Annotated in this window: 53 protein-coding genes, 7 tRNA genes, 1 rRNA gene and 1 pseudogene (2 of these 62 cut by a window edge); 38 read left to right on the plus strand and 24 right to left on the minus strand. The window is 53.3% G+C overall.

Going from position 1 to position 56,972, the window contains the following annotated elements:
* The 6 genes from NST23_RS10200 to NST23_RS10225 all read left to right on the plus strand — a co-directional run.
* A 23S ribosomal RNA gene (locus tag NST23_RS10200) occupies positions 1–1,608 on the plus strand; it begins 1,320 nt to the left of the window's first position.
* A 49-nt stretch (positions 1,609–1,657) separates the two neighbouring features.
* A tRNA-Ser gene (locus NST23_RS10205) sits at positions 1,658–1,748 on the plus strand.
* 10 nt (positions 1,749–1,758) lie between these two features.
* Positions 1,759–1,835: transfer RNA gene (locus NST23_RS10210), tRNA-Met, on the plus strand.
* 26 nt (positions 1,836–1,861) lie between these two features.
* Positions 1,862–1,937 (plus strand) — tRNA-His (locus NST23_RS10215).
* Between the two features lie 5 nt (positions 1,938–1,942).
* Positions 1,943–2,016 (plus strand) — tRNA-Cys (locus NST23_RS10220).
* A 92-nt stretch (positions 2,017–2,108) separates the two neighbouring features.
* Positions 2,109–2,182 (plus strand) — tRNA-Arg (locus tag NST23_RS10225).
* Positions 2,183–2,575: 393 nt separating this feature from the next.
* Here the strand turns inward: NST23_RS10225 and NST23_RS10230 are convergent.
* Entirely contained in the window at positions 2,576–2,944 is a 369-nt protein-coding gene (locus NST23_RS10230; RefSeq protein WP_287102540.1) for a methyltransferase type 12, read from the minus strand.
* Positions 2,941–3,198: a methyltransferase domain-containing protein gene (locus NST23_RS10235; protein ID WP_287102539.1), complete on the minus strand. Its 258-nt coding sequence runs from the start codon at positions 3,196–3,198 to the stop codon at positions 2,941–2,943. The genes NST23_RS10230 and NST23_RS10235 overlap by 4 nt, the downstream gene beginning before the upstream one ends.
* Positions 3,199–3,993: 795 nt before the next feature.
* On the opposite strand from NST23_RS10235, the gene NST23_RS10240 reads away from it, so the two are divergent.
* Complete coding sequence (locus NST23_RS10240; RefSeq protein ID WP_340963624.1) at positions 3,994–4,686, plus strand: hypothetical protein; 693 nt, start codon at positions 3,994–3,996, stop codon at positions 4,684–4,686.
* On the opposite strand, the gene NST23_RS10245 is transcribed toward NST23_RS10240, so the two are convergent.
* Positions 4,668–4,925 carry a hypothetical protein gene (locus tag NST23_RS10245; protein ID WP_122965629.1) on the minus strand — a complete coding sequence of 86 codons (258 nt, stop codon included), beginning with the start codon at positions 4,923–4,925 and terminating at the stop codon, positions 4,668–4,670. The two genes, NST23_RS10240 and NST23_RS10245, sit on opposite strands and share 19 nt — an antisense overlap.
* A gap of 380 nt (positions 4,926–5,305) precedes the next feature.
* Between NST23_RS10245 and NST23_RS10250 the strand changes: the two genes are divergently transcribed.
* The 3 genes from NST23_RS10250 (at position 5,306) to NST23_RS10260 (ending at position 8,070) form a co-directional block, all read left to right on the plus strand.
* Positions 5,306–5,390: transfer RNA gene (locus NST23_RS10250), tRNA-Leu, on the plus strand.
* A 301-nt stretch (positions 5,391–5,691) separates the two neighbouring features.
* On the plus strand, positions 5,692–6,930 hold the full coding sequence (locus tag NST23_RS10255) for a glycosyltransferase family 2 protein (protein ID WP_122965630.1): 1,239 nt from the start codon (positions 5,692–5,694) through the stop codon (positions 6,928–6,930).
* Between the two features lie 165 nt (positions 6,931–7,095).
* Positions 7,096–8,070: a TIGR01212 family radical SAM protein gene (locus NST23_RS10260; RefSeq protein WP_122965631.1), complete on the plus strand. Its 975-nt coding sequence runs from the start codon at positions 7,096–7,098 to the stop codon at positions 8,068–8,070.
* Positions 8,071–8,138: 68 nt separating this feature from the next.
* Here the strand turns inward: NST23_RS10260 and NST23_RS10265 are convergent, their stop codons facing one another.
* Positions 8,139–8,870 carry a glycerophosphodiester phosphodiesterase gene (locus NST23_RS10265; protein WP_122965632.1) on the minus strand — a complete coding sequence of 244 codons (732 nt, stop codon included), beginning with the start codon at positions 8,868–8,870 and terminating at the stop codon, positions 8,139–8,141.
* Positions 8,871–8,966: 96 nt separating this feature from the next.
* Complete coding sequence (locus tag NST23_RS28420; protein ID WP_122965633.1) at positions 8,967–9,053, minus strand: YjcZ family sporulation protein; 87 nt, start codon at positions 9,051–9,053, stop codon at positions 8,967–8,969.
* 190 nt (positions 9,054–9,243) lie between these two features.
* Between NST23_RS28420 and ablB the strand changes: the two genes are divergently transcribed.
* Positions 9,244–10,092 (plus strand): putative beta-lysine N-acetyltransferase, encoded by an 849-nt coding sequence (gene ablB / locus NST23_RS10270; protein WP_173595579.1) that lies wholly within the window; start codon positions 9,244–9,246, stop codon positions 10,090–10,092.
* 2 nt (positions 10,093–10,094) lie between these two features.
* Here the strand turns inward: ablB and NST23_RS10275 are convergent, their stop codons facing one another.
* Complete coding sequence (locus NST23_RS10275; RefSeq protein ID WP_173595580.1) at positions 10,095–11,639, minus strand: PucR family transcriptional regulator; 1,545 nt, start codon at positions 11,637–11,639, stop codon at positions 10,095–10,097.
* A 149-nt stretch (positions 11,640–11,788) separates the two neighbouring features.
* Here NST23_RS10275 and NST23_RS10280 point away from each other — a divergent pair, with 149 nt between their 5' ends.
* The 7 genes from NST23_RS10280 to NST23_RS10310 all read left to right on the plus strand — a co-directional run bounded on the left by NST23_RS10280 (position 11,789) and on the right by NST23_RS10310 (position 19,494).
* The gene (locus tag NST23_RS10280) at positions 11,789–13,141 is read left to right on the plus strand and encodes an aspartate aminotransferase family protein (RefSeq protein WP_173595581.1); all 1,353 of its coding nucleotides are present in this window, start codon (positions 11,789–11,791) and stop codon (positions 13,139–13,141) included.
* Positions 13,142–13,157: 16 nt separating this feature from the next.
* Entirely contained in the window at positions 13,158–13,850 is a 693-nt protein-coding gene (locus tag NST23_RS10285; RefSeq protein WP_063227722.1) for a 3-oxoacid CoA-transferase subunit A, read from the plus strand.
* Positions 13,832–14,509, plus strand: a complete 678-nt coding sequence (locus NST23_RS10290; protein WP_122965636.1) for a 3-oxoacid CoA-transferase subunit B — start codon at positions 13,832–13,834, stop codon at positions 14,507–14,509. Before NST23_RS10285 ends, NST23_RS10290 begins: the two co-directional genes overlap by 19 nt.
* Before the next feature lie 54 nt (positions 14,510–14,563).
* Positions 14,564–15,844, plus strand: a complete 1,281-nt coding sequence (locus tag NST23_RS10295; protein ID WP_122965637.1) for a peptidase — start codon at positions 14,564–14,566, stop codon at positions 15,842–15,844.
* 166 nt (positions 15,845–16,010) lie between these two features.
* A complete protein-coding gene (locus tag NST23_RS10300; protein ID WP_173595582.1) occupies positions 16,011–17,429 on the plus strand; it encodes an aldehyde dehydrogenase family protein in 1,419 nt (472 codons plus the stop codon).
* Between the two features lie 74 nt (positions 17,430–17,503).
* Positions 17,504–17,592: transfer RNA gene (locus NST23_RS10305), tRNA-Ser, on the plus strand.
* A 333-nt stretch (positions 17,593–17,925) separates the two neighbouring features.
* Positions 17,926–19,494, plus strand: a complete 1,569-nt coding sequence (locus NST23_RS10310) for an acyl-CoA synthetase (protein WP_173595583.1) — start codon at positions 17,926–17,928, stop codon at positions 19,492–19,494.
* A gap of 271 nt (positions 19,495–19,765) precedes the next feature.
* On the opposite strand, the gene NST23_RS10315 is transcribed toward NST23_RS10310, so the two are convergent.
* Complete coding sequence (locus NST23_RS10315) at positions 19,766–21,856, minus strand: exo-beta-N-acetylmuramidase NamZ domain-containing protein (RefSeq protein WP_280648242.1); 2,091 nt, start codon at positions 21,854–21,856, stop codon at positions 19,766–19,768.
* Between the two features lie 256 nt (positions 21,857–22,112).
* Between NST23_RS10315 and NST23_RS10320 the strand changes: the two genes are divergently transcribed.
* The 7 genes from NST23_RS10320 to NST23_RS10350 all read left to right on the plus strand — a co-directional run bounded on the left by NST23_RS10320 (position 22,113) and on the right by NST23_RS10350 (position 30,716).
* Entirely contained in the window at positions 22,113–22,919 is an 807-nt protein-coding gene (locus NST23_RS10320) for a copper amine oxidase N-terminal domain-containing protein (protein WP_173595585.1), read from the plus strand.
* Between the two features lie 65 nt (positions 22,920–22,984).
* Positions 22,985–23,608 carry a sporulation protein gene (locus NST23_RS10325; protein ID WP_122965886.1) on the plus strand — a complete coding sequence of 208 codons (624 nt, stop codon included), beginning with the start codon at positions 22,985–22,987 and terminating at the stop codon, positions 23,606–23,608.
* A gap of 118 nt (positions 23,609–23,726) precedes the next feature.
* The gene (locus NST23_RS10330; RefSeq protein WP_340963627.1) at positions 23,727–26,954 is read left to right on the plus strand and encodes a BTAD domain-containing putative transcriptional regulator; all 3,228 of its coding nucleotides are present in this window, start codon (positions 23,727–23,729) and stop codon (positions 26,952–26,954) included.
* A gap of 175 nt (positions 26,955–27,129) precedes the next feature.
* On the plus strand, positions 27,130–27,711 hold the full coding sequence (locus tag NST23_RS10335; RefSeq protein WP_122965644.1) for a TetR/AcrR family transcriptional regulator: 582 nt from the start codon (positions 27,130–27,132) through the stop codon (positions 27,709–27,711).
* A 40-nt stretch (positions 27,712–27,751) separates the two neighbouring features.
* A complete protein-coding gene (locus NST23_RS10340; RefSeq protein WP_173595587.1) occupies positions 27,752–28,942 on the plus strand; it encodes an HlyD family secretion protein in 1,191 nt (396 codons plus the stop codon).
* Positions 28,932–30,110 (plus strand): ABC transporter permease, encoded by a 1,179-nt coding sequence (locus NST23_RS10345; RefSeq protein ID WP_173595976.1) that lies wholly within the window; start codon positions 28,932–28,934, stop codon positions 30,108–30,110. The genes NST23_RS10340 and NST23_RS10345 overlap by 11 nt, the downstream gene beginning before the upstream one ends.
* A 93-nt stretch (positions 30,111–30,203) precedes the next feature.
* On the plus strand, positions 30,204–30,716 hold the full coding sequence (locus tag NST23_RS10350; protein ID WP_063227734.1) for a DUF3907 family protein: 513 nt from the start codon (positions 30,204–30,206) through the stop codon (positions 30,714–30,716).
* Between the two features lie 29 nt (positions 30,717–30,745).
* Here the strand turns inward: NST23_RS10350 and NST23_RS10355 are convergent, their stop codons facing one another.
* From NST23_RS10355 to NST23_RS10385, 7 genes are all read right to left on the minus strand, one after another.
* The gene (locus tag NST23_RS10355) at positions 30,746–31,339 is read right to left on the minus strand and encodes an NAD(P)H-dependent oxidoreductase (protein WP_122965647.1); all 594 of its coding nucleotides are present in this window, start codon (positions 31,337–31,339) and stop codon (positions 30,746–30,748) included.
* 33 nt (positions 31,340–31,372) lie between these two features.
* Complete coding sequence (locus tag NST23_RS10360; protein WP_280648243.1) at positions 31,373–32,776, minus strand: S8 family peptidase; 1,404 nt, start codon at positions 32,774–32,776, stop codon at positions 31,373–31,375.
* 70 nt (positions 32,777–32,846) lie between these two features.
* Positions 32,847–33,479 carry a trimeric intracellular cation channel family protein gene (locus tag NST23_RS10365; RefSeq protein WP_122965649.1) on the minus strand — a complete coding sequence of 211 codons (633 nt, stop codon included), beginning with the start codon at positions 33,477–33,479 and terminating at the stop codon, positions 32,847–32,849.
* Positions 33,480–33,498: 19 nt separating this feature from the next.
* Positions 33,499–34,275, minus strand: coding sequence for a Cof-type HAD-IIB family hydrolase (locus NST23_RS10370; protein WP_122965650.1), 777 nt, complete (start codon positions 34,273–34,275; stop codon positions 33,499–33,501).
* A 156-nt stretch (positions 34,276–34,431) separates the two neighbouring features.
* The gene (locus NST23_RS10375; protein WP_217021641.1) at positions 34,432–35,547 is read right to left on the minus strand and encodes an ABC transporter ATP-binding protein; all 1,116 of its coding nucleotides are present in this window, start codon (positions 35,545–35,547) and stop codon (positions 34,432–34,434) included.
* Between the two features lie 110 nt (positions 35,548–35,657).
* Positions 35,658–36,692 carry a PucR family transcriptional regulator gene (locus NST23_RS10380; protein WP_280648244.1) on the minus strand — a complete coding sequence of 345 codons (1,035 nt, stop codon included), beginning with the start codon at positions 36,690–36,692 and terminating at the stop codon, positions 35,658–35,660.
* Positions 36,693–36,741: 49 nt separating this feature from the next.
* Positions 36,742–37,641, minus strand: a complete 900-nt coding sequence (locus NST23_RS10385; protein ID WP_173595590.1) for a metallophosphoesterase — start codon at positions 37,639–37,641, stop codon at positions 36,742–36,744.
* 163 nt (positions 37,642–37,804) lie between these two features.
* On the opposite strand from NST23_RS10385, the gene acsA reads away from it, so the two are divergent.
* Positions 37,805–39,520 carry an acetate--CoA ligase gene (gene acsA / locus NST23_RS10390; RefSeq protein ID WP_173595591.1) on the plus strand — a complete coding sequence of 572 codons (1,716 nt, stop codon included), beginning with the start codon at positions 37,805–37,807 and terminating at the stop codon, positions 39,518–39,520.
* A gap of 363 nt (positions 39,521–39,883) precedes the next feature.
* Here acsA and NST23_RS10395 read toward each other — a convergent pair.
* From NST23_RS10395 to NST23_RS10405, 3 genes and pseudogenes are all read right to left on the minus strand, one after another.
* Positions 39,884–40,864: pseudogene (locus NST23_RS10395) on the minus strand (cation diffusion facilitator family transporter); the annotation flags it as partial.
* Positions 40,865–40,889: 25 nt separating this feature from the next.
* The gene (locus NST23_RS10400) at positions 40,890–41,936 is read right to left on the minus strand and encodes a flavin-containing monooxygenase (RefSeq protein ID WP_287103164.1); all 1,047 of its coding nucleotides are present in this window, start codon (positions 41,934–41,936) and stop codon (positions 40,890–40,892) included.
* Between the two features lie 139 nt (positions 41,937–42,075).
* Positions 42,076–42,477, minus strand: a complete 402-nt coding sequence (locus NST23_RS10405) for an ArsR/SmtB family transcription factor (protein ID WP_063227745.1) — start codon at positions 42,475–42,477, stop codon at positions 42,076–42,078.
* A 139-nt stretch (positions 42,478–42,616) separates the two neighbouring features.
* Here NST23_RS10405 and NST23_RS10410 point away from each other — a divergent pair, with 139 nt between their 5' ends.
* Complete coding sequence (locus NST23_RS10410) at positions 42,617–43,621, plus strand: permease (protein WP_242771927.1); 1,005 nt, start codon at positions 42,617–42,619, stop codon at positions 43,619–43,621.
* Positions 43,622–43,634: 13 nt separating this feature from the next.
* Positions 43,635–44,843 carry a TIGR03943 family putative permease subunit gene (locus tag NST23_RS10415; RefSeq protein WP_340963629.1) on the plus strand — a complete coding sequence of 403 codons (1,209 nt, stop codon included), beginning with the start codon at positions 43,635–43,637 and terminating at the stop codon, positions 44,841–44,843.
* 212 nt (positions 44,844–45,055) lie between these two features.
* Here the strand turns inward: NST23_RS10415 and NST23_RS10420 are convergent, their stop codons facing one another.
* The 3 genes from NST23_RS10420 to NST23_RS10430 all read right to left on the minus strand — a co-directional run bounded on the left by NST23_RS10420 (position 45,056) and on the right by NST23_RS10430 (position 47,008).
* The gene (locus NST23_RS10420) at positions 45,056–45,457 is read right to left on the minus strand and encodes an SET domain-containing protein (protein ID WP_122965658.1); all 402 of its coding nucleotides are present in this window, start codon (positions 45,455–45,457) and stop codon (positions 45,056–45,058) included.
* 97 nt (positions 45,458–45,554) lie between these two features.
* Complete coding sequence (locus tag NST23_RS10425) at positions 45,555–46,205, minus strand: response regulator (protein WP_063227749.1); 651 nt, start codon at positions 46,203–46,205, stop codon at positions 45,555–45,557.
* The gene (locus NST23_RS10430; RefSeq protein ID WP_122965659.1) at positions 46,202–47,008 is read right to left on the minus strand and encodes a sensor histidine kinase; all 807 of its coding nucleotides are present in this window, start codon (positions 47,006–47,008) and stop codon (positions 46,202–46,204) included. The genes NST23_RS10425 and NST23_RS10430 overlap by 4 nt, the downstream gene beginning before the upstream one ends.
* Before the next feature lie 106 nt (positions 47,009–47,114).
* Between NST23_RS10430 and thiD the strand changes: the two genes are divergently transcribed.
* Positions 47,115–47,909, plus strand: coding sequence for a bifunctional hydroxymethylpyrimidine kinase/phosphomethylpyrimidine kinase (gene thiD / locus NST23_RS10435; RefSeq protein WP_122965660.1), 795 nt, complete (start codon positions 47,115–47,117; stop codon positions 47,907–47,909).
* A 60-nt stretch (positions 47,910–47,969) separates the two neighbouring features.
* Here thiD and NST23_RS10440 read toward each other — a convergent pair whose 3' ends face one another.
* Together NST23_RS10440 and NST23_RS10445 are read right to left on the minus strand one after the other, a co-directional pair.
* The gene (locus tag NST23_RS10440; protein ID WP_122965661.1) at positions 47,970–49,313 is read right to left on the minus strand and encodes a DUF4179 domain-containing protein; all 1,344 of its coding nucleotides are present in this window, start codon (positions 49,311–49,313) and stop codon (positions 47,970–47,972) included.
* Between the two features lie 10 nt (positions 49,314–49,323).
* The gene (locus NST23_RS10445) at positions 49,324–49,848 is read right to left on the minus strand and encodes a sigma-70 family RNA polymerase sigma factor (RefSeq protein WP_309539046.1); all 525 of its coding nucleotides are present in this window, start codon (positions 49,846–49,848) and stop codon (positions 49,324–49,326) included.
* Positions 49,849–49,989: 141 nt separating this feature from the next.
* Between NST23_RS10445 and NST23_RS10450 the strand changes: the two genes are divergently transcribed.
* From NST23_RS10450 to NST23_RS10465, 4 genes are all read left to right on the plus strand, one after another.
* On the plus strand, positions 49,990–50,199 hold the full coding sequence (locus NST23_RS10450) for a hypothetical protein (protein WP_122965663.1): 210 nt from the start codon (positions 49,990–49,992) through the stop codon (positions 50,197–50,199).
* 84 nt (positions 50,200–50,283) lie between these two features.
* Positions 50,284–51,357 carry a spore photoproduct lyase gene (gene splB / locus NST23_RS10455; protein WP_173595596.1) on the plus strand — a complete coding sequence of 358 codons (1,074 nt, stop codon included), beginning with the start codon at positions 50,284–50,286 and terminating at the stop codon, positions 51,355–51,357.
* 145 nt (positions 51,358–51,502) lie between these two features.
* A complete protein-coding gene (locus NST23_RS10460; protein ID WP_122965665.1) occupies positions 51,503–52,138 on the plus strand; it encodes a deoxynucleoside kinase in 636 nt (211 codons plus the stop codon).
* Between the two features lie 51 nt (positions 52,139–52,189).
* A complete protein-coding gene (locus NST23_RS10465) occupies positions 52,190–52,879 on the plus strand; it encodes a deoxynucleoside kinase (RefSeq protein ID WP_122965666.1) in 690 nt (229 codons plus the stop codon).
* A gap of 98 nt (positions 52,880–52,977) precedes the next feature.
* Here the strand turns inward: NST23_RS10465 and NST23_RS10470 are convergent, their stop codons facing one another.
* The gene (locus tag NST23_RS10470) at positions 52,978–53,568 is read right to left on the minus strand and encodes a TetR/AcrR family transcriptional regulator (protein ID WP_173595597.1); all 591 of its coding nucleotides are present in this window, start codon (positions 53,566–53,568) and stop codon (positions 52,978–52,980) included.
* 48 nt (positions 53,569–53,616) lie between these two features.
* Positions 53,617–54,039: a VOC family protein gene (locus NST23_RS10475; RefSeq protein ID WP_122965668.1), complete on the minus strand. Its 423-nt coding sequence runs from the start codon at positions 54,037–54,039 to the stop codon at positions 53,617–53,619.
* A 162-nt stretch (positions 54,040–54,201) separates the two neighbouring features.
* Here NST23_RS10475 and NST23_RS10480 point away from each other — a divergent pair, with 162 nt between their 5' ends.
* The 5 genes from NST23_RS10480 to NST23_RS10500 all read left to right on the plus strand — a co-directional run.
* Positions 54,202–54,939 carry a class I SAM-dependent methyltransferase gene (locus tag NST23_RS10480; protein ID WP_173595598.1) on the plus strand — a complete coding sequence of 246 codons (738 nt, stop codon included), beginning with the start codon at positions 54,202–54,204 and terminating at the stop codon, positions 54,937–54,939.
* An 87-nt stretch (positions 54,940–55,026) separates the two neighbouring features.
* A complete protein-coding gene (locus tag NST23_RS10485; protein ID WP_122965670.1) occupies positions 55,027–55,311 on the plus strand; it encodes a 4a-hydroxytetrahydrobiopterin dehydratase in 285 nt (94 codons plus the stop codon).
* A gap of 106 nt (positions 55,312–55,417) precedes the next feature.
* Positions 55,418–55,741: a hypothetical protein gene (locus NST23_RS10490; RefSeq protein WP_122965671.1), complete on the plus strand. Its 324-nt coding sequence runs from the start codon at positions 55,418–55,420 to the stop codon at positions 55,739–55,741.
* Complete coding sequence (locus tag NST23_RS10495) at positions 55,738–56,511, plus strand: DUF3109 family protein (protein ID WP_122965672.1); 774 nt, start codon at positions 55,738–55,740, stop codon at positions 56,509–56,511. The genes NST23_RS10490 and NST23_RS10495 overlap by 4 nt, the downstream gene beginning before the upstream one ends.
* 68 nt (positions 56,512–56,579) lie before the next feature.
* On the plus strand, positions 56,580–56,972 hold the 5' portion of the coding sequence (locus NST23_RS10500) for an acyl-CoA thioesterase (protein ID WP_173595978.1). It continues 117 nt past the right edge of the window; only the first 393 of its 510 coding nucleotides appear in the window; it begins with the start codon at positions 56,580–56,582; its stop codon lies beyond the right edge, outside the window.

The following is a 56,972-nucleotide window of genomic DNA, read 5'->3' on the forward strand; positions in this document are numbered from 1 at the left end:
GAGAATCTTGTCCACCGAAAGCCTAAGGTTTCCTGGGGAAGGCTCGTCCTCCCAGGGTTAGTCGGGACCTAAGCTGAGGCCGAAAGGCGTAGGCGATGGACAACAGGTTGATATTCCTGTACCACCTCTGTTCCGCTTGAGCAATGGCGTGACGCAGGAGGATAGGGTGAGCGGCCTACTGGATGGCCGTCCAAGCAGTAAGTGTGGTGTGTAGGCAAATCCGCACACCGTCAAGCACAAGCTGTGATGGCGAGGGAAATTTTAGTACCGAAGTCCCTGATTTCACACTGCCAAGAAAAGCGTCTAGCGAGGAACAAGGTGCCCGTACCGCAAACCGACACAGGTAGGCGAGGAGAGAATCCTAAGGTGCGCGGGATAACTCTTGCTAAGGAACTCGGCAAAATGGCCCCGTAACTTCGGGAGAAGGGGCGCCTCGGTAGGGTTCATAGCCCGAGGGGGCCGCAGTGAAAAGGCCCAAGCGACTGTTTAGCAAAAACACAGGTCTCTGCGAAGCCGCAAGGCGAAGTATAGGGGCTGACGCCTGCCCGGTGCTGGAAGGTTAAGGGGATGAGTTAGCGCAAGCGAAGCTTTGAACCGAAGCCCCAGTAAACGGCGGCCGTAACTATAACGGTCCTAAGGTAGCGAAATTCCTTGTCGGGTAAGTTCCGACCCGCACGAAAGGCGTAACGACTTGGGCGCTGTCTCGGCAAGAGACCCGGTGAAATCATAATACCTGTGAAGATGCAGGTTACCCGCGACAAGACGGAAAGACCCCATGGAGCTTTACTGTAGCCTGGTATTGGAACTTTGTGCATCATGTACAGGATAGGTGGGAAGCTGAGAAGCAGGGGCGCCAGCCTCTGTGGAGCTGTCGGTGGGATACCACCCTTGATGTACGGAGTTTCTAACTCGTCGCCCTCATCGGGCGAGAGGACCATGCCAGGTGGGCAGTTTGACTGGGGCGGTCGCCTCCTAAAAGGTAACGGAGGCGCCCAAAGGTTCCCTCAGAATGGTCGGAAATCATTCGTAGAGTGTAAAGGCAGAAGGGAGCTTGACTGCGAGACCTACAAGTCGAGCAGGGACGAAAGTCGGGCTTAGTGATCCGGTGGTTCCGCATGGAAGGGCCATCGCTCAACGGATAAAAGCTACCCTGGGGATAACAGGCTTATCTCCCCCAAGAGTCCACATCGACGGGGAGGTTTGGCACCTCGATGTCGGCTCATCGCATCCTGGGGCTGAAGTAGGTCCCAAGGGTTGGGCTGTTCGCCCATTAAAGCGGTACGCGAGCTGGGTTCAGAACGTCGTGAGACAGTTCGGTCCCTATCTGTCGCGGGCGTAGGAAGTTTGAGGAGAGCTGTCCTTAGTACGAGAGGACCGGGATGGACGCACCGCTGGTGCACCAGTTGTCACGCCAGTGGCACAGCTGGGTAGCTATGTGCGGACGGGATAAGCGCTGAAAGCATCTAAGCGTGAAGCCCCCTCCAAGATGAGACTTCCCACAGCGCAAGCTGGTAAGACCCCTCATAGACGATGAGGTTGATAGGTTCGGTGTGGAAGCGCGGTAACGCGTGGAGCTGACGAATACTAATCGGTCGAGGACTTATCCACACATGCTTAGCAATCATGCATATCCGGTTTTGAAGGAACATATAATTACGGAGAGTTACCCAAGAGGCCGAAGGGGACGGTTTGCTAAACCGTTAGTATGCGCAAGCGTAGCGAGGGTTCGAATCCCTCACTCTCCGCCATTTTTATTTTGGCGGCGTAGCTCAGCTGGTTAGAGCGTTCGGTTCATACCCGAAAGGTCGGGGGTTCGATTCCCTCCACCGCTACCAAAAACATAAGACAAGCAAAAGTTATGGCGGTCGTGGCGAAGGGGTTAACGCACCGGATTGTGGCTCCGGCACTCGTGGGTTCAAGTCCCATCGATCGCCCCATGCATGGGAGTATAGCCAAGTGGTAAGGCACGGGTCTGCAAAACCCTCACCCCCGGTTCAAATCCGGGTACTCCCTCCATAGTTGTCCCAGTAGCTCAGCAGGATAGAGCAACGTCTTCTAAGTGTAGGTACTCGTATGGAAACCACCTGCTGGAACATTCTTTTTAATGTGTCCTGATAGCTCAGCAGGATAGAGCATGCGCCTTCTAAGCGCACGGTCGGGGGTTCGAATCCCTCTCAGGACGTTAGTTTTAAAGTATTTGAAGTCGCTATAGCTGGCGGCTTTTTTGTTGTATGGAGGTACATAGCTTGGCATGGAGCAAGGCGCTGGCTACAGATCAAGCTTTCATTTCACCGGTAAAAGCAGGAAAATACCACTGGCACATAGCTAGTGGTGTTTTCGAATAAAAAGCAAGTAGGTGGGGGCGTACGATGTGCTGCGAGCATTGCCTTGATGGATACATATCTGCTATTTAGCGCGTGAGTACAACGCTATAGACAGGCGTTATAGCAAGCTTGGCTGCACGCATGAAAAGGAGAAGCTGCGTATTTCAGTCCAATTGCAGTATGACTCAGCATGGAGGGCGTTGAGCGACTATCCCTTACACTCATACTAGGTTTGGTTTGCGCCGATACGGTCATGGCTGTTTTCTTGCAACGAATATAATCAGTTCATCCTTGCCAGTAAACGGTGATCGATTCCAGTTGCTATATTCACTTTGAATATCAAATCCATGCTCGTTTAACAATTTGCGAATCGATTCAGGCTCAGTAAACAAACATAAAATCTCTGATTCCCGCTCATAGCCTTGGAATTTACGAATCGTCGTCCATTTCATTATATTCGTATCAGGGTTATATTTCTGTTTCCCACCCACTTCTACAGGATTCCCCTCATAATCCTGAAATGTATGCCAATATTCATAATCACAGTCTGTAAGATCATGGCCACTTGGGTTGCGCGTCTCAAAAATAAATTTCCCGCCTGCCTTGAGTAGCTTGTTCACATTTTCCAGCAGCGAATTTTGAGCGTCACGAGTTTGGCATACTGTATCATATTCGGTAAAATGTCTACCCCGTCAATATGTACACCTCGTTCAGCGAGGTACAACGTCGTTAATCCCGTTCCACAGGCAAGCTCAAGCACATGTTGACACGGCTTCGCTTCCTGCAGAAACAACTCGTATTTCTTCCACTCTCTACCAAATTCAGCGTCGTAGTTTTTCGGATCAACATACTCTTCAGCGTTATGAAATGTCATCAAATTCTCCTCTCATGACGTTCAAAGTTATGCCGCTATATGTATGAAATATCATAATTCCATTAATATATAATAGCTGAATTATACTTACAATCATTATGTAAAATGGGAGCCTGTACATGTTGGCGGATGCAAGATAATGCTTGTCTGATTTGTTCTGAAGGAATAATAAAAATGCATAAGCTGGCGGTCGAGAGTACAATTTCTCCCGAGACGTCACTTATTGAAAATACCTGCTACAGACTCAAACTGATTAGTTAAGTTTGTATGAGGTACTTGTTTGTTCAGCAGATATTTTTGAGCTTCTAAAACTCACGACTGCAAAAACAGGATAGAACAGAACAGCATTCACAGATGCGAAAACGGCTCTAGGTTAGGGAGTAAAAGGCTGTGAAGGGATCGACACCGGCCTGGCAGTGTGTCTTGTGCACCGCATGGATGCGAGAACCGAGGGAGGGCGTTCCTGTTGGCCATGCAGCGTTTGTGGCTTTGAAAAGGCTAAGAATGATTGCTTGCAAGTCAAATAAAGTCCTGCTTTTTTACAGCAGAGATCACAGGAGCAGGAAGAGCAACAAAAACAAGAGCCATTTTATCGACAAAAAATGACTAAAATTGACGTACATATAATAAGGAAGCTTTTCGATAATGAGCATATTCTTTGCAAGGAGTTCCCTGTTAGTTTCACTCTCTACTCTATGTAACGTTTAGGGGAGAAAAAAGATACTCATTTTTACAAAAATGTTTTCACGGGATGTTCTTTTCTTGAGGGGCAATTCGAAGACAGGGCAGTTAGCAATGGTTCGTTTGCAAAAAGACGGGTGCAATACGTGGCTGACCAAAAGGGGCACAGCAGCATGTGGTCAAATAAGATACCTTGCTGCAACGCCGATACGTGATCTATCGGAAGAGGACGCCGGACAGAGCACAGAAGAGAGCAGGCAGAGAACGCCGGACGAGTACAGAAGAGAGCAGGCAGAGAACGCCGGACAGAGGACAGAAAAGAGAGCAGGCAGAGAATGCAGGACAGAGGACAGAAAAGAGAGCAGGCAGAGAATGCAGGACAGAGGACAGAAAAGAGAGCAGGCAGAGAATGCAGGACAGAGCAAAGAAGAGAGAGCAGGCAGAGAACGCCGGACAGAGTACAGAAGAGAGAGCAGGAAGAGAATGCCGGACAGAGCACAAAAGAGAGCAGGAAGAGGAAAGCAGGACAGAGCACAGAAGAGAGAGCAGGAAGAGAACGCCGGACAGAGCACAGAAGAGAGAGCAGGAAGAGAACGCCGGACAGAGTACAGAAAAGAGAGCAGGACGGAGCACAAAAGAGACAGCAGGCAGAGAACGGCTAGAACAGAGAGCAGAAGAAGCAGCGAAAAGGGCGCAGAACTGATCAGAGCGCGATACGGAAGACAAAGACGAGCGCAAGCAGAGCACAAGCAAAGCACGAAGAAAGGAAGACCACGAACAGCTCGTGGTCAAATAAAAGGATTGTAGTAGTAGAGACCGTGGAAGTAGCGCCGCTCAGCTTTTTCTAATGCAATCGCTTTCTCGTTCTCCAGTGAGGCATGAAGCTTTTCCCAATAGTCTGGGGTGGCATCGCTCAAATCAACTTCCAGCTGCTCGCCAACCAGATTGCGGATCAGCTGCCAATCATCGGGATGCTCATACTGCTTCATACCGCCACCAATTAGCCGAATATCGTGGAGCAACTGTTTGATATTTTCGGGAATCATCGGTTTCCCCCAATAACGAAAAATTTTTTTGAGAACGATGGGTTTCTACTACTGGTAATAATTTGTCTGATTCGCCATGAAATATGTAAGAAAACCAAAAAATATGGAGTCGCAGTTGGTCCGTTATGGTGACGAAACCTTGAAATTTTCCATCAACACGATCGCCGCATTTTCTAGAAGAAGAGACAAAACACGCTTTCAACCGACAATGGCTTAAAGCAGAAACATGCCACAAAAATATTCCAATGATTAGCAACGAAAATAGGCGCTCTGGATGGAGAAAAACGCTATTGACTTCTAAATTTCGATTGTGTATACTCAAAAACATGATTTCGCGGCAGGAATTTTGGCAAGGAAGTCCGCGATTATCAAGGAAACAGGCGGTCGTGGTGGAATTGGCAGACACACCATCTTGAGGGGGTGGCGGGGCGACCCGTGCGAGTTCGAGTCTCGCCGACCGCACCATCGTGATACCAGACTGAGGCTATTTTCGAGCTGAAATGAGCCGTTGCGTTTTCGAAATATATCAAGCCTTTTCGACAAGGGCTTTTTTTTCTGCTCATGTCCAAGGCTTGTCGAATAGAAAGAGAAAAAGGTGGGAAAGGTGATAGCAGTGCCTTCGTTTTTCCCACTTTTGGGTCATTGATCTTGAAACGCTTTTGATGTACACTCCCAATTGGGAGAATTACAATAGAGAAATGTTGGAAAAACAACACTACCTAAATCGGATCAGACCCAATTTGATTTAGGTCGAGGAGAAGAACCCATGAGTGTAATTAGAGAGATCATTGAGGGATTATTCATCGGATTCACTTCAACGGTAGGTGTGATCAGCACGTACCAAACACTGGTTTCTTGCGCAGGTCTGTTCCGCAAAAAGGAGCAGGTGACAAGCGAGCCACAAAAGACTTTTGCTGTACTGGTTGCGGCGCATAACGAAAGTGCCGTAATCGCGCCACTGATTGAAAACCTGAAAAAGCTCGACTACCCGCGTGAAATGTACGACATCTTCGTCATTTGCGACAACTGTTCGGACAACACAGCTGAGATCAGTCGGGCACACGGAGCCATCGCGTGCGAGCGTTTTGATACGTCCAAGCGCGGAAAAGGCTACGGGATTGAGTGGATGCTGGAAAACCTCTGGGCTAGACCGAAGCAGTATGATGCAGTCGTCATGTTTGACGCCGACAACCTGGTTGAAAAGAACTTCCTGCGCGTGATGAACGACCGTCTGGTCAAAGGCGCACGCGTGATCCAGGGCTATCTCGATTCGAAAAACCCGTTTGACTCCTGGATTACCCTGTCTTATGCGGTGACGTACTGGTTTACGAACCGCATGTGGCAACTGGCCCGTCACAACCTCGGTCTGCCAAACACATTGGGCGGAACAGGCTTGTGCATCGAGAGCAACTTGCTCAAAGAAATGGGCTGGGGTGCGACAAGTCTCACGGAAGACCTGGAGTTTGCTACCCGCTGTATTGAACGCGGCATTTATCCAACCTGGGCTCACGACACGAAGGTATGGGATGAAAAACCGATTGATTTGAAAGCTTCCATGCGCCAACGTTTGCGCTGGATGCAAGGTCACTATGATGTAGCAGGGCGTTACATCGGAAGCGTACTGAAGAATGGCTTGAAGTCGAGAAAGCTGGGAATGCTCGACGCAGCGTTCTACCTGTTCCAGCCGATGTACGTGTTGATGGTGACCATGATGTCCTTGCTGTTCCTGGGCAGATTTTTTGACATTGCGGCTCTGACGCCGGCTGCGACCATCCTGCCAACTTGGCTGGTGTACGGCTCTACCGCTGTGTTTTATTTGCTGCCAGTGCTGGCGCTCTATCTGGAAAAGGTGCCGCTCAAAGGATATTTGGGACTGCTGTTGTTGCCGTTCTTTTTCCTGACCTGGCTTCCGATCATGTTTTACGCGTTTTTCACCAAGAAAAATCAAGTGTGGAGCCATACGTCCCACACGCGCGCCATTCGCATCGAGGAGATCCAGCAATAGGATTGTCAAACAAACCACAGGGACATCGGACCTGTGGTTTCCTTATGGGAAAGTAGCGAAAAAGGGCGCTGATCTGGTATAATGACGCGATCACGCGTATGAGAGCAAGAGCCGTGGGAGCAGGGCACAGGGCTTTTGGTTGTGCCACGAGGAGGAAAAGCGGTGATGAAGCTGGCACTACAACCACAACAATGCGAACAAACTACTCCCGTGTTTTGGGGAGATAAGCGTTACCATACATGGAACTATCATTTGCGCTCGACGTTTCACGAAAAGATTTTCAAGGTGCCGCTGGACGGGGGCTTCAGTTGTCCAAACCGGGATGGCAAGGTGGCGACAGGCGGCTGTACGTTTTGCAGCGCTCGTGGCTCGGGGGATTTCGCTGGCGATCGGCGGATGGACCTGGAGCGGCAGTTTCACGACGTAAAAGGCCGGATGCACGAAAAGTGGCCGCAGGCAAAATACCTCGGCTTTTTCCAAGCGTACACGAACACGTACGCGCCTGTTCACGAGCTGCGCGAGATGTACGAAGTCATTCTTAGGCAGGAAGGCGTAGTCGGCTTGTCCGTCGCCACGCGTCCCGACTGCCTCCCGGACGATGTCGTCGAATATTTGGCCGAGCTGAACGAGCGGACGTACTTGTGGGTCGAGCTTGGGCTGCAAACGGTTCACGAGCATACGGCACAGCTCATCAACCGGGCGCACGACTACGCCTGCTATGTCGATGCGGTGGAAAGACTGCGCAAGCACAATATTCGCGTCTGTTCCCACATCATTTACGGGTTGCCAGGCGAAACGCACGAGCAGATGATGCAGACGGCCGATGCGGTTGCCCACCTGGATGTGCAGGGGATCAAAATTCACCTGCTGCACCTTTTGCGCAAGACGCCGATGGTCAAACAGTACGAGGCAGGGCTGCTTGAGTTTCTTTCCCTGGAAGAGTACATCAAGCTTGTCGTAGATACGCTGGAAATTTTACCGCCCGAGATGATCGTGCACCGGGTCACCGGAGACGGGCCAAAAGACTTGTTGATCGGGCCGATGTGGAGCCGCAAAAAGTGGGAAGTGCTCAACGGCATCCATGCCGAGTTGCAAAACAGAAACAGCTGGCAAGGGAAGTTTTATGTTCCACGCGCCTGAAAAGCCGCTCAAACGGCTCGAGCAACTGCATAAAAAAAGGGAGCCGGAAAATGGCTCCCTTTTTGACGTTACGCATCCGCCTCGATGATTTTTCTTGCGCGGCCAGGGTAATTCGTAATGATTCCGTCCACGCCGTATTCGATGGCATTCTGGATTTGCCGACTGCTGTTCACTGTCCAGCCGTAGACGGTCAGATTGCGCTGCTTGGCTTGCCGCACCAGCTCGGGTGTCAGCTGATCGTACGGCACATGCAGCTGCTCGCAGCGATACTGGCTGGCGACTGCCCACGGTTTTGCAATCGGGCCGACATAGAGCAGTCCGGTTGTCTGGGCAGGGTCCAGTTCTTTGATGCGCAGCAAGCTGTCGAAGTTGAAGGTGGAGATGATCGTCCGCTCTGTGAGCTGGTAGCGCCTGATCAGCTCGATGACCTTTTCCTCAAGCTGGGGCTGGGCCAAAAAGAAATTTTTCAACTCGATGATGAAGTGCAACGATGTATCGGAAAAGGTTTGAAATACCTCGCGCAGGACTGGAATCCGGGCTTTGGGAACACGCATGGAGCTGTCCTTGTCGGCGCGTAGCTGACGAAGCTCGCGCATCGTGTAGCCGCGTACCAGACCGGAGCCGTTCGTGGTCCGTTCGAGTCGATGGTCGTGAATGACGACGAGCTTGTCGTCGCGGCTTAGCTGAACGTCCAGCTCGATTCCGTCCGCGCGCTTGCGGACAGCAGCGTGGAACGCTTCCATCGTGTTTTCCGGATGCAGGCCGGAAGCGCCGCGATGCGCGAACACAAGTGTGGACACGGGGGCTTCCTCCCTTCTCAGACGTTACATAGCTTATTACATGCATATGTAAGTGGCCCCTCGATACTGCCTATCAAGAGGGGCACATACGAGTACCTATGAGATGGCGACGAGAACAATCACGAGAAGAACGAACAAAACCAAAACAAGGGCGAAATCGTTGTTTCCGCTGCTGCAGCTCATGAATACCCCCTCCTTCCCAGATGGAGCAACTCCTTCATCTTATGAACGTATAGGGAAAATGGCGCTCATCGAATGCCTACTCGCCTGAGATTTGTGCTTGGCAGCCCACTTTTTATACAGATTGGCAGATGACGGGAAGGTGCATTTTGCTACAATGGAGTCACAAGGCAAACAGGGGAGGGAAGGCTTCATGATACAGATCGAGGAAATGCTCGCTACGGGTGATTTGGTGGACGATCAGCAAAATCGCAGGGTCAAACTGCACGAGTACGATCGGACGCGCATCAGCGAGTACGACGAACTGCTCAAGCAGGTCGGAACAAAGTCTGCGGCGAGCAAGCTGATCGTCTACGGAAAAAAGCAGGACGTTGGGGAATGGCTTGCGCGGGGATATCGCCAGGAGGGAATCATCGACGGTTTTTTCCAGGGGCAAAACGCTTACATGCTCACGGCTTATCTCACGGAGGATCGGGCGACATCTGCTGCTCCCGAGCTGGCCGAGGAAATTTTGGCGCTGAGTCTGGCGAAAGCGGGACCAGGCGAAGAAAAGCCGCTCCCGGAAGGATATCGCATGCGCCCGGCAACAGAAGCGGACGCAGAGGAGCTGGCGAAGCTGTACGGCCTCGTTTTCGCGACGTATCCTACGCCGATGGATGATCCCGCGTACATTCAAAAAACGATGCAGGAGGGCACCGTGTACTTCGTAGTCGAGCGGGACGGGCAAATCGCCTGTGCGGCGTCTGCGGAGGTGTCAGAGCGCATGGGATCGGCAGAGATGACCGATTGTGCCACCCATCCGGATCACGCCGGAAAAGGGCTCCTCCAGCCGTTGTTCCACGCGTTGGAACACAAGATGGAGGAAGCAGGGATTTACTATTTGTACACGTTGACGCGGGCCCAATCGGCGGGCATGAACGTAACAGCCGCCAAAATGGGCTACGAATACCGGGGGCGGCTGATCAACAACTGTACGATTTTTTCCGGATTCGAAGACATGAACATCTGGGTGAAGCCACTTCGGCCTACACGCGATGAATAAGGCTACTCTTGTGAGGAAGACAGCTGCTGTTGCAGTCGGCGGGCCATAAGCGCCAACTGAAGCTGCCAGCGCTGATGCGCGTCCTCCAGGCGGTAGCCTGTTTTTTCTTCAATCTGGGTCAAGCGGTATTTCAGCGTATGCCGATGAATATATAACGCTTGGGAGGTTTGCAGGCCGTTTCCGTTTTGGGCCAGGTACACTTCCAATGTTTCGAGCAGCTGCTGATTGTACTTGCTGTCGTAGCGGATCAGCGGCTCCAGAATCGGCTTCCACAATGCCGTCATGCTGTGCTCGTCCCGGTGGTAAGGAAACAGAAACTGATAGCCCTGCATGTCCCGGTAACGCAGCAAATCGGGAGCGGTAGCGAGCAAAGGATACGCTTGCAGCGCGAACATCGCTTCTTCTGCGGCCGAGGAAACATCTGTCAGCAAATCGCGGGGATTGCTGATCGCCACTTGCAGGGTGGTGGCAGAGTGCAGCCCTTCCCACCTGGCTGCAAACTGTTCGAGCAGCTGCAGGCTCGTCCGGTCGTCGGGCAAAATGAACAAAAGACAGTGCGGGCGCTCCCGCAAAAGGTACGAACGCTGATGGCGGTCGCACAGTCTGCGCATCAGGGTAATGACGCTTTGATGCAGCTCCGCGAGCCTGTTGTGCTCGACCGTCTCGACTTTGACCGCGACCACGAGGTGCTTGCCGGAGAGCGGATAGCCGAGCATGCGACAGCGGCTTTCCAGGTCTTGCGGACTCATTGGCTTTCCGTTCAGCAGTTCCTCGACGAAATCCCCTTTCAACCGCCACTCCGTCGCTGAAACAGCGCGTTCTTTTACATATTCCAGCGCACACAAGGTGGCTGCGTGCTGGAGCGCTACGTCGTCAAGCTCTTTCCACGATTCCCGCGGCTTGCTCAGGCTGAGCGTGCCAAAATGCTCGCGGCTGGCTCGGATCGGCACCGAATGCACATGCTCCTTGCCTTCTTCCGTGTACGGCTCCGTCTTGCAGCCGTGCTGGGTCACTTCAAACCCGAGGGCGTCGAGAAGCGTCACCGCACCGCCCGTAAGCTCAGCAAGCTCGCCTGCGATCGCTGGCAGCCCGCCTTTGGACAGGGCTGCTTCAATCATCCGGTTGTGAATGGCTTGCGAGTAGGCCAATGTCTCAAACTGCCGATTGACGATCGGCTGCAAAATCGCTTTGGTAATCGTCGAGAAGTTGATTTCGGTCGGGATTTCGATGAGCGGCAACTGATGGCGGTCCGCCAGTTCGAGAAAGCTTTCGGGAATTTCCCGCATGTAAAATCCGGTATGAATAGCGACTCCGCTGAGCTTTTGCCTGGCTAACATCGGGATGAATGAACTGAGCCGCTCGACATTTTCCATCAGCCCAAATCCGGTTGTAATCAAAAATTCCCCTTCTTGCAGACGGCTGGCATCCTCCAGCACTTCCACGATCGTCACCCAGCGGATCGGATTGTCCAGCCCGCCAGCACCTGCGATCAGACGCGTCTGAACCATGTCGGGCAGTTGCAGAGCCTCTCTGATCGTAATTGTCATGAGGTACACCTCCGTGTTGCGAAGTTCTTTATACAAAATGTACAAAAGATTTTGTCTCTTTGCCACGTTTTTTTTGCCAGCGCGTCGGATGGATGAAACGGGCTGGTCAGCTAGGATAGAGGTAGAGAATAAGCGAGGTGGCGACGATTATGAGCAGAAGCTATGTAATTAAACCGGAACTGGGCAAGACATATCCGTTCATTTCTCATGGAAAAGGCATTTATTTATACGATAAAGACGGCAAGCGCTATATCGATGGCTGCGGTGGCGCTGTCACGGCGAGCATCGGTCACGGCGTGGAGGAAATAGCCGACGCGATGTATCAGCAGGCAAAAGAAGTATCTTTTGCGTACCGCTCGCATTTCAGCAGCGATGCCGTAGAGGAGCTGGGAGCCAAGCTGGCTGAGTGGGCGCCTGGTTCGCTGAACTGGACGTTTTTCGTCAGCAGCGGCTCGGAAGCGACGGAAACAGCGCAAAAGATCGCGATCCAATACTGGCAGGAAAAAGGCAAGCCGACGAAAAACCGGATCATTTCCCGCTGGATGAGCTATCACGGCATCACGATGGGCGCGCTGTCCATGTCGGGTCACGTATTGCGCCGCAAACGTTTTGCCCCGCTTTTGGAGGACTATCCGACGATCACTGGCCCGTATCCGTACCGCAGACCTGAAGGAATGTCGCTTGAGACATACGCCTTGGAATGTGCGAACGAGCTGGAACGCGCCATTTTGCGAATCGGTGCGGAACAAGTCGCGGCCTTCATCGCTGAGCCAGTCATTGGCGCATCCGGCGGTGCAGTCGTGCCGCCAGATGGCTACTTCCAGCGCATTCGGGAAATTTGCGACAAGTATGAAGTGCTGTTCATCGCCGACGAAGTGATGACGGGAGTAGGGCGCACAGGGAAAGCGTTCGGGATCGATCACTGGGGCGTCGTGCCTGACCTGATGACTTTGGGCAAAGGCATGAGCGCAGGCTATACGCCGATGGCCGCCACAATGGTGTCGGATGAGATCATCGAGACGATTAGCCAAGGAAGCGGTCTGATCATGGCTGGACACACGTACAGTGCCAATCCGCAGTCCGCCGCTGTCTCCCTGGCTGTTTTGCAATATGTAGAAAAAAATCAGTTGTTTGACAAAGCAGCCGAGCAAGGCGCTTACTTGCTGGCACGTCTGCAGGAGTTGGCGGATGAACTGCCGCTGATCGGCGAGGCGCGCGGTCTGGGATTGCTGTGCGGTCTGGAATTTGTCAAAGACAAGCAAACAAAAGAACCGTTCCCGCTCTCCCAAGGGGTGGCAAGCAAGGTAATTGCAAAAGCGTTCGAAAAAGGGCTGCTCATTTATCCGGCCATGGGTGGAATCGACGGGGTGGCAGGTGACTCCATCATTGTCTCTCCTCCACTGACGATTACAAAAGCAGAGATCGACGAACTGATCGGCCTCCTGAAAGAGGCGATTGTCAGCGTATCGCAGGAGTTGAAAGACAAGGCGCTGATCAACTAGAGTGGAGGGGCTATCGATGACGAACCGTTTTGATAAAGTAGTTACCATGCAGGAGGCGCTGTCCCATTTCCGCGACGGGATGACGCTTCTGGCAGGAGGCTTTGGAGGTGTGGGCAATCCGCCCACACTGATCCAGGGCATTTTGGATTTGGGTGTGCGCGATTTGACGCTGATCAGCAACGATACCGCGTTTCCACACATCGGGATCGGCAAGCTCGTGACGGAAAAGCGGGTCAAAAAAGTCATCGCGTCCCACATCGGCTCCAATCCGAACGCAGGGGCGCAAATGACGGCCGGAGAGCTTGAGGTCGAGTTTTGCCCTCAAGGCATTCTCGCGGAGCGTGTACGGGCAGGCGGCGTCGGTTTGGGAGGCATTTTGTCCGATGTCGGCATCGGCACGATTGCAGAAAAAGGCAAGCAAAAGGTCGTGCTCGATGGCAAGGAATTTTTGCTGGAGACGCCTTTGACAGCGGAAGTGGCGATCGTCCATGCCAAAAAAGCGGATCGCTTCGGCAATCTGGTTTACGATACGAGCGCGCGCAACTTCAATCCGCTTGTGGCGATGGCAGGAGACATCACCATTGTCGAAGCGGACGAGATCGTCGAGGTTGGCGAGCTGAACCCGGAAGAAATCGTGACGCCGGGCGTGTTCGTCAATTACATCGTGCAAAGTGAAGGGGTGAACTGGCAATGGGCGTGGGAGAAGTAAAAGAGACCGAGAGCTACCGTGAGCGAATCGCACGCAGGGCGGCCCTGGAAGTCGAGGACGGAATGATTATCAACTTGGGAATCGGCATCCCTACGCTGGTGGCCGATTTCATTCCCGCGGACAAACGGGTGATGTTCCACGCCGAGAACGGCATCCTCGGAACCGGGCCAAGTCCGGCAAAAGGGGAAGAAAACGCGATGCTGTGCAATGCAGGCGGCTTTCCCGTCACATTGGCGACAGGGGCGTCCTTTTTCGACAGCGCAACGGCATTTGCGATCATCCGCCGCGGCCTGTTGGATATGACCATCCTCGGAGTGCTGGAGGTCAGCCAAAACGGCGATATTGCCAACTGGATTGTGCCGGGCAAGCGCGTGCCGGGTATGGGCGGGGCGATGGAGCTGGCCCAGAAAGCGAAAAAAGTGATGGTCGTGACGACGCATCTCGATAAAAACGGCCGTTCCAAAATCGTCCGAGAATGCTCGCTTCCGCTCACTGCCACTCAGGCGGCAGACTGGATCATCACGGACATGGCTGTCATGGAAGTTACGCCAGATGGCTTGTATTTGCGCGAGGTCATGTATCCGTACAGTGTGGCGGATGTCATCGGGGCCACCGAAGCGGAACTGAAGATAGAGGGCGAAGTAGGCGTATTCCGCTAGACAATAAGCAAAAGACAAAAGGCAAAGGACGAACCCAAGAAACGGAGGAAGAACATGGCTAACTGGCAAGCGCTGATACGAGAGCAGTTGGAAAAGGATCGGGAAGCTTCTGTCAAGTTGCTGCAAGAGTGGGTGCAAAGCCCGAGCGTGCAAGGAGCAGAGGAAGCGATTCAGAAAAGCATCGCCGATCATTTGGCGAAGATGGGCCTGAGTGTCGACTTGTGGGTCATGGAAGGGGAAGAGCTGGTTTCGCATCCGTACTTCGTCTCCCCCCGGCAAACGTTTGAAGGCAGTCCGAACGTCGTCGGCGTCTGGAAAGGCGCGGGGAATGGCCGCTCGCTCATTTTGAACGGGCACGTCGATGTCGTTCCCGCTGGCGATTACGCCCAGTGGAGCGATGATCCGTTCAGCGGAAAAGTGGAGGACGGCAAACTGTACGGCAGGGGCGCAACCGACATGAAGGGCGGAAACCTGTCGTCGCTCTTGGCTATTTCCGTCCTGCAAAAGCTCGGTGTCAGCCTGAAGGGAGACGTCATTTTCCAAAGCGTGGTGGAGGAAGAAAGCGGTGGAGCCGGAACGCTTGCCACCATCCTGCGCGGCTACAAGGCAGATGCTGCGCTGATCCCTGAGCCGACGAACATGAAAATTTTCCCGAAACAGCAAGGCTCGATGTGGTTCCGTCTGACGGTCAAGGGACGCTCTGCTCATGGCGGCACCCGCTACGAAGGAGTCAGTGCCATCGAGAAAAGCATGCTCGTCGTGCAGGCGATTGGCCGTCTGGAAAAAGAGCGTAACGACCGTCTCGATGATCCGCTGTACGCCAAGCTGCCGATTCCGATCCCGATCAACATCGGGGTCATCGAAGGCGGAAAATGGCCGTCGTCTGTCGCGGATCTCGTCAAGCTGGAAGGCAGGATGGGAGTCGCGCCCGGCGAGCAGATGGAGGATGCCAAGGCAGAAATGGAAGCGGCTTTGCAGCGTCTGGCAGAAGTCGATCCGTGGTTTGCGGAGCAGCCAGTCGAGCTGGAATGGTACGGCGCGCGCTGGGTGCCAGGGGATGTCGCACAGGATCATCCGCTCATGGACATTTTGCAGGACAAGTTTGCGGCCGTGACGGGCGAGCGTGCCATTGTGGAAGCATCTCCGTGGGGAACAGACGGCGGCTTGTTGACGGCTTTGGCCGATACGCCTGCTATCGTCGTGGGGCCTGGTGTTACACAAGTAGCGCACTATCGGGACGAGTACATCGTTTTGGATGACGTCTTCCGCTGCGCGGAAATTTTTGCTTTGACTCTGCTCGACTGGTGCGGGGTAGCCGAAGGGCCAGCGCAGTAAGGAAGCCGCAGCGTCTTTTTCTAGGGCGCTTTTAAGCTACTTGAGATGGTAATTGTGAAAAAAAGGAAAAAGTTTGAGCGCAGGACAAGGAAGCGCCGTCTGCTCTGGAGAATGATTGGGAGAGGCTTTGAGAGATCCAATCGTGTCAGGGACGGAGGAGACGGCGATGAGAAGAGCGTGTTTTATCGGGGGAAAGTGGATACCTATGGCAGACCATGCCCCGTTGTATTCGCCTTGTACAGGTCAGGTGATCGCACACATTCCCCAGGCGGATGCTGTGGCAGTAGAGCGGGCGATTGCAGCGGCCGAAGAAGCTACAACCCCCATGCGCCGCATGCCAGCTTACCAGCGAGCAGCCATTCTGGAGAAAATCGCCATCCTGTTGGATGAGCGAATGGAGGAAGCTGCCCGGATCGTCGCGCTGGAAGCGGGAAAACCGATTCGGACAGCGCGCGGCGAAATCATCCGCACGGTGCAGACGTACAGGTTTGCAGCGGAAGAAGCCAAGCGGCTGCACGGGGAAACGATTCCACTGGACGCTGCTATCGGTGGCGAAGGCCGTCTCGCTTACACGGTGCGCGAGCCTCTGGGAGTCGTGGGCGCGATCACGCCGTTTCCTTTTCCGTTCAATTCGATAGCGCACAAGGTCGGGCCTGCGCTCGCTGCTGGCAATACAGTCGTATTGAAGCCAGCTTCGCAGACCCCGATCAGTGCGCTTTTTCTCGCTGAGCTGGCAGAGCAGGCTGGACTCCCGGCAGGAGCGTTAAACGTCGTCACAGGCAGCGCAGAGGTCGTGGGCCACAAGCTGGTTACCGACCCGCGAGTTCGCGCCGTGACCTTTTCCGGAAGCCCTGAAGTGGGCGTCGAGGTGCGCAATCGGGCGGGCTTGAAAAAAGTAATCTTGGAGCTGGGCGCCAATTCTGCGGTCATCGTCGACCGCGATACGCCGCTGGACGAGGTCGTTTTGCGCTGCTTGTTCGGGGCTTTTGCTTATTCTGGTCAAGTGTGTGTGTCTGTGCAACGAATTTATGTCGTGACGGACATCTATGACGAATTTGTCCGCCGCTTTGTGGAACAGACGGTGGCGTTGCGCGGGGGAGATTCGCTAGAAGAAGAAGCAGACTTTTCCGCCATGGTCCATCCGAAGCAGACAGAGCGCGTGCTTGCCTGGATCGGGGAAGCGCTCGACCAAGGGGCGAAGCTCGCCTGCGGCGGCGAACTGATGGGGCGGATGCTTTTGCCGACCGTCCTGACGCATGTGCCGCGGGAGGCAAAGATTGCCCGCGAGGAAGTATTCGGGCCTGTCGTCATGATCAATCCGGTACAGTCGGTCCAGCAGGCGATCAGGCTGGTCAATGATTCGCGGTACGGCTTGCAGGCGGGGGTTTACACGAACAATTTGTCACTGGCGTTGGAAGCGGCGGACGAGCTTAGAGTGGGCGGGGTTATCATCAATGACATCCCGACGTTCCGGGTGGATCATATGCCGTTTGGCGGCGTGAAGGAGAGCGGGCTGGGACGGGAAGGTGTCGCGTGCGCCGTCGAGGAACTGAGCGAGTTGAAGCTCGTCGTCGTCAAGCGGTAAAGCGGTAGGTTCGCTTCTGCCGACGCTTGCAAGCGGTCTTGCAGCTGTGCTATAGTTAAACCAGCTATTGATGCGGAGGGATACCGAAGTGGTCATAACGGGGCGGTCTTGAAAACCGTTAGAGTGCAAGCTCACGCGGGTTCGAATCCTGCTCCCTCCGCCACCGTGTTTTCATTACCCGAATAGGACACGAAGATCTCTTTCGTTTAAAGAGGTCTTTTTTATATCAGCAAAATGCAAGCGTGTGCTCCGACGCCGAAGCTGCCCATTCCAGCACACACCGTTTTTTTCCTCAAAATCCAGAAGAACCAATATCGAAGAGCGGCCCGTTTTAAGATATGCTGTACACAAGGACTCGAATGTTTCTTGGGGCCTGCGGCAGCTTCAATAATGCAGAGGGAGCTGCCGTCTTTTTTTGCTATTAAAAGTCAGAAAATAAACATAACACAGAAAATTGAGATATAATAAGGGGGAATACGGTGAGGGAGGGTTTGTGATGATGGAAGCCCAACGAGTAAGAAGAAATACGCTTGGCGATATTTTGCGACGAAGCAGGCTGCGCTACCCCGAGAAGATTGCCTTGCAATTTGAGGAAGAGGTACTTACATACACGAAGTTGGATCAACTTGTCAATCAGGCTGCGCACACCTTCCTCGCCAAAGGATTGCAAAAAGGGGAGCGAGTGGCGGTTCTGTCCAGAAACTCCATGGACTTTGTCATCCTCAACTTTGCGCTGGCCAAAGCGGGGCTGATTATGGTGCCGATCAACTTCATGCTGCATACAAACGATGTGGCTTTTATTTTCGGACATGCAGAGGTGAGCGCCTGCTTTGTGGCTCCGGAATTTCTCACGGTCGCCAAGGAAGCGCTCGAATCGGCAAACTTATCGCCCAAGCTTTTGTCGCTGATCTCCAGGCCAGCGGTGCAGGAAGGAGAGTGGGTGCCGTTTCGCCCGCTGATTGAGGGCGCCAGTACGGAAGAGCCGGAGCTGGAGCTGGCCGACGAGGATGTCGCCCACATTTTGTACACGAGCGGCACGGAATCGAGGCCAAAAGGAGTCATGCTGACGCACAGCAGCATTCTTTCGGAATACGTCAGCACGATTATAGAAGGAAATATGTCGCACGATGATGTAGCTGTGCACGCGCTTCCTTTGTTCCATAGCGCGCAGCTGCACTGCTTCCTCGGGCCGTATGTATATCTGGGTGGCACCGGCATTATTTTGGAGCAAGCGACGCCAGGCTTGATGCTTCAGGTCGTAGAGAGCCACCAGGCGACACAGCTTTTTTGCCCGCCGACTGTTTGGATTGCCTTGCTCCGCTCTCCCGAGTTTTCGTCGCGGAACTTGTCTTCGCTGCAAAAATGTTACTACGGCGCGGCGATCATGCCTGTAGAAGTGTTGAAGGAGCTGGGAACGCGTCTGCCCAATGCGCAATTTTACAACTTCTACGGACAGACCGAGGTAGCTCCACTGGCGACGGTATTGCAGCCGAAGGACCAGATTCGCAAAGCCGGATCGGCTGGCAAACCTGCGCTCAATGTAGAGACAAAAATTGTCGATGACGATGGCGTCGAGGTGCCCAGAGGCTGCGTGGGCGAGATTGTTCATCGAACGAGCCATGCGATGATCGGTTATTTCCGCGACGAAGAAAAGACGCAGGCAGCTTTTCTCGGCGGCTGGTTCCACAGCGGCGACTTGGGGATTATGGATGAAGAAGGCTATATTACTGTCGTCGACCGGAAAAAGGACATGATCAAATCAGGCGGGGAAAATGTAGCGAGCAGGGAAGTCGAGGAGCTGATCTACCAGCACCCGAAAGTATCGGAAGTAGCTGTAATCGGCATTCCCCATCCGTACTGGATCGAGGCTGTGGCGGCAGTCGTGGTGCCAAAGGCAGGCGAGACTGTGTCGGAAGAAGAAATGCTCGCCTTTTGCAAAGAGCGCCTCGCCTCGTTCAAGGCGCCGAAGTATGTCTTTATCACGGACACGCTCCCGCGCAACCCGAGCGGGAAAATATTAAAGCGTGAACTGCGTCTGCGCTACGACACGCTGCCGACTTCGTAAGTCGTTTGGGGGACAACAGGGGCTGGTTCGCCACTGCGGACAAAAGCCCGGCTCGATGCATGGCTGGTTCGCCGCTGCGAACAAAAGCCTAGCTCGATGCAAGGGCTAGTCCGCCCCTGTGAACAAAAGCCTAGCTCGATGCATGAGCTGGTCTGCTGCTACAAACAAAAGCCCGTCCCGATGCAAGGGCAAGGGCTGACCCACCCTCCCAACAAAAACCCGCTCGATCACCGGATGTTTCGGCTGTCGGGCGGGTTTTTTTGCCTGTATCCTATTTCACATGAGACACAGTCGGCTGGTCAGGGTGGATTGCTTCAAAGCGGTAGCCTTTTGCTTTCAAAAAGGCGATTACTTCAGGCAGCGCCTGGGCCGTAGGTGTTTTCGTGCTTGCATCGTGCATGAGCACGACAATTTCTTTTTGGGCTTTTACTTGCGCCTTGACGTTGGCGAGAGCTTGCTGGGCTGTATATTTATTGCTGCGGGCGTCGCCGTTGGTCACATTCCAGTCGATGAACGTATAGCCTCTTTTGTTCGCTTCGGCTTTAATGGCGTTCATGACAGGCGCTTGCTTGCTGTATCGTTTCGTATCCTGGTATTTGAGGCTGACGGTGTTGGTGCTGCCGCCCGGATAGCGGAACAGGACGGGCTTGACTCCCGTTGCTTTTTCGATCAGCTGGTTGCCTTTTTCCAGATCGGCAAAAAAGGCTTCCATGCTTTTGTACACAATCTTGTAGTCATGCGAGTACGTATGACCACCGATAGCATGGCCTTCTGCCACAATTCGTTTCAGAATCGCTTCGTGGCCGGGCACATTTCTTCCGACGATGAAGAAAGTAGCTTTGACCTGATTTTTTTTCAGCGTATCCAAAATTTGCGGTGTTACCGGAGAAGGGCCATCGTCAAAAGTCAAATACGCGATCTTGTCGCCAGGCTTTGGTGCAGGGACTGCTGGCGGCTTCTGCGCTGGTGCAGGCGGCTTGGGAGCCGGAGTGTTCGTACCAGGCGGCTTGGCAGGCTCTGGCGTGCTTGGAGCCGGAGTGTTCGTACCAGGCGGCTTGGCAGGCTCTGGAATGCTTGGAGCTGGTGGCGTAACGGTTCCAGGCTTGCCAGCAGGCGGTGCAGGGACCGGAGCAGCGTACGGACTATGAATCGCTCCAGACGGCATGAACGGCGTCTCCCCATAGATTAAAAAGCTTTTGCGCAGCTCGACGAATTTGCCGAGCGCTTCTGCATAGGAAGCGACGATTTCTTGCGGGCTTTTGCCTTGGGCAAGCAATTGGGCGATTTTGCTGGTGCCCATGACTTGATCGAACATCGTGATTTCTTTCTCGGTGCTCTGTGGAACCGCAAACGGCTGAAGCTGTCGCGCGTAGGCAAGCGCGTACAGACCTGTGCGAACCGGATTGAAAACGCGCGAATCGTGGATGTGCAGGCGCACGCCGCCAGCGTTTTCCTTCTTCTCAGGGAGAAAAAGCACGCCAGGCAGCAAGCTGCCGTTCAACAAGTCGGCGAACTGGACGGAATCGATGCCTTCCGCGCCGATCCAGGCGAAGTTGTCCGCTTGCTTGACCGGTGTTCCTTCGCCGAGTCCGGTAGCCATGTACCCGTAGACAGATGTCAGGTCAGGAAGGTGCGGGGAGCTTGGCACCCATTTCAGCCCCGTATCGGGGTAGGTCATGCCGCGCGTGTAGCCTTCCATCGGAACGACATACAAATCAGCGCCGATCGAGCGGTTGAAGAACAGGGCAAGCTCGCCGATGGTCATCCCGTGAGCGAGAGGCAGCTCGTCGATGCCGATGAACGATTGATAAGGTTTTTCCAGGACTGGTCCCTCCACGATTGTGCCGCCAAGCGGATTCGGGCGATCGAGCACGACGATTCGTTTGCCTTGTTCCTTCGCCGCAGCCATGGCGTAGTGGAGTGTCGATATGTACGTATACGTTCGGGAGCCTGTATCTTGCAAGTCGACGAGCAAAGTGTCAAAATGCCCCATCATCTCCGGCGTCGGCTGGCGAGTCGAGCCGTACAAGCTGTAGACAGGAATCCCGTAAACCGGATGGGTGTAGCTCTTCGCCTGAGTGCCGACCTGCTCTTTGCCGTCCAGGCCATACTCCGGGGCGAAAAGAGCCGTGAGTTTGACAGAGCGGTCGCGCCGCAACAGGTCGATCGTGCTCGCTCCCTGACTGTTGATTCCGGTTTGATTCGTGATCAGCCCGACGTTTTTCCCCTCAATCAGCTGATGAAAGCGGTCAAACAGCAAATCGCTTCCCAGCTGGACCGCAGTCGTATTGGCAGAACTGCCGCCGGGAGGGATCATGGTCAAGATCAATGCGAGGATAAGAAAAGGAATAAACTTTTTCATCATCATTGCCTCTTTCGAAAAAATACTGTCGTTTCTTGCTTCATTGTAACGCGTTTTGGGAGGAATATGGTTGTATTTTTGTAACAATTTGAAATTAGGTCAAAAGATAGAGGAATATCGTCGTTTTTTACCGTTTCCAGCGCTATCCTGCTTGTCCATTCAGTCCCTTCCTTCTACAATTAACAGTACGATCTTGGTGGGCTGATTCGAGGAATGCCTTGAAACGGTTGCTATCCTATAGTAGATTAAGAATCGTGTGAATCTTATTGGAAACGGAGTGGACATTTTGCTGAAAAAAATTACGTCATTCATGTTGGCTGTTGCCCTGGTGCCTATGGCGGCCTTTTCTGCTGCGGCAGCGCCTGCGCAAGCTGCCATCAAAGTCGAGTACAATAAAAAAGAGATTGTATTCCCGGATCAAAAGCCTGTGATCCGTGATAGCCGTACACTTGTACCGATTCGTCCCATTGCAGAGTCCCTCGGATTCAAAGTCGATTGGAATGAAAAAACAAGAACCGTGACCATCGATAAAGGCAACGATAACATTCGCCTCGTCGTAACGCAAAAAATTGCGAAGAAAAATGGACAAACCATCAATCTCGATGTGCCTGCGCAAATTGTCAACCAGCGCACGGTCGTGCCTGTTCGCTTTATCGCTGAAGCGCTGAGCTACAAAGTGGACTGGGACCCGGCTTCCCAAACAGTGCTCATTGCCGATCAGCAAACGACACAGCCAGGCCAGCCGCAAACTCCGCAACCGACAAAACCGACGACTGGCGAAGAGAAAAAGCCTGATCAGGTTGTCTTGATCAACGATGAAAGTGTTGTCGGAAAGACAAGCTCCCTTTTCCAGATCGGTCTGTACCAAGTAACCGGAAAAGTGGACCCGAAATCTGAGGTTATTGTAGTCATCGGCGATGAGTCGTATGAAGCGGAAGTAAAAGCAGATGGCACGTTCGAATTTATTGGCGACGCTGAAGACGGCATCCGTCAATTTACGGTCAAAGCCGAGAAGGAAGGCAAGAAAGATACTTATGAAGGGGAATTTGTCTCCGTTGATTAAGGGAGCCACTTCCTGAGTAAGAACACCTCCTGCACACCACACTATGTGCAAGGAGGTGTTTTTTGTTGAAGCGATTTTGTGTAAGCATCTGTGCGTCTCTTCTGATCGCGGGCTTGGTGACAGGATGTTCGCCAAACAAAGAACAAGGCACCGAAGATCGGGGCGGGAATCAGGCAAAATTCGAATCGTATGGCATCAACTATCGCAATGACAACGCAGGGATGGACAAAGGTCCGGCAGCGATGATCAGCCAAAAAATGGTCCATAACCGGGAGCCTCATCTCGTCTCGTATCTGGAGCGGCATGCGGAAAAAATACCGGGAGTCGTCGATATTAAAGTGCTGGCTTACAAAGACAACCTGCTCGTCGGTGTGTTGCCAGTAGATACGCCAAAGCCAGACGAGGTCAACCCGCGTCCGACCATCCCTTATACGCCAGGCAAGATCGTCCGCAACGACAACGGACATACCGATGCGCTGCAAAAGCGGGTAGTGGACCGGATGAGGGGCAGGCTACAGACTGAATCCCGGTTCAATCTGATGTACGTGTCCACCAACCGGGCGATTTACGATCGCATTGCCGATTTGCATGAACGAATCTTGCGCGGCGAGGAAATCAACAATGAAGAATTTCAACTGCTGCTCAATGATATCGGTTATAGCGTCAAAGGTTACAATCTCGTTGACTGACAGAAGACCACCTGGCCGCCCGGGTGGGCTTTTTGTCGATCGGCGCGCGATGGCAGGAGTTTTGCAAGAAATGGGGAAATAGTCTGGAAGAGTAGGAGAACGGCAAGGAGTGCAACGCATGAGTCAATTCCAGGTACCCATTTCCAAAATTACTCTCCCCGGGCAAAAGCCATACGTGCTCAGACGCCCAGCCCTGGCGAGGAAGCTGCGGCTTCTTGCGCATGCGCAGCTCTGTCTGATTCACGCGGGAGCAGGCTACGGCAAAACAACATCGTTCGCCACGTTTTTGCACGATGAGTCCCGCAACGCTTCCTGGTATTTCATCGCAGAAGAGGATACGGCGTTAGCTGACTTTTTGTGGTGTCTGGTGGAAAGTGTCCGGCGGGTCGCACCTGATTTTGGACAGACGCTTCGCGAGTTGCTGGAAAAGGAAAAGGAAGCGAAGTCCGCTGCTGCTTTCGCGAAAGCAGCGCAGGGGGAAAACGGGAAGCGCTTCGCTGATTGGTTTGCCAGGGAATGCGCACGGCTGCCGGATCAGTTTGTGATTGTGCTCGATCGTTACGAGCGAGTGGCTGGCGACAGCGAAATCGACCGTTTCGTGTCTGAGCTGGTTCAGCATGTGCCGCACAAGGTCAAGCTGGCGATTTTGACACGCATTCGCCCTGTGTGGAAAAATTTAGAATTACTCACAGCGCGAGGCGAGTGTCTGGAGCTTACGACCGATGATTTGGCGTTTACGATCGAAGAAAGCGAAGCCTTTTATTCGGATCAGTATGATATCGCACTGACTGAGGACGAATGGCAGCAAGTTGCGGAAGTGACGCGCGGCTGGGTCATGGCGCTTCGGTCCATCGGTGAAAAAATTGCCAGAGGCTTCAAGCTGTCGGATAGCTTGCATGAGCTGTCCCGCCTGCTGCACCTGCTGGAAGCGGATGTCTGGGTCGGGCTGAAAGAAGACATGCAGCATTTCCTGATGGAGGCAGCAGCGCTTGAAACGTTCACCGAGGAAGATGGCAGGCAAGTTTTAGGGGCAAAAGCAGGGGAGATGCTGCAAGAGGCAAAGCGAAGCAATCTCTTTTTGCATGTCGACGAACGGGAACGCTATTTTTTTCATCCGTTATTTCAGCGGCTGTTATCCGGTAAACTCGCTTCGCATCAGGACATTTACACGCGGGTGAATCAGGCGGCAGCCCTCTGGTTTCGGCGAAAAGGCGAGGAAGAACAGGCATTTGAGCGTTTGCGGCTGCTGGAGCGCTGGGACTTGCTCGGCTCCTGGGTTCGCCAGGCCGCAGAGCGGTTTTTGAGCGCGGGTGTGCTGGACGGTTTGTACAAATGGCTGGCTTTATTGCCCGACTCGGTGAAAGCAGAGGAGCATTGGCTCTGGTTTTATCAGGGGGAAGTGGAGCGGTACCGCTGTCTGTACGCCAAGGCGTTTGCCTCGTATGAGCAGTTTCTAGTGTTTTGCGAGCAAAAGCAGGACAGGATCGGGTTATGCCGCGGGCTGGAAGGCAAAGCGAGAGTACACCTGGACAGCGTTCAGGGGGTGCAGGCAGAGGCGCTGCTGATGCGCGCGATCGAACAGTTGCCTGTGCAGGAGCAGGAAAGCGAACTGGCGCCGAGGCTGTACAGGCTGTTGGCAGAAATTTATACGAACAGAGGCGATTCCAGGCAGGCAGCGGCCTGGTATGAAAAGAGCCAGGAGCTGGAGCAGCAGACAGAAGTTGAGCTGGAATCGCGGCTGTTGTTCCGGACGGGGCGGCTGCAATCGTCCATCCAGCTGCTGGAAACGAAGTGGCAGTTGGAGCAGACCAGACACCCGACCTTGACGCGCTCGTACCGGGAGACGTCCTTATTGCTTTCTTTTGTCTACGCTTTGGACGGAGAGTGGGAGCGGGGCTTCGAGGCCGCAGAGACGGCGATCCAGCTCGGACGGGCGGCGCATTCTCCGTTCGTCGAGGCCAACGGCTACGTGAGAAAAGCACATGCCGCTCTAATCAGTCAAGGACTGCCTGCGGACGAGATTCGCAAGCTGTACGAAAAAGGTTTGCATATGATGGAAGAGTTGCAGTCGACGCGCGGCAAATCGGAGACGCTGCTCGGTCTGACGCTGTATCACGCCAGTCAAAAGGCGCTTGATCAGGCGCTTTTGTACGGCAAGCGCGGGATTGCGGAGACGGAAGCGATGCGTGACGACTGGCTGGGCAGCCTGGTGCGAATGGCGATTGGAATAGCCTACGCCAAATACGGCAAAGATGCAGAAGCATTGGAAACGTTTCGCGATTGTTCCGAGCGGTTGAGCCATTGCGGCGACAGCTATCATGTGGCGATCTGCCAGTTATGGCTCAGCTTTTTGGCATACCGGAGCAAGCGCTGGGAGTTGTTTGTCCCGGCTGTGACGCAGGCGTTGTCGTTGATGCAGACGGGAGAATACGCCTTTTTGCTGCAACGCCCTACCTTGCTCACGCCGTATGATGTGCAGCAGCTGATGCCGATATTGCTGGAAGCGGAGCGGCGCAAAGTATCGCCGGATTACATCTCACAGCTTTTGAACGACCTCGGGCTGCAAAACGTGACGTTCCACCCCGGGTATACGCTGCGCATCCAGACTTTGGGGGCGTTTCGCGTCTGGCTGGGAGAGCGGGAGCTGAGCGAAAAGGCGTGGCAGCGCGGGACGGCCAAGCTGTTGTTTCAGCTTTTGCTGACGAAACGTCACCACTTGTTGGCTCGCGAGGAAATCATGCATCGGCTGTGGCCTGACAGTATCGAGGAAGCGGCGATTCGCGACTTCAAAGTGGCGCTGAATGCGCTGAACAAAGCGTTGGAGCCGGACCGCGCCGCGCGATCGGACACGTTTTTTATCCAGCGTCACGGCAGCTCTTACGGCTTCAACCTCGCTTCCGGCTACCTTTTGGATGCAGAGGAATTTGAAAAGCTGGTCGCGCTCGGGCTGTCCGAGCAGGACGTGCGCCAAGCCACTCTTTTGCTCGAAAAAGGCTTGGGTTACTACCTCGGTGAGTATTTGCCGGAGTGCCGCTACGAGGAATGGTGCGTCGAGGAGCGGGAGCGAGTCCAGGCACTGTTTTTGCGCGGGGCGGAGCGGCTGGCAAAAATCAGGCTGGAACAAGGCCAGCAGGAGCAGGCGATTCGCTGGTGTGAAGCGATCTTGCGCGTGGACGATTGCTGGGAAGAAGCGTATCGGCTGCTGATGACAGCCTATTATGAACAAAACAACCGGACCCAGGCGATCCGCTGGTACAAAAAATGTGTCGCGAAGCTTCAGGAACAGCTCGGCGTTGCTCCGATGCAGGCGACGCAGGAGACGTATTGGCGCATCAGGGAAAAGTGAAAGGCCGCATGCGTGCGGTCTTTTTTGCGTTTGGGCAGGAAACATCTTGCCTGCGCGCCGGGCAAAAGTTTGGCAGCGGAATGGAAAAGTGGCCTATTGACAAAACTAGGAGCGTTTCGTAAACTAATTTTTGTACTGACCAGTCAGTTCAAAGACGATAAGGAGGACGGGAGTGATGGCACCTTCGAAAAAGGATCAAATCGCTCAGGGAGCGTTGACAGCATTCGCCCAATTGGGTTACAGCGAAACGACGATGGACGCGATTGCAGAAATGGCGCAGGTGGCGAAAGGAACGCTTTACTACCATTTCTCGACCAAAGAGGAGCTTTTCTTGTACGTGATTGAAAAAGGCGTGAAGATGCTGATTTACCATGTCGATAGTGTGATGCAAAATGAACAGCTGACTTTGGAAGATCGCATGCTGAATGTGTTGGATGAGCATCTTCGCTTCTTTTCCGAAAACCGCGAGCTGTGCTTCCTGCTGCTCAGTGTCTTTACGGGAGATGAGCAGCGCGATTTGACCGTCGCCAAGCTGCTGACGGGATATTTTACGATGATGGAATCTTACATGACCCGATTGCAGGAGCAAGGGTATATACGAGCGGATGTGGAAATCGGGACGCTCGCCTCGGCGTTGTTCGGCATGGTCGGTTTTACCGCCATTCGCAAACAATACCGCAAAGAACCGCTGGACACGCCGGAAAACAAACATACGCTACGCTGCTTCCTGGCGGGCATGTTGCAGACGAAACAATAACAAACAACAAGCACATAAAGAGACAGAGGAGAAATCGAAAATGAAGAAACGTGCATGGATCGGGGTAGCCGGATTTGTAGCCGGAATTGCAGTATTGGGAACGGTTTTGCTCGGGTCTGGCGGCAGCAGCCTGGCAGGGCAAAAGGCGACACAAGTAACAGGCGTCGTGGAGGGAACGGAAGTCGATCTTTCCTTTAAAATGGGCGGATCGATCGAGCAGATCGCTTTTAAAGAAGGCGATGAAGTAAAGGCAGGCCAACTGGTCGCTACCTTGAACAGCGAAGAGTTGCTGGCGAAAAAGGAACAGGCGGAAGCAGCCTATCGCCTGGCGCAAGTGAAGCTCGATCAAGCGAAAAAAGGTGTTTCCTTGACGGACAGCTCCAGTGACGCTCAGGTCGATCAGGCGCAAGCAGTCGTCAGCTCGGCACAGGCTCAACTGGCGGCAAACAAAAACGGAGCGCGCGCCGAGGAAATTTCCCAGCTGAAAGCCAAGTTGCAGGCAGCCCAAACCTCCAATCAGATCGCCGCTTCCAACCTGGAGCGGATGAACAAACTGCTGAAAGAGGGAGCCGTTCCCCAGGTAAAAGTCGAGGAAGCGCAAATGCAGGCAGAAAAAGCAAGCGCGGAACTGAAGGCAGCCGACGAGCAGTTGAAAATGGCTACCACAGGGGCACGCCGCGAGCAAGTAGACGCAGCGCAAGCTCAGCTTGATCAGGCGAAAGCAGCTTACAAGCAAGCCGTAGCCGCACGCGGTCAAGTAGGATTGAAAGAGCTGGACGTGAAATCGGCTGAAGCGGGTGTACTGCAAGCCAAAGGAGCTTTGGCTGAGATTGAAGCGTATTTGAACAACACGAAGCTGGTTGCGCCGATGGACGGAGTCGTCAAATCTGTTGCGGTGCAAAAAGGCGAGCTGGTTGCACAAGGCTTTACCGTTTTGACCATTCAGGCAAAATCCGATAACTACGTGAAGCTTTACGTGAACGAATACACGCTGGGGCAAATCAAGACAGGCGATACGGCCAAACTGTACGTGCCAGCCTTGAAACGGGAAGTGGAAGCGAAAATCGCCACGATTGCACCAGCAGCTGATTTTGCGGTGAAAAAGGCGACACAGGAGTTGGGCGATCGCGACATTCGTTCCTTCCAGGTGAAGCTGTTCCTGGCTGATCCAGAGCTGCGGCCAGGTTTGACGGTCGAGTGGAAGATCGAAGGAGCTGTTCATAGTGAGTGATTTCTCCCGGCTCTTTTTAAGCGAATGGAAAAACATGTTTGCGAACAAAACGATCCGCAACGTCATTTTTCTCGTACCGATCATTTACTTGACCCTGTTTGGCTTTTTGTACAGTGAAAAGAAAGTGATGCACATTCCGACCGTCATGGTGGACGCGGATCAGTCAGAGCTGAGCCGCGAGCTGTATCGGGCGTTTGAGGTCGATCAGACGTTTCAGGTTACATCTATCGTAGGCACCGAAGAGGAAGCGATGCGGCTGATTGACAAGGGCGAGGCCAATATTGCCTTGATCATTCCCGCCGAGCTGGAGAAGAACGTCAAGGCTGGACGGTCAGCCGAAGTATTGACGGTCATTGACGGCAGCAACATGATGATTTCCAACACCGCTGTCCGCGCAGCGAGCACGGTCGTCAAGTCGGTGTCCGCAGGCGCCACGCTGAAAAAAATGGAGGCGAAAGGCAGTTGGGGCGAAGAAGGGGTAAATCTTTTCACCGGAATCGACTATCGCTATCGCGTGCTGTACAATCCGACTTTCAGCTACATGTCCTTCATGGTTTTCGGTTTGACAGGAACGGTATTTCAACAGGTGTTGTTTCTCGGCATCGCCCTGTCAGTAGCGCAACAGAAGGAAGAAGGAACGTGGCAGGACACGCTGAGATCCCACAGCTTCTGGGCGATCACGGCAAGCAAGCTGCTGCCTTATTTCCTCGCAGGAACCTTGAACGTATTTTTGGGCTTCGTACTGCTGCTCAAAGGGTTCGAAATCCCGTACTACGGCAGCACCCTTGACTTGATGCTGATCGCAACCGCCTTTAACCTGGCCGTGCTCGCCATCGGGTACGCGATTTCTTTCTTCTCCAAAGACCAGCTGCAAGCGACACAAGTTGCGATGATGATTGCCGTTCCTTCGTTCATGCTGTCCGGCTTTACATGGCCGCTGGCATCAATGCCGACTGCGGTCGCTGCGATTGGTAAATCTTTGCCGCTCACCTACTTTTTGAACGGCGTCAGAGAAATCTTGAGCAAAGGTCACGGGCTGTCCTACGTCACGCACGACCTGGTTGTTTTGGGCTTCATGATCTTGCTCGGTCTGTTCTCGGCCTATTGCATATACTTGTTACAGACAAGGAAAAAAAAGGAAACCATTGCCGAAACGACAACGGTTTAGCGAGATTTGCAGAAAAGAAACCCTTGTGTTGTAAAGAATCTTTCCTATATACTTACTTAAAAAAGGCAGATTCTTCAACGCAAGGGGGACATTATGTCAGCGACTCATCTGAAGCAATTGTGCGAAGAGACGTACACCAAGTTGAAAAAGGTAAGCATGGAACTGGAGCGTTATCTCAATCAGGTTACCTTGTCTAGTCTTGTATCTGCATCGGGGGACCCGGAAGAGTTTGAATCTTACTACAGAACCTATCTGTCCGATTTGCGCCACTTGCTCGTCTACTGTGAAAATGCGTACGACAGGCTGGGAGTATCTTTGCGCCGGGCAAGGTTCAACGAAGACTTTGCCGAAGAAGTGCTGTATCAGGTGTATCACACCTGCATCAATTACTTCTATTATCCAAAAGGCGAAGTGTACGAGGAAGACGGACGCTATGCTTACACAGGTCAGGACTGTATTATCTTCCGCAAGCAGGTCACACCGGAGTTGGAGCAACTGACCTTGTCCTTGTCGAGAGTTTTTGAGCAAATGCGCGATGAACTGCAATATTACGAAAATGACTATATAGCGAAAAAACGATTGGAAAGAGAAAAAGCACAGGCGTAAACCTGTGCTTTTTTGTGCTTTCCCTGCTTTCAAACGCCGACTGGCTGGTGAATCGCCGTGACGATACTCTCGACTTCCGCAAGCATGCCTTGGCGGGCAGCGTCGTCCACGTATGGGACAGCAGCGAAATTGCGGTAAGTGACATCGTAGCCGATCATCGACAAGCTGCCATCGACGATTTGCTTTTTCACTACATCGTCGAAGCCTGTCTTTTTCATTTCCGGCTCGGATTCCCTCGTCGTCGTAATGACGATAGCCTGCTTGTTTTTCAACAGGCCGACAGGGCCGTGGGCCTCGTAACGAAAAGCAAAGCCGTTGGTGAACACCCGGTCGATATAGCCTTTAAGAATGGCGGGAGCCGACCACCACCAGACAGGGTAAATCATCACGAGCAGGTCAGCTTCCGAAATCAGCTCCTGTTCAGTCATGACATCAGCAGAGGCAGTGCCGTTCGACACTTTTTGCATGTCAGCCGCCTGAAAAACAGGTTGAAACTTCATTTGATACAAATCGCGCACGTCATAGGCGATGTTTTGCTTCTGCAACGTCTGGGTGACGCGGTCGAGTATGGCATGGCAAAAGCTCTCTTTTCCTTCCTGGGCAAACACGATGCATGCTTTCATACTCCATCCCTCCGTATATATCGGTTAGACTGTCTATTCGAACCCGAAGCGCAGGCGCATGAAAAACTTGTTCAGCAGTCCGCCTACCGTCGTCTGCTTCGTTTCGGCGTGGGCCGGTTTTGCTGGTTTGGCTTGCCGCAGCGTCTGATTGACGTTGATCATCCCGTATCCGTAAAGCTGGTCGTGACCAGGAGCGCCGAGGTCTGTTGCGGACTGGCGAATCAGCTCCATCACATCACGGTTTTTCATATCCGGATGGACAGAACGCACCAGTGAGGCAAGAGCAGCGACATGCGGGCAAGCCATCGAAGTGCCGGAGAGCGAAGCGTAGTCGCTGTAAATGTACGTGCTGGGAATATCGACGCCAGGAGCGGCTACATCCACGTAATCGCCAAAGTTGGAGAAATCGGCGCGCTCTTTGCGGTGATCGACAGCGGCTACGGCGAGCACTTCGTCATAAGCAGCCGGGTAGCTCGGCTGGTTGGTCGCGTCATTGCCGGAAGCAGCTACGAGGATGACATTTTTCTCGAAGGCGTAGCGGCACGCTTCTTTCAAAGCAGCAGAAGAGGTATAGTTGCCGACGCTGAGGTTGATGACATCGGCACCGTGGTCGGTAGCCCAGTAAATGCCCTGGGCGATATCCACGGCTGACCCTGAGCCGTCTGCACCGATTGCTTTAATCGGCATCAGCTTGCTGTTCCACGACATGCCGGCAATTCCGTCGGCGTTGTTCGTCTTGGCTGCGATGACGCCTGAGACGTGTGTTCCGTGACCGTTGTCGTCTTCCGGCTTGTTGTTGTCGGTGAGCACGTTGTAGCCTTCGACCAGCTTCCCGGCGAACTCGGGATGTTTGAGATCGACGCCTGTATCGACGACGGCCACGATGACATCGCTGCTGCCTTCGCTCACATCCCAGCTTTGCTCCATGCCGATTAAAGGCAAATTCCACTGGTATTCGGTGTAGTACGTATCATTCGGTTTGCGATTGGGGAGCAGCAAATAGTTCGGTTCGGCAAACACGGAATCAGGGTGCTCGGCGAGCTTTTTCATCAGTTGTTTGGTCGTCAGGCTTTTGGATTTGATGATCAGAAATTGCTCAAAATCGCGCTTGATTTTGGCATCCAGTGACGCAACCAGCTCGTCGATTTTTTTCTGCTCCGGACGCGGTGAGAAACGGACGACGACTTCATGCTCGACGTAGTGGCTGCGGTCACGCGGGTTGTGATGCAGCGTTTTGATGTGGCTTTTCTTTTCCAGATCTCTGCGAATATCCTTGACCTGCTCGATATAGTTGATTCGCGGTATGCTCGCCTCGACGGAAGTGACGCGGGGATGAGGTTCGCGCATTTCCTGCTCTGCATTTTGATGATGGCGGTAGGGGATGACGACCAGACCAACCAGGGCTAGGGCGGCGATAATTGGGGGCAAGACGCGCAAAAAAACTCACTCCCTCCAGTGCTGATGACTATAGCGTGCACACGGAGAGAGTGATTATGAAGGAAATAGCTTACATTCGGTTGTCAAAAGGGCGAACGGGCACCGGACGAAGCGAGCGGCGCGGAAGCTTCCAGCCTTGATAGACGGAAACCATTCGGCAAGCAATAATGACGCTGAACAGCGTGTACATCTCGCCGACTGTCGATGCCCACTTCATGCCGACCGCCACTCCGGCAGCCATGGCCCAGACTGCGTAGATTTCTTCCTGGAAAACCAAAGGCTTGCGGCCTGCGAGAACATCGCGGATAATTCCTCCGCCAATTCCAGTCAGTACCGCTGCCACAATCGTGGCGCTAAGCGGATAATTCATTTGTGTCGCATAAAGCGCACCTTGAATGGCAAACGCAGAAAGCCCGACCGCGTCGAAAAACATTCCCCAGCGATTCCACAAGCCAAGGTACTTATGCGGCAGAACAAAGACGATAAGCATGGATATGAGTGCGATCGTAAACAGTGTGCCTTGATTCCAAAAAGCAGTGAGCGGGATTCCGAGCAAAATATTCCGCATGATCCCGCCGCCGAATGCGGTTGCCATTCCGAGAACGATTACCCCCAAGATGTCGTACTCTTCCTCCATGGCAATAATAGCGCCGCTGATCACGAACGCTACAGTGCCAACGATGTTAAACCATTCCCAAGACATGTATTCTTCAACGTCCTTCCTAATTGATCAATCCAAGTTGCAACAAGCCGTGCCGGATGCCGTCTTCGTTTACGTGGCGGGTCACCATATTGGCAAAAGGCTTCAGTTCTTCATGCGCATTTCCCATAGCGACACCCATTCCGACGTAAGACAGCATTTCCCTGTCGTTAAGCCCGTCTCCGAATGCGACAGCATCAGCAGGCGTCAGTCCTTCATGCTTCAGGATCGCTTCAATGCCACGCGCTTTCGAACCGCCTTTTGGCAGAATGTCGAGGACGCGATTGTGCCAGCGCACATACGACACTTGCGCAAATTTTTCGGTATAAACCGCTTCTTCTTCGGCCGTGCAGTATAGAAACGCCTGGTAGATCGGAGCGACTTCCCAGTAGCGGTCATGGTGCGCCGGGGCCGGCAAGCGCAGGAAATCAAACGAGTCAATCACGTGCGGATGATCGGCTGCATTCGCATAGCATTGTTCATGGCTCAAAAACACCATAGGGTGCTCGTGCCCATGTGCCAACTGTTCCAGCTCGGCCAAGGTCGAAGTGGCAAAAGGGGTATGGTGAATCACCTTTTGCTCGCTCACCACGTAAGAGCCGTTAAACCCGATGAATGTATCGATGCCAAGCTGTTTGGCGATCGGCATCAGGTGATAGGGGGAGCGGCCAGTGGCAATTGCCACCCGAATCCCGTTTTGCCTCAGTCTGTTTACGGCGTCCACCGTTGATTGCGGGATGGCGTGTTCCGTGTTCAGCAAAGTACCGTCGATGTCAAAAAAGACAATTTTGTACGCCATTTGTTCTCTCCACTCTTTCTCTTTATAATAGCGCCGCGAAAAACGAGCAACATGCACGAAAAACAAGCGGCCATACAGGCGCCGCCTAAGCGTTTGAAACGTTTGAAGACAACAGAAAAAGGAATGTCGGAAAAGACATTCCTTTTCACTTCGCTATTAGAATACAGCCACTTCCGTCTCGCTGTCAAATAGATGACATTTGGAAAGGTCCATGGCGAGCTTGACCGTCATTTTTGGCTTCAGCTCTTCACGGGAATCTACGCGGGCCACCATTTGCGTGTTCCCGATATTATGGAAGTAAACATACAGCTCGGAGCCCATGTTTTCCACTACTTCGACCTGCGCTTCCAGCGTGCTTTCAAACGGATTGGCTTCCATGAACGCAGCATCGCTGTAGATGTCTTCCGGACGGATACCAAAGATGGCTGATTTGTTTACATAGCCTTTGTCGCGCAAAATTTTCGCCTTGTCGTCCGGGAAGCGGACGTGGATGTTTTCCGCGTCGAAGTACAGGGCGCCGTCTTTTTCGGAAAGCTGTCCTTTGACGAAGTTCATCGCAGGGGAGCCGATGAAGCTTGCGACGAACAGATTGACCGGATGGTTGTAAATCTCGTTCGGCGTCGCTACTTGCTGGATCAAGCCGTCTTTCATGACGACGATCCGGTCGCCCATCGTCATCGCCTCTGTCTGGTCATGGGTGACGTAAATGATCGTCGTATTCAGGCGTTGGTGCAGCTTCAAGATTTCCGTGCGCATCTGGACGCGCAGCTTGGCGTCGAGGTTGGACAACGGTTCGTCCATCAAAAAGACTTGCGGTTCGCGAACGATGGCGCGACCGAGCGCGACACGCTGACGTTGACCGCCGGAAAGCGCTTTCGGCTTGCGGTCGAGCAAATGCGAAATATCGAGAATCCGGGCCGCTTCCTGAATGCGCGCATCGATATCGCTCTTGGAAAATTTGCGGAGTTTCAAGCCAAACGCCATGTTTTCGTATACGTTCATGTGCGGATAGAGGGCGTAGCTCTGAAAAACCATCGCGATATCCCGATCTTTCGGAGCGACGTCGTTGACGCGACGATCGCCTATGTACAAGTCACCGTCGGAAATTTCCTCCAGCCCGGCAATCATCCGCAACGTTGTCGACTTTCCGCAGCCCGATGGCCCGACGAGAACGAGAAACTCGCGATCTTGAATCTCCAGATGAAAATCGTCTACCGCTGTTACGTTTCCGGCGTACCGTTTGTATATGTGGTTCAGTGTCACTTTTGCCATGGAAAAGGCACCTCCTATAGTTTTGAAAAATCGAGAGCGTGGATAACCTTTTTGCAAGAGTAACAATTTTTAGACAGTTGGACTATGGGCGAAATGTACAAAATGTTTTGTTAATGCTGCCGAAAGAGCAAATACAGCTGGAAAAGCACCGCATCGGGAAACTGCCGCGGATCAAGCCCCGTCTGTTCCGTCAGCTTGTCGAGCCTGTACAACAGCGTGTTGCGATGCAAAAAGAGCTGACGTGCCGTTTCGCTGACGTTCAACTGGCGGGCAAACAGCGTTTCCAACGTTTCCAGCTGCTCCGTACTGATCTGCGGAACGGACATGAGACTTGCCAGCTCATTGGCAATGGACTTCGCGGTTTCTTTCGGCAGCGAGGTAGCCCAGCGCTCCAGCGGATACATCCAGTCGCCAGCGACCATGACGTGCGGGCGATAATGCTGGAGAGTGCGAGACAGCAGCAACTGCCCGTAAACCGTTTTTTCCAGAGCGGAAGGGCGATGCACAGGGGCGCTGACAACAATGCGGACAGGCTCCATCCACTCCGTAGAAATCAGATCGTGCAGCCCGGATGCCCATTCCAGCAAATCGGCTTGCTCCTCGGAGCCTTCCAGGATAGAAACAGGCAGCAACAGGACAGAATAAGCATGACTTAATGGAAAGAAAGCGAGACTGGACGAACCTGGCGTGTAAGCCGTCGTCTCCCGGAAAAAGGGGTGCAGACAGCTTTGCAGCGATTCCCAGGTGCCCGTGCCTTCTGTGCGGCTGCGCTCGAGCAAAAAGGAGAGCCGCGCTTCTTTCCACGGCCAAACAAGGTCAAGACGCTCAGGCGGAGCCAGTCGGCTTCCGGTCACAAACGATTGCAACCACGCGGCAATCTGCTCGTGAAGAGTCAGAGGCGCGTTTTCTTTCGTGCGGGAAAAAAACAGACTCAACAAAGAACGGGACGTAGCGGGCCACTGTGTCGATTCAATCAGAACGAGGTAAGCCATCTCGTGTTCTGACCCAAGCGAAACAAGCTCCCAGCCTTTTTGCTCCCACTCTTGTTGAGTCTGGCTGATTTCGGCTTCCAAAACTTTGACACAAATGATCGGCAAATTCGTCACTTGCTTGATTTGCTCGATTTCTCTCATCCATTTCTCCACAAGACGACCTCCGTCACAAACAACTGGCGTACGTCTATTATACCGTACTCTAGGCGAGTGTGGCGGCGGTTTCCTGCAAGCTTGCGGTTTGCACAGGCGTGCCCACAAACGGTTCCTGGGGGACGCCACCCATCGTATGCAGCGTGATTTCCGGGCGGGAACGCAGGCGGATGTTCAGTCCCGTCTGGCCGAGTCCTTCACTTATATAGAAAGGGCGCCCGTCAAACTCGTGCAGACCTTTGACCATATTCAGCCGCACGAGCTTGCCCATTTTCACCAGATGGTACGGGCGCGGCCAATGAATTTGTCCGCCGTGGAAATGTCCCGCCAGCAAATAGTCGTAGGCGTAGTCTTTCATTTGCAGGACGAGGTTCGGATCATGGGTGAGCACGAGGCGCGCCCCCGTTTTCGGAACGGATTGAAAAGCTTTTTCCAGTTGGCTTCGGCGTGTGCTGAAATCATCGACGCCGATCACATGCAGCAGTTGACCGTGATGCTCGACCGTGACGTGCTGGTTGACGAGGACCTGGCAGCCGATCCGTTCCAGTTCCGACTTGAGCTGAGCGAGTTTGAGCGGCGACAGCACGTAGTCGTGATTGCCAAAAACGACGAATGTGCCGAGCGCGGGCTGCAATTGCATCAGCTTTTCTACGTAGGCGACTGCTTTCGGGATGTTTTTGTGGCGATCTAGCAAATCTCCGGTAATCGCGAGCAGATCGACGGATTGCCCGGAAAAATCGCGGACGATTCGCATCGGGTCAATCGACAAATTTTCCATGTGCAAATCGGACAAATGCAAAATGTTGAGCGGTTCGAAATCTTGCGGATCACGCAAATGCGGCGACGAGGCGAGCGGTATGGTCACATGATTGGTATGGACGTCAAATGTATTGCGGTACGCTTTTATGAAGAGCAAGGCGAGAGCGGCAACTAGCAAAAACCATAGCATCTCTTCCGGCCATCTCCTTTATCTCTAAGGTAGTGTCATTATACTCGATTTCTTCGCTTTTCGAATAAGTAGGTTCTGGCAGAAGGAATTTATCGAAAAGTGCAGAAATATTATGAATGTTGCGTAGTGAAGAATTCTATTTGGGGTTTAGGAGAGTGAGAGTATGAATGTAGAAAAAATTCCGGCGACAGAAGGCCGATTCAACCTGGAGAACTACGACGAGACGTACGCCCAATTTGACTGGAAGGAAGTCGAGAAGCAATTTTCCTGGTATGAGACGGGAAAAGTAAACATGGCGTATGAAGCGATTGACCGCCATCTTTCTACGGAGCGCAAGGACAAGATCGCGCTTATGTACAGCGATTTGACCAGAGAAGAGACCTACACCTTTGCACAGTTGAGCGAATTGTCCAATAAATTCGGGAATGTTTTGCGCAATCTGGGGATTGTAAAAGGCGACCGCGTATTCGTCTTCATGCCGCGTACGCCAGAGCTTTATGTAAGCGTTTTAGGAACGCTCAAAGTGGGCGCGATTGTCGGCCCGCTGTTCGAGGCGTTCATGGAAGCTGCCGTGCGCGACCGTCTGGAAAACAGCGAAGCGACCGCGATCGTGACGACGCCGGCTCTCTTGCCGCGCATCCCTGTATCCGAGCTGCCAGCACTGAAGCACGTCATTGTCGTGGGGGCAAAAGAGGAGCTGAAGGAAGGACAAGTCAGCTTCGAAAAAGCGATGGCAGAAGCATCCTCCGAGCTGGAAATCGAGTGGGTGGATCGCGAGGACGGCATGATTTTGCACTATACGTCCGGATCGACTGGCAAGCCAAAAGGCGTGCTGCACGTCCACAACGCGATGATCCAGCACTACCAGACCGGAAAATGGGTGCTCGACCTGCAAGAGGATGACGTTTACTGGTGTACAGCTGATCCGGGCTGGGTGACAGGAACTTCTTACGGAATTTTCGCACCGTGGCTGAACGGCGTGACAAACGTGATCCGCGGCGGCCGCTTCACACCGGAAGACTGGTACAAAACGATCGAAAAAAATAAGGTGACCGTCTGGTACAGCGCACCGACCGCGTTCCGCATGCTGATGGGAGCGGGCGACGAAGTGGTGAAGCGCTTCGATCTGTCCAGTCTGCGCCACGTTTTGAGCGTGGGCGAGCCACTCAACCCGGAAGTCGTGTATTGGGGACTTCGCGTGTTCAACCACCGTATTCACGACAACTGGTGGATGACGGAAACAGGCGGACAGCTGATTTCCAACTACCGCAGCATGGCGATCAAGCCAGGCTCGATGGGCAAGCCTTTCCCTGGCGTATACGCGGCGATTATCGACGATCAGGGCAACGAGCTGCCGCCAAACCGGATGGGCAACCTGGCGATCCGCGTCGGCTGGCCGTCCATGATGAGACAAATCTGGAACAACCCTGCGAAATACCAAGAGTATTTCAGCATCCCAGGCTGGTATGTTTCCGGCGATTCCGCCTACAAGGACGAGGAAGGCTACTTCTGGTTCCAGGGCCGCATTGACGATGTGATCAATACTTCCGGCGAGCGCGTTGGCCCGTTTGAGGTCGAGAGCAAGCTGGTCGAGCATCCGGCTGTTGCGGAAGCAGGCGTAATCGGCAAGCCTGATCCGCTGCGCGGCGAAATCATCAAGGCGTTCATCTCCTTGCGCGCGGGTTACGAGCCAAGCGAAGCCTTGATGGATGACATCCGCAAGTTCGTGAAGGAAGGACTCGCTGCTCACGCTGCACCGCGTGAAATCGAGTTTCGCGACAAGCTGCCAAAAACACGCTCCGGAAAAATTATGCGCCGTGTCCTGAAGGCGTGGGAACTGGGCTTGCCGACAGGCGACCTGTCCACGATGGAAGACTAATCGGAGCGGATAAAAATGAAGAACCATCTCTAGCGCATGAGCGGGAGATGGTTCTTTTTTTGTTAGTGGGGAATGGGGCGGTGCGGGTGGTTATGGTCGTGTGAGTGCTCGTGTCGTGTTGATGATCGTGCGGGTACCTGTGGTTGTGCGGCTGGCTATAATCGTGCGACTGGCTGCGAGCGTGGCAGGTGGTCATAGGCGTTTGATTTAGTTGCGGTTATGCGAATGCCCTTGGTTATGCGAGTGCTCGTGGTCGTGCGAATGCTCTTGGTCATGCGTATGGTCGTGGTTATGCGAGTGCTCGCGGTCGTGCGAATGCCCGTGGTCATGCGAGTGCTCGGAGTCGTGCGAATGCTCTTGGTTATGCGAATGCCCGTGGTCATGGGAGTGCTCATGATCATGCGAATGCTCCCCCGTCCCACCCTGACAATGCAACTCTCCATGCGAGATGGAAGAGTTCTCGATTTGGATCGTCGCATGGGTGATGCCAAACTCTTTTTGCAACAGCGCCAAAGCGGCATCGAGGATCGAGTAGCTCGGCAAATCGTCCTGTACAACCAGATGGCACGTCAAGGAGTCGAAGCCTGAAGTGACGGTCCAAACATGCAAATCGTGAACTTTTACCACGCCGTCAAGCTGTCCGAGCCGCGCTTCTACTTTTGTCGTATCGATACGGGAAGGCGCTCCTTCCAGCAAAATGTTGACCGACTCCTTCGTCACGCGCCATGCGCTCAGCATGATCAAAAAGGCGACGACGATGCTGATAATCGGGTCGGCGATGTACCAGCCAAAGGCGAGCATGAGCACACCGCCGAGGATTGCCCCTACGGAGCCGAGCATATCGCCCAGCACGTGCAGGTAGGCGCTGCGCACGTTTACGTTGTCCTTGTAATCGCCGCGCATGAGGACGAAGGCTGCGGCGATATTGGCGAGCAAGCCGACGGAAGCGATGATGATCATTTTGCCGCTCGCGACTTCAGGCGGCTGGAGCAGACGTTGGAATCCTTCCCAAAAGATGAATAGGGAAATCAGGACGAGCGTGACGCCATTGGTCAAAGCGGCGAGAATCTCGAAGCGCTTCATGCCGAATGTTTTTTGGGCAGAGGGCGGCCGGGCCGCAAAATGGAGCGCGACCAGACTTAGCAGCAGTGCCAAGGCATCGCTCAGCATATGTCCAGCGTCGGACAAAAGCGCGAGACTGTTGGTCAAAAAACCTCCGATCGTCTCGACGATCAAAAATACAGTGATGATCAGAAAAGAGGTGAACAGCGCTTTTTTGCTGGCGCCTTTTCCGTGGTGATGGTGGTCGTGTCCATCTCCGTGATCGTGATGATGCAAGCCCATAATGATTCCTCCTCGATAGGATCGTTTAGCGAACGAGTCGATCTGCCAGAAAAAGGGCGTCTTTGCCTACGCCGCCCATGAGTGCGGAAGCGCGGGAATGCTGCCAGGGAAGCCCGAGAAAATACAGGCCGGACACCTCTGTCACCCCTCGCTCGTGCCGTGGCCAGCCGTTTGGATCGCGTACGTCCGGGATCGCAAGCCAGCTATAGTCAGGGCGAAATCCGGTGGCCCATAAAATGTTTGGAAAGCTCGCCTGCTCGCCGCCTGCGAAATAGGCGGTGCGATCCGCAATGCGAACGGTGCGTTCCGTCAGGCGCAAGGCTCCGGTTTTCGTCAGAGCTTTCATTTCCTCGCGGTAGCCAAAGATCGGATCAGGTCGTTTCATCAATTGCTTTCCAGCCCATGAGGAGCGGGGAGCATCAAGCAAGCCGAACCGTTGCATGTAGTCAAAAATAGTTTTGCCCAAAACATACAAAGGCAAATGAAGCCGGGTCTGCCCGCTGGAAAAAATCACAGGGCGATGTCTGGCGAGTTCCACAGCAAGCTGCGCACCGGAGTTGCCTGCTCCGACTACGAGGACAGGCCCGTCCCGGAACGAATGCTCGTTTTGGTAGTCCGTCGTATGCAGCGACACGACATCGGGGGCCAATCGCTCGACAATCGGCGGGATGTACGGTATTTGAAAAGGGCCTGTCGCCACGACGACGTTTTTGGCGCGCGCTGTTCCTGCTTCTGTCTGCACCAGAAAGCCGGATGCTGTACGTTCTACCCGCTGGACAGCTGTATTCAGGCGCACAGGCAGCTGGAAATGCGCAGCGTACTGTTCCAGGTAGTCTGCTGCCTCATCTTTGGTGGGAACCGTCTGCGGCTCTCCGGGAAAGGGCAGGCCGGGAAGCCCGTTGTTTTGCCGAGCGGTAAACAGCACGAGCGAATCATAACGTTTTCGCCAGCTGTCTCCCAAGCGCCCGTTTTTTTCGAAAATGACAAAGCGAGCTTTCCGTTGCTGGAGCAGAGCACCAAGCGCGAGGCCGGATTGGCCGCCACCGATGATGATGACTTCGTAATCGTGCATGGGTGAAACCTTCTTTCAAGCGGGAATTTACCTAAATCATACCACATTCAATCTTATATTCAAGCAATCATTTGAATGTATTTTCGCAAACGAACAAAAAAAGGCCGCCACAAACGTGACGACCTTCCAAAAGTTCCGTTCAACTACGGGTTGTTTTTTTCGATTGCTTCAACTCGGACGCGTGCTCAATCCCGCACATGATCAAATGACGCACATGGTCGTCGTCCAGCGCGTAGTAGACGAGCTTTCCATCTTTGCGATGACGGGCCAGCCCCATATTTCGCAGCAGGCGAAGATGGTGGGACGTATTGGCGATCGAGCTGTTGATCGTCGCGGCGACATCGCACACGCACAGTTCGCCTTCCAGAGCCAGGGCGTAAATGATTTTTGCCCGGGTATCGTCAGCCAGTGCCTTGAACAGAGGAGCGACTCCTTCTGTTTCGCTCATTTTCGGCCGCAGTCTGTTTACTTTCGCTTCGTCCACGGTTTGGATTTCACAAACGTCTGCTTCATCCGTCGTACGCTGATATTCCAGCTCCATGTTCTTCACCCCGCACAATTGGTTGTATCCATTATAAAACGGAATGATTCAGAAAAAAAGACGGGAAGCAGCAGGAAAGTGCCTAATCCGTGTCTAATTAGGAATGATGACGATTTGCAAAAAGGAGTGGACATCACAGGTGGTTGCTAAAATCCGTCATTTTCTCTTTGAGATTGTGGGGGCGCTTATACTTGGACTTGGAGTTGTATGGCTTACGGTCGGCGGAGAAGGCAACTGGTTTTCCGGTTTGGGCATAGAATGGTCTCCCCGTTGGCTGGATGTCAAAACGTTTTTTCTGAGCATCGTGCTGGAAGCGATCCCGTTTGTTTTGCTCGGCGTGTTTTTTTCCGCGTTCATTCAGACGTTTGTCTCCGAGGAGCAAGTCAGACGCTGGACGCCGAAGCATCCGCTCGTTGCGCTGCCGTTTGCCGGGCTGCTTGGCTTTTTGTTTCCCGTGTGCGAGTGCGCGATTATCCCGGTCGTTCGCCGTCTGATTCAAAAAGGAATGCCCGTGTCCGTGGGCGTGGTGTTTTTATTGGCAGGACCGATTGTCAATCCGGTGGTGCTGTCTTCCACGTACATTGCCTTTGCGCGGCAGCCGGACATGGCGCTCTACAGAGGAATCGCCGGGTTTCTCGTAGCGCTGATCGCCGGGTTTCTCGTTCTGTTGTTTGTGAAAAAGAATCCGCTGCGACATGGGGTAGAAGCGGAAATCCGCCACGAAACCGCTCATGCAGAAGCGATGCGCGGCAAGCTGTCTGCGACATTTGCCCACGCCGTCGACGAGTTTTTTGACATGGGGAAATTTTTGTTGTTTGGAGCGCTGATCAGCAGCGTCCTGCAAGTGTTCATCAGCCGTGACACGCTGGTGGCCGTCGGACAAACTCCGCTTACTTCTCATCTGGTGATGATGGGCATGGCGTATTTGTTTTCGCTCTGCTCGGAAGCCGACGCCTTTATTGCGGCTTCGTTCTCCGGGACATTCCAGAGCAGCTCGCTTTTGGCTTTTCTCGTCTTTGGTCCGATGCTTGATTTCAAGACGACCTTGATGCTGCTCGGGACGTTCCGCTTGGGCTTTGTCCTCAAGCTGATTGCTGTCATTACCATACTGGTGCTCGTCATTACGCTGTTGATGCCAATTTAGAGGAGGGAAAAGTATGCAAAAGTCGAACAGGTCCGGGCACGACTGGATGCGCAGCCTGATTTTAGCCGGATTCACCGGGCTGCTGTCTTACCTGATCTGGACGGATAAGCTGGGGCATTACCTCGCACCGAAGCTGCACATGCTCAGCTATGTCACTTTGGGCATTCTCGTGATTTTGACGTTCGTAAGCGTGCGTCAACTGGTGGCTGGCAGGCACCACGCTTACGATTGTGACTGCGAAGACGCGCATCACGTGCCACGTACGCGCTGGGGCTCGGTGCTGATATACGGCTTGTTTCTGTTGCCGATTTTCATGGGCTTTTTCATGCCGGACAAAATATTGGGAAGTGCCATCGCGGAAAAGCGCGGGGTGACGCTGCTGAGCAATGACGTCCGCAAATTGTCCGAGGTGGCGAGCGGCGAGCAGGCACAAAAAGCAAAACAAGCTACGTCATCCCAAGGGGAGGAAGGGCAAGCCGTTGCTCCTGCATCGCCAGCACCCGGGGAGGAAGGGCAAGCCGTTGCTCCTGCATCGTCAGTAGCCGCGCAGGAAGGGCAAGCCGCTGCTCTTGCGTCGTCAGCAACCGCGCAGGAAGGGCAAGTCGCTGCTTCTGCATCGTCAGCAACCGCGCAGGAAGGGCAAACCGTTGCTCCAGAATCGACAGCAGCCGGGCAGGAAGGGCAAACTGTTGCCTCTGCATCGACAGCCACCGGGCAGGAAACACAAGCCCCTGCATCTATCCCGATCAAACCGGGGATGAGCGATGCCGAATTGAAAAATCATTTTTCCAATGGCGGCTTCGGTGACTTTTACACCGATATCGCTACGTCGATGTACAAACAGCCAGTCATCAAACTGAACGACAAAATTTTCCTGGACGGCCTGACGACGTTGGAGCTGTACGCCCAGGATTTTGCGGGAAAAGAGCTGGAGACGCTCGGTTTTGTCTACAAAGAGCCGGGGTTCGCCAGCAACCAGTTCGTCGTCGCCCGTTTCTCGGTCACTTGCTGCACGGCCGACGCCAGCGTCTTCGGCGTGTTGGTCGAGAGCGAGAGCGCAAGCAAATGGGCGAAGGACAGCTGGGTTCAAGTGCGCGGGAAGCTGGAGCTGCGCAAGGTAGACGGATTTGACATGCTCGTCTTGAAGGCAGCGCACATCCAGCCAGTCCAGGCCCCGAAAGACCCGTATGTGTATTACAGCTACGAAGCGCCGAGCAACTAAAGCAGCATCGGACAGCGACGCCTTTAGCGCGTGGGTTACATGCGTGAAGGCGTTTTCTGTTGTTGGAAAAAGAATTTGGCAAATCGCTAAAAGACGTGGCCACCTCGATTGTCGAGCAGCGCAAGCTTGATCTCGACTTTGTCAGTTGAGACAGTTGAAAACGAAAAGCAAAAAGGCAGGTGAGCGCTCACCTGCCTTGTCGTGCTGCTTGCCTATTCCTTTTGCTCGCCGGACTGCTCTTCTTCGTAAAACCAGAGCGGATCGTCACAGTCTTCATCGCCGTTGTAGTTGATCAAAATTTCTTCGCCTGCCTGAATGTCGCGGTACGCGTAGAAATCGAACGTGTGGTTGTCGAAGTTGATGCTGTACGTGGCGTTTGGCGTGTAGGAATGATTGAACAACATGCCGTATCCGAGTAACAATGCGGTATGGTTCGCACCGTATTCAAATGCGTAGTCAGCCAAGAGCGTTTTCTCGATGTGCTCATGTTCTTCATTCAAATAGGGAAGAACCGGAGCTTCATGGAGCAATTCGCCTTTTGTGAAATCGCGCAGGGCGAAAACGCCTCTGTTTAATTCTCCGTTGCTGAGCTTGGAGGTTTTGACTTCGAGCATGTGGTTCACCTGCCATTCTGGTATCTTGTATCGTAAAACAAGTCTTTCTAAGGATGACAGTGGTTGGCTTGGAAAGCAACTGTTTTCGAATGGGAGACTACTTTTTCATGATCAGATGATGGCGGACGGCGTAAGCGGCAAGCTGGACGCGATTCGCCAGTTGCAGCTTTTCCAAAATGTTTTTCAGATGGTTTTTGACCGTGTTTTCAGCGATGATCAACGCTTCGCTGATTTCCCGGTTTGTTTTGCCCGCCCCCACGTACATGACGATTTCCCGCTCGCGGGGAGTGAGCACATCCGGCACGAGATCGTCCACGTGCTCCTCCTGCCGGAAGCGGTACATCAGTCTCGTTGCCATCTCACGCGTCAGCTCGCTGTCTTCGCCCAGCAAGGCGTGCAAGTAGTTGATCCAGTCGTCCGGCTCCAAATTTTTCAAAAGGTAGCCTTGAGCGCCAAACTGGATGGCGGTAATCAGGTCGGCAACATCGTCCGAGACGCTTAAAATGACGACCTTGATGTGCGGGTACGCTTTTTTCACTTCGCGAGTTGCTTCCAGACCGCTCCATTTCGGCATGTTGATGTCCATCAGCACCAGGTCGGGCTGGAGCTTTCCACATTGGATGAAAGCTTCCTCGCCATTGTCAGCCTCTCCGATTACTTCAAACGAAGGATCGGGGTCAAGCAGCGAGCGAATCGCCATGCGAGCCATCGGGTGGTCGTCGGCGATCAGGACACGGTATGCATTCATTGCGAAAAACCTCCAGCATGAGCGGTCAGGCGGATGATCGTGCCGCCATCAGCCCGTTTTTGAATATCAATCGCGGCGTTCAGCTGTCTGGCCCGCTCGCGCATCATGGACAAGCCGTATTTTTTCGTATCCGGGTTGGTCTGGGCGATGCCCACGCCATCGTCCTCCATCACGAGCTGCCAGCTGCGCGGCTCGCCTGTGGTCAGTCGAATCCAGGAATGCTTGGCCTGCGCATGCTTGCGAATATTGGCGAACGCCTCCTGAATGATTCCGAATAGCTGCACTTCCTCGGCAGGAGTGAAAAAGCTTTCTTTCACGCGCAAATCCCAGACGACATCGACGCCGGACAAAGCGCTCCACTGGGTCAGCCATTTTTCCAGCCGCTGGTCGAAGCTGCCTTCCTCAGGCAACGATCGCAGGTTGAAAATGGCTTGGCGGACGTGATTGTCGATCGCGGAAACCGCCACGCGGGCTTCGTCCAGATGACCTTGCTTCAGCTTGACATTGAGAAAAAACAAAGATTGTGCGATGCCGTCGTGCAGCTCCCGCGCCAGACGCTCGCGCTCCTCGTAAACGGCGCGCCGGGCTTGTTCTTCCACGATCCGCGCGTTCATTTGCTTGATCGTGCGAAACATCCACGTCGCGAACAAGTAAGACAGCACCAGTGTCATCAAGGTGATGTACACATTTCCCGTTTCCATCGACATGTAGGGCAGCAAAAAATCGTGGCGGACAAATTCGAAGCCGCCGATGATAATCGTCGGGATCAGGACGGTCAGCCAGTAAAACAAGCGATAAGACATGAGAAAATCCCTTCTTTGCGGTTGGTGATCACTCCTTAGTATACCGAATGGGACATGCGGATGATATACTCGTAGGAGAAAAGGTGGTTGAGCAGGAGGGAAATTCATGAGTACGATTGCGAGAGCATTGACGATAGCAGGATCAGACAGCGGGGGAGGGGCAGGCATCCAGGCCGATCTGAAAACGTTTCACCAGCTCGGCGTCTACGGGATGAGCGCGATTACCGCTGTCACTGCACAAAATACGTTGGGAGTAGCGGGAGTATACCCGTTGCCGACAGAGGCGGTGGCGCAGCAAATGCGCGAGGTGCTTCGCGATCTCGGCGCCGATGCGGCGAAGACAGGCATGCTGTTTGACGCCCAGATTATTCGTGCGGTGTCGGCAGAAGTTCGCGACGCAGGCTTGCAAAAGCTCGTCGTAGACCCGGTGATGATCGCCAAAGGCGGAGCGAAGCTGCTGCTGGACGAAGCGATTGACGCTCTGAAAACAGAGCTGCTCCCGCTCGCCGAAGTGGTGACGCCAAACTTGCCCGAAGCCGAGTGCCTGACAGGCTTGTCCATTCATACCCCGGAAGAGATGCGGGAGGCTGCCCGCGTCATTCATGCGCTGGGAGCGCGCAATGTGTTGATGAAAGGTGGCCACCTGGAAGGGGATACCGTCGTCGATATTTTGTTTGATGGCCGCGACTTTATGGAGCTGTCGCACGAACGCATCCCAACCAGACATACTCATGGGACAGGCTGCACCTTTTCCGCTGCCCTTACCGCCGAGCTGGCGAAAAAGACGCCGCTTCACGTTGCGGTAGAAAAGGCGAACCGTTTTATTTTCGAGGCGATCAAAACGGCTCCGCAATTGGGCGGCGGCCATGGCCCGACCAACCATTGGGCAGTTGTCGATTAATGTATGGTACAAAAGGAAGGCCCTGCAGAAGAGCACATTCTTCGCGGGGCCTTTGCTTGCTCATTTGACTTGTACCGTAATCTCGCCTTGCAGACGTGTCGGATAGTCTGTCAAGGTGAGGGAGTAATCGTCGATAGTTCCTTTGTTCGTCAATCGTTTGAAGAGCAATCCTTGTTTTTGCGTGCGCCCATCCGGCGAAGCGATTGTCGAGGTGGTTCCTTGGACATACTCATATTTGTTTTCCCGATTGTCCGTAATATCGTTGCCAAAATAGGTGAAAAGGTGGCGATCGGACTCTTCCTCCACCCGCAGTTCCAGGTCGAGCCCGACCACATCGTCAACTTGTCGCAGCGCGGCCAGCTTGAGTTTGTCGTCAGGTGCTTTGACCAGCGTCTGCTTTTTCGCATCAATAACGACTTGCAGCTTGTCGCGATCAAGTGCCCGTATCCCGCTTGCTTTCAAAAACAGCTGCTGCGGTTCCAGAAAATAAATGCTTTCCAGATTGAACACCTTGCCATTTTCTCCGTTGTTCCGAACCGGAACGCCATTTCCCCAAAAAGCGTACGTCTGCCCCTTTTCGTCGACCAGCTTCAAGTCATCGAACCCGAAAATGTGCTTTTTGTTTGCCGGATCAAAGCGGATGCTCACCTCTGTTTGCGTCGGGAAGACCGTAATTTGTTCGATGGTCAGCGATTGTCCGTCTACCGTGATTTGCTTGTCGACAGGGTACACCTTTTTCTCAAAAGCGCTGTATTTGCTGCGGTCGATCGGGAACGTCACCGCGAGCGACGAATCTTGCTTGACGTCATCAATTTCAAACGTCACCTCGGCTGTCAAAGACTCGGGGATGACGCTGGCTTCCGGGACATAAACATCGATCCGGTCTTTATGTTCCACGTTCGCTGCTACTCCCATACTGCCCCAGCTTGCCCCATGCTCCCATTCCTTGCCGGATGCGTCCAAAAGTTTCACGCCGCGCAAGGCAACTTTTTGCCCTGTATGCTCGTGCTTGAGTGTGTAAAAAAGCAGCATGCGCTTCTGGTCGGTCAGCACCTGGTCAATGGTGAAGGTGATGCCGGACAAGGAAGCTTTTGTGCCAATATCCTGAACCATTTTGTGCTCCACGGCGCGTTGCAGCCCTCTGTCATCGCGGATCAGCTCCACGATCTTATCCATCCCGGGCAGCTCGCTGACATAAGCGGCGACGGCAGGGGAGATGCGCACGGACAGCACGAAGGCAAAAAGAATGCAGCACGCCGCAAGTCCTGAGTAGAGGCGTATCAGCCGATTGCGTCGCCGCATGCGTTTTTGCTCTTTGGCTTGCGCGATGCCGCGGCGAATGTACGGTTCTATGTCAGGGAGCGGCTGTGATTTTGTTTTTTCCATATCCGTATCGAAATCCATAACGTTCGATTCACCAGCCTTTCCCGAGATCTTTTCGCAAGGCGCCTAACGCTTTGTGCAGCCAAGTCTTGACGGTTCCTTCCGGATAGCCGAGTCTCGAAGCGATTTCCCGAATGGTCAGGTCTTCAAAATATTTCATGAGAATGATGCTGCGATACATCGGCGTCAGCTTGGCCAATGCTTCCTCAATGACCAGTTTTTCCGCCGTCTGCTCCATCTGGCTGCCAAACGGAATAGCAAGGCTTTCTCCGGCATGCCAGTCGGAGGCGAACCGTTTTTTGCGTTTCAGCTCGTCCAGACAGACATGAATCAGGATGCGCGTCAGCCATGTGCGAAAATGCGCGGGTTCTTTCAAGCGGGACAAGCGCAGATAGGAGCGGCAGGTGGCCTCCTGTATGGCCTCCAGCGTGTCTGCCTCGTTGCGCAAAAAGGCGTAAGCCACGCTGTACAGCTGTTTTTGCTGCTGGCAAATCAGCTGGTAAAAGGCTTCGTCGTCCCCTTGCCTGGCTTGCCCGACAAGTTGTTCGAGATTCACAATCTTCCCCTCCTACTAAACATTAGACGCCGCAAGAGCCAAAACGGTTTTGGGAAAATAGGCAATCTTGCTTTTTTGGCGAACCAATAGCCTTCTTGATGCTTACAGTAAAGGAGGAAGAAGCAATGAGGGTGAGAAGGCATGTGGACCAAGTGGGTAACGATTCATGAGTCGTACGGGCTCCCCAGGGTGGCGAGCGAGTGTCGCATCTATTTGGAGATGAAAGGCATCCGGGTCAGGCTGTTGTCCAGGGAGACGAAAAAGGGCGGGCATGTGTACACGCTGCAAGTGCCCATCAGCCAGGCGGCGGAAGCGAGGGAGCGGTTGCGCGAGTTCAAAAGCGGACTGTAGCGAGAGCAGGCCAAAAGCCAGCGTTCTCCTTGAGGCGAGCAGGGCGCTGTGGGCCATACTAGGCACGGGGAGGGATCTGTGCCTATGGCGACTACACTCTTGGAAGCGCCCGCGAAAACAGGGCGAAAAGATTCCGGTTTGTTTGTGCCCGACTACGTGTTCGTCGAGCCGAATGCCCTGGACTATCCGCTCGGACAAGAGCTGTACCAGCGGTTCAAAGAGCAAGGGATTCCGCTGCAAATGACAACCAGTCACAACCAGGTTCGCGGCATTCCCGGAGAAACGGATGTTGAAAAATATCGCAATGCCAAACGGACACTCGTCATCGGCGTGCGCAAAACGATGAAGTTCGAGCCTTCCAAGCCGTCTGCCGAGTATGCGATTCCGCTGGCGACAGGGTGCGCCGCTCATTGCCACTACTGTTACTTGAATACGAATGTCGGGTCGAAGCCGTACATTCGCGTCTACGTCAATACCGACGAAATTTTTGCCCAGGCCAAAAAATATATCGAGGAACGTCCGGGGGAGATCACCAGGTTTGAGGCAGCCTGTACGTCCGATCCGGTCAGCATCGAGCATTTGACTGGCAACCTCAAACGCGCGATCGAGTTTATGGGCAAAGAAGAGTTCGGGCGACTGCGGTTTGTCACCAAATTTCACCATGTCGATTCATTGCTGGACGCGCAGCACAACAAGCACACCCGTTTTCGCTTCAGCATGAATGCCGATTTTGTGATCAAAAATTTTGAGCCGGGTACTTCCAGCTTCGCACAGCGTATTGAAGCGGCAGGCAAAGTGGCGCGAGCCGGATATCCGCTCGGCTTTATTTTGGCTCCTTTGTACTGGTTTGACGGATGGGAAGAGGGGTACACCGATTTGCTCGAACGGCTGAGCAGCCAGCTCGTCCCGGAAGCGATGACCGATCTGACCTTTGAGCTGATTCAGCATCGCTTCACGAAAATCGCCAAAAGCTTGATCCTCGCGCGCTATCCGAAGACCAAGCTGGTGATGAACGAAGAAGAACGCAAATATAAATGGGGCAAGTACGGCAAGGGCAAATACGTCTACCCGGATGTTCAGGCAAAAGCTTTGCAGGCGCATCTGGAAAAAGAAATTGCCCGGCTGTTTCCCCAGGCGAAAGTGGAGTATTTTACGTAGAAAGTCCAGACTGCCCAGCCAGCGGGGGCAGTTTTTTTGCTGGCAAAAGATGGCTAGCGACATAATGCGAATGGTTTCGACAAATACAAGGACGCGTGCTAAAATATGGAGTGCTCTCATTTTTCGGAAAGGAACAGACGCTTATATGAAGTCCATATTGATAACCGTTGAGGGACCGATCGGAATAGGAAAAACCTCCCTGGCGCGGGAACTGCACCAAACATGCGGCGTGCAATTGCTGGAAGAGATCGTCTATGAGAATCCATTTTTAGGAAAATTTTACGAAAACATCGAAGAGTGGAGCTTCCAACTGGAGATGTTCTTCCTGTGCAACCGCTACAAGCAGTTGCAAGATATTCACTCCCATTACCTCAACCAGGGCATTTCTGTCGTTTCCGATTATAATATTTTTAAAAATACGATTTTTGCCAAACGCACCCTGTCAGACAACAATCTTCCTAAGTATCTTAAAATTTATGATATCCTGACAGAAGATTTGCCGCAGGCTCATCTGGTCATTTACTTGACGGCTTCCATCGATACGGTCATGAAGCGGATTGCCATTCGCGATCGCGAAGTGGAACGGACGATGGATGTGGGTTATATGGAAAATTTGATCGCCGATTACAACGAGTTCATGGACGAGTTTGAGAAGCACCACCCGGATGTGCCTGTCATTAAATTCAACTGTGACGAGCTGGATTTCGTGCATCGCCCGGAGGATCGGCAATGGATGATGGAGCAGATTTTGCCGCGCATTGAGGAGTTGCGAAAGAAATAGAGGTTACGAATGCCGCGTGATTGGCAAGTATTTCAATAAGGAGTTGCGTACATGTCTAGGTTTCAAAACAGCCACCTTCGTGAAAAATACGGGATACCGGGCAATGCAGTGATTACCATCGGCGGAACGGTAGGTGTCGGAAAATCGACGTTTACCCATGCGCTTGCCGATCAGCTTGGTTTCCGCGTGTCTGTGGAAAAGGTGGACAACAACCCTTACCTTGGCCGTTATTATAACGATTTGTCCCGTTGGGGCTTTCATCTGCAAATCTTCTTTCTCGCGGAGCGTTTCAAGGAGCAGAAGCGGATGTTCGACTATGGCGGCGGTTTCGTCCAGGATCGCTCGATTTACGAGGACACCGGGATTTTTGCCCGCATGCTGTACGAGCAAGGCAACATGACAGAAGAAGATTACAAAACATATACCGAGCTGTTCGAAGCGATGGTCATGACCCCGTACTTCCCGCATCCCGACCTGCTGATTTACTTGGAAGGAAGCTTCGACGATATTATCGGCCGCGTTCAGGAACGTGGACGTCCGATGGAGCAGCAGACGCCGATCGATTACTGGCGCGATTTGTTCGACCGTTACGAAGGCTGGATTCATTCCTTTACATCCTGTCCGGTTCTGCGAGTAAACATCAACGAATACGATGTGGTCGATGACCCTGCTTCTGTCGAGAGCATCATTGCGCGAGCGGCGGAAAAAATTCGCCTGGGACGGGCAACGCGGTTGACTTAAGTTGACCAAACAATTCGCCCAATAACATAACCCCCTATCCATACTGCCTGGCAAATGCGCCGCGAGCAGCATAGGCAGGGGGTTTTTCGTCTGGCTATTTATTTGACCCGATAGCCTTCAAGCATCAGCGTCATGGCCCTGGCCATCTGTTCCAGAGAGTGCGCCTGGTCAGGCATTTGGGCAATCCAGAGCGCAGCTTCGTTCATTGCGCCAGAGAGCAGATGAGTCAAAGCCTCGATGGGCACAGCGGCAAGGTAACCTTGCTCTGCCATGCTTTGCAGTTGGGCTTGCAGCAGTTGCATGCTGTGTTCCTCGTCCATTTTCCGCCAAGCTTCCCAGCCGAGAACGGAAGGGCCGTCAATGAGCAAAATCCGTCTGTTGCGATGTTCGACGGCTGACGTGACAAAGGCGCGGCAACCGTTCAACAGCTGTTCCCACGGGTCCTGGCTTTTGGCAGCTTCCGTCTCTACTTGTTCTGCGATTTCTTTTTGCACGGATTCGAGCACGGCGCGGAACAGCCCTTCTTTGTTGCCAAAATGATGGTACAAGGCTCCTCGCGTCAGTCCCGCTTCCTTGACCATGTCCTCTGTTGCGGCATGGGCGTACCCTTGGGTGGAAAAATGCTCCCTCGCTATTTCCAGCAGCTTCGCGATCGTTTCTTGCCTTTGTTGTGCTTTCGATACTTTCATGCTGTTTCTCTTGCTCCTATCTGATCTGATCGAGGATGAGGCCAACCGTCAGTTTTGATCGACGTACTGGCTGCTGAACGCTTCCGTGGGAGGAATGACGGTGATGACGTCGATCAGGACGCCATTTGGATCAGAGGTAATGAAGTGACGCTGCCCAAACGGTTCATCCCGGATATCCAGGTGCACGGGAAGCCCGGCTTTTTGGATGAGTTTGTCATATTCCGCATCAACATCATTTACTTCGAAGTTGAGAATCAGACCTTGGGTAGAGGTTCGATACCCGGACGGTATAGTGTCGTGATCGGGATGCAAAATAGCCAGCTCAAAAGGGAAGTCGCCCTTGCTGTGCTTCAAGCTCACGTACCAATCCGCTTCAAAAACGAGGTCAAATCCAAAGTGTTCCACATAAAAACGGGCACTAACGCCCACTTGCCGAGACAGGATAACCGGATAAAAACTGGATACTTTCACAACAATCTCTCCCTTCCGTTCGTAATGAAAATTTAACATACAGACTGTATGTATGTAAAGTTGTTATTGGCATTTCCTCTGCACTTTGCCCGGGGGAAATCGGCTGCGGACAAACCCTCCTGTGGTATAATAAAGAAATCTTGGTATTAAAGGAGCTAGGGAATGGCAGAAGAATGGTTTGAACGCAGCTTTCGCGAAGATTACGTGCTTGTCTACCAGCATCGGGACGATTCGGCAGCCGATGAAGAGATCGCCAACCTGTTGGAGCGATTGCCTGTCAAAGACACGGGACGCGTACTGGATCTTTGCTGTGGGAGCGGGCGGCATTCGCGTGCGTTGGTTCGCAGGGGATACGAGGTGGTCGGAGTCGACTTGTCTCCTGTATTATTGCAGCTGGCCGAAGAACAAAACAACGATCCGCGGCTCAGCTTTGCCCGCTGTGACATGCGCAATATTCCCTATCGGGACGAATTTGATATCGTGGTCAACCTCTTTACCAGTTTCGGCTACTTCTCTTCTGATGAGGAAAACGCGCAGGTCATTCGCAATATGGCGCAAGCATTGAAAACGAACGGCGAGGTCGTCATCGATTATTTGAATCCAGCCTACGTCACGAGCCATCTCGTCCCGCATTCCACGAAGCACGTCAACGGAATGTTCATCGAGGAAAAACGGTGGATCGAGGACGGAGCCGTAAAGAAACGGATATGGATTACAGACGATACGGACAAAGAAAAGCGTGAATACTTGGAGCAAGTCCGGCTTTTTTCTGTCGAACAGATGATCGCGATGTTGGAGCAGGCCGGATTCGGACAGATTCAAGTTTTTGGCAACTACCAATTCGAACCGTATATAGCCAGTCAATCGCCACGCATGATTTTTTATGCGATCAAGCAATAAGTCGTGCGGATAAGCGTGACTAACCTTTCTGTCAGGTGAATATGATGGTGTTACAACCGTTCATCGGACAAAAGGGGGGCGATGTGAGTGAGCAAGCTGTCTTTGGAGCAGGTCAAACTGTATTTGAGCAAGGTTCCGGGCTGGAAGCTGGTAGAGGACAGGATGGCGCTGTCGCGCACATACCACTGTAGAGACTTCGCCACGGCCGTAAGCTTCGTGAATCGCGTGGCGGAGATGCTTGAGCACGACAGTCAGCATGTGGAGATTCATTTGGCTGGCGGGACTGTCACCTTTACGCTCGCGACCCGTGAAGCAAAAGGGCTGACGGGCAAGGACTTCGCCCTGGCACAAACGATCAGCAAAGTAAGCTAGAACGGGACGACACACGACCGCTTCTTCGGGGAAGCGGTTTTCTTTTGGCATTTTCGCCTCACTTTGCTATGATGGGCAGTAATGAAACTTTCGGAGGGATCGAGAAATGGACATTCAACAACACGAGCAATTGCTGCGCTTGCTGACAGACGAATTTGCCAGCAAAACGGCATCTGTCACATTTACACAGTGGGATACAGACAGCGAAGAGGAAGAAGAGGTAACACAATTTCAGGGACAACTGACAGAAGTCAAGTTGACTGATAATGAATTTGAGGAAAAAGACTTGCTGCTGGTGTTTGTGTCGGAAGCGGAAGGCGAGCTGGAAATTTTGATGGAAATCCCTGGCGATGAAGTGGACCTCGCCACATTTGCAGACGGAAAGCTGAGCATTTTCGGTACGGAAGCGGAGATTGTTTTGGAGAAATGAAGAAAAAGCATTCCTTTCGCTACGTAGGCACCCCTGATCCGATGAGCGACAAAGAGGTGTACTGCTGCGAAAAATATATAAAAAAGCACAGAGCGGCGATGATCAGGGCAGGTCAGTATATAGTGGACGTCCCGGCCTTGCTCGCCCTGTTTCATCTTGACTGTTGGAACTGCCGTGCGGTTCATCGCGAGACTTGTTGCGAGGGTGGACAACCTTACGCGGTGGAGCCGTGGCAAATTCCGATTATGGAAAAAGAACTGCCGGAAATCACAGCCCGCTTGCAGTCAGCAAGCGAACGGGAAAATTGGGAGCGGCACGGCGTCTGGGACCGGGGGCAACTGCCAGGCACGATCCGCATGCGCCACGGCAACTGCCTGTTTTATCAGGAAAACAACGGCCGCCTCGGCTGTGCGATCCATGCGTACGCCGAAGAGGCGGGACATGTGGTGGAGCCGCTAAAGCCGTTCAGTTGCCAGTTGTATCCGCTTGATCTGATCGATACGGGCGAGGCGATTTTGCTGACGGCGGTGACGGAGGAGACGTCGTCTTTTTCGCGCTGGGGAACAGACTATTTGGAGCAATTTTACTGTGCCAGCCCACAGCGCAGGAAACTGGCGACGCATCTGGATGAAAATGTGTTCGCACTCGCCGGGTACCGTCCGGCGTATGAGTGGAACTTGCCGATGCTGCGCTATTTTTTGCAGGAGGAAGCGCACGGGGTGCTTGAACACTTGCAAGCGCACAACCAGCTGGGAACTGTCAGGATGTAATTGGAACAGCGGATGCCTTGTGATATGATGGGGAAGGCATGAACATGATTGACAAAGGAGCAACAGTGATGAACGTCAAGACTACTCAAGAATCCCGCACGATTCAGGCATCCCTGGTTCAACCGTCTGATACCAATTACCACGGCACGATTTTTGGCGGCACGATGATGGCTTATATAGATGAGGTTGCGGCAATTGCTGCGATGAGACATTCCCGCAGGCCCGTCGTGACTGCTTCCATAGACTCCATCGATTTTCTCGCTCCGGTGAAAATGGGGCACTCGATTTGCCTGGAAGCTTTTGTTTCTTCGACAGGACGCACTTCGATGGAAGTGTTTGTCAAAATCGTTTCGGAAAACTTGCAAACAGGGCAACGCGTGCTGACAGCTACTTCGTTTTTGACTTTTGTCGCCCTGGATGAAGCTGGAAATCCGACCGAGGTTCCTGGCATTGTCCCGCAA

This window comes from Brevibacillus sp. FSL K6-0770 (assembly GCF_038000275.1).
In the GTDB taxonomy this organism is placed as follows: domain Bacteria; phylum Bacillota; class Bacilli; order Brevibacillales; family Brevibacillaceae; genus Brevibacillus; species Brevibacillus parabrevis.

Bases quoted from the DNA above. Each gene is read 5' to 3' on its own strand.
- NST23_RS10235 (WP_287102539.1), bottom strand. From the start codon at position 3,198: ATGACATTTCATAACGCTGAAGAGTATGTTGATCCGAAAAACTACGAC.
- NST23_RS10240 (WP_340963624.1), top strand. From the start codon at position 3,994: ATGGTTCGTTTGCAAAAAGACGGGTGCAATACGTGGCTGACCAAAAGG.
- NST23_RS10245 (WP_122965629.1), bottom strand. From the start codon at position 4,925: ATGATTCCCGAAAATATCAAACAGTTGCTCCACGATATTCGGCTAATT.
- NST23_RS10255 (WP_122965630.1), top strand. From the start codon at position 5,692: ATGAGTGTAATTAGAGAGATCATTGAGGGATTATTCATCGGATTCACT.
- NST23_RS10260 (WP_122965631.1), top strand. From the start codon at position 7,096: ATGAAGCTGGCACTACAACCACAACAATGCGAACAAACTACTCCCGTG.
- NST23_RS28420 (WP_122965633.1), bottom strand. From the start codon at position 9,053: ATGAGCTGCAGCAGCGGAAACAACGATTTCGCCCTTGTTTTGGTTTTG.
- ablB (WP_173595579.1), top strand. From the start codon at position 9,244: ATGATACAGATCGAGGAAATGCTCGCTACGGGTGATTTGGTGGACGAT.
- NST23_RS10275 (WP_173595580.1), bottom strand. From the start codon at position 11,639: ATGACAATTACGATCAGAGAGGCTCTGCAACTGCCCGACATGGTTCAG.
- NST23_RS10280 (WP_173595581.1), top strand. From the start codon at position 11,789: ATGAGCAGAAGCTATGTAATTAAACCGGAACTGGGCAAGACATATCCG.
- NST23_RS10285 (WP_063227722.1), top strand. From the start codon at position 13,158: ATGACGAACCGTTTTGATAAAGTAGTTACCATGCAGGAGGCGCTGTCC.
- NST23_RS10290 (WP_122965636.1), top strand. From the start codon at position 13,832: ATGGGCGTGGGAGAAGTAAAAGAGACCGAGAGCTACCGTGAGCGAATC.
- NST23_RS10295 (WP_122965637.1), top strand. From the start codon at position 14,564: ATGGCTAACTGGCAAGCGCTGATACGAGAGCAGTTGGAAAAGGATCGG.
- NST23_RS10300 (WP_173595582.1), top strand. From the start codon at position 16,011: ATGAGAAGAGCGTGTTTTATCGGGGGAAAGTGGATACCTATGGCAGAC.
- NST23_RS10310 (WP_173595583.1), top strand. From the start codon at position 17,926: ATGATGGAAGCCCAACGAGTAAGAAGAAATACGCTTGGCGATATTTTG.
- NST23_RS10315 (WP_280648242.1), bottom strand. From the start codon at position 21,856: ATGAAAAAGTTTATTCCTTTTCTTATCCTCGCATTGATCTTGACCATG.
- NST23_RS10330 (WP_340963627.1), top strand. From the start codon at position 23,727: ATGAGTCAATTCCAGGTACCCATTTCCAAAATTACTCTCCCCGGGCAA.
- NST23_RS10335 (WP_122965644.1), top strand. From the start codon at position 27,130: ATGGCACCTTCGAAAAAGGATCAAATCGCTCAGGGAGCGTTGACAGCA.
- NST23_RS10340 (WP_173595587.1), top strand. From the start codon at position 27,752: ATGAAGAAACGTGCATGGATCGGGGTAGCCGGATTTGTAGCCGGAATT.
- NST23_RS10350 (WP_063227734.1), top strand. From the start codon at position 30,204: ATGTCAGCGACTCATCTGAAGCAATTGTGCGAAGAGACGTACACCAAG.
- NST23_RS10355 (WP_122965647.1), bottom strand. From the start codon at position 31,339: ATGAAAGCATGCATCGTGTTTGCCCAGGAAGGAAAAGAGAGCTTTTGC.
- NST23_RS10365 (WP_122965649.1), bottom strand. From the start codon at position 33,479: ATGTCTTGGGAATGGTTTAACATCGTTGGCACTGTAGCGTTCGTGATC.
- NST23_RS10370 (WP_122965650.1), bottom strand. From the start codon at position 34,275: ATGGCGTACAAAATTGTCTTTTTTGACATCGACGGTACTTTGCTGAAC.
- NST23_RS10375 (WP_217021641.1), bottom strand. From the start codon at position 35,547: ATGGCAAAAGTGACACTGAACCACATATACAAACGGTACGCCGGAAAC.
- NST23_RS10385 (WP_173595590.1), bottom strand. From the start codon at position 37,641: ATGCTATGGTTTTTGCTAGTTGCCGCTCTCGCCTTGCTCTTCATAAAA.
- acsA (WP_173595591.1), top strand. From the start codon at position 37,805: ATGAATGTAGAAAAAATTCCGGCGACAGAAGGCCGATTCAACCTGGAG.
- NST23_RS10400 (WP_287103164.1), bottom strand. From the start codon at position 41,936: ATGCACGATTACGAAGTCATCATCATCGGTGGCGGCCAATCCGGCCTC.
- NST23_RS10405 (WP_063227745.1), bottom strand. From the start codon at position 42,477: ATGGAGCTGGAATATCAGCGTACGACGGATGAAGCAGACGTTTGTGAA.
- NST23_RS10415 (WP_340963629.1), top strand. From the start codon at position 43,635: ATGCAAAAGTCGAACAGGTCCGGGCACGACTGGATGCGCAGCCTGATT.
- NST23_RS10420 (WP_122965658.1), bottom strand. From the start codon at position 45,457: ATGCTCGAAGTCAAAACCTCCAAGCTCAGCAACGGAGAATTAAACAGA.
- NST23_RS10425 (WP_063227749.1), bottom strand. From the start codon at position 46,205: ATGAATGCATACCGTGTCCTGATCGCCGACGACCACCCGATGGCTCGC.
- NST23_RS10430 (WP_122965659.1), bottom strand. From the start codon at position 47,008: ATGTCTTATCGCTTGTTTTACTGGCTGACCGTCCTGATCCCGACGATT.
- thiD (WP_122965660.1), top strand. From the start codon at position 47,115: ATGAGTACGATTGCGAGAGCATTGACGATAGCAGGATCAGACAGCGGG.
- NST23_RS10440 (WP_122965661.1), bottom strand. From the start codon at position 49,313: ATGGATTTCGATACGGATATGGAAAAAACAAAATCACAGCCGCTCCCT.
- NST23_RS10450 (WP_122965663.1), top strand. From the start codon at position 49,990: ATGTGGACCAAGTGGGTAACGATTCATGAGTCGTACGGGCTCCCCAGG.
- splB (WP_173595596.1), top strand. From the start codon at position 50,284: ATGGCGACTACACTCTTGGAAGCGCCCGCGAAAACAGGGCGAAAAGAT.
- NST23_RS10460 (WP_122965665.1), top strand. From the start codon at position 51,503: ATGAAGTCCATATTGATAACCGTTGAGGGACCGATCGGAATAGGAAAA.
- NST23_RS10465 (WP_122965666.1), top strand. From the start codon at position 52,190: ATGTCTAGGTTTCAAAACAGCCACCTTCGTGAAAAATACGGGATACCG.
- NST23_RS10470 (WP_173595597.1), bottom strand. From the start codon at position 53,568: ATGAAAGTATCGAAAGCACAACAAAGGCAAGAAACGATCGCGAAGCTG.
- NST23_RS10480 (WP_173595598.1), top strand. From the start codon at position 54,202: ATGGCAGAAGAATGGTTTGAACGCAGCTTTCGCGAAGATTACGTGCTT.
- NST23_RS10490 (WP_122965671.1), top strand. From the start codon at position 55,418: ATGGACATTCAACAACACGAGCAATTGCTGCGCTTGCTGACAGACGAA.
- NST23_RS10495 (WP_122965672.1), top strand. From the start codon at position 55,738: ATGAAGAAAAAGCATTCCTTTCGCTACGTAGGCACCCCTGATCCGATG.